This is a genomic window from Trinickia diaoshuihuensis (assembly GCF_003390925.1).
Lineage (GTDB): Bacteria > Pseudomonadota > Gammaproteobacteria > Burkholderiales > Burkholderiaceae > Trinickia > Trinickia diaoshuihuensis.
Map to the genome: position 1 here is coordinate 1 of NZ_QUBS01000026.1, position 57,671 is coordinate 57,671.

Genomic DNA, 57,671 nt, shown 5'->3' on the forward strand with positions numbered 1-57,671 from the left:
TTCGACAATCAGATTCTCAGCTGAAACCTCCACCGCCTTCAACTTCCCGCCTCAACTCCCCCGTACACCACATTCGACTTTAGCTCGTCGCTTCTGCGGAGAGCAAGCAACAGATCATCTCCATCCTGGCTGATTCCGAACTGCATGATCGGCTGGTAATGCACATGCTGCGAGGCGAATCTCGCTCCGTCGATCCGGTAGGGACGATTGAGAACCGACTCGCTGAATTCAGGATCGGACTGCTCGATTGGCCCGGACCGTGATTGCTTGACCAATGATTTACGGGGTCTTTTACTACCTTTCGAGTCCTCCCGCAAAGTGCGCAGGCACTTTGCTTCCTGGGCGGAATAATGAAAAAAGGCCAGCATAAGCTGACCTTTTTAAATATGGTGCCCAGGAGAGGACTCGGTCACACGAGCGCGACCCCGGCTGCGCTTGCAAGCGCAGCCTTTCGAGTCCTCCCGCAAAGTGCGCAGGCACTTTGCTTCCTGGGCGGAATAATGAAAAAAGGCCAGCATAAGCTGACCTTTTTAAATATGGTGCCCAGGAGAGGACTCGAACCTCCACGGTGTTGCCACCGCTAGGACCTGAACCTAGTGCGTCTACCAATTCCGCCACCTGGGCTTCGCTGCGAAAGCGAAGGCGCTATTGTAACCAGTTCGGCGCCGCTGTCAACGGTCCGCGACAACAAAAATCCAACGCCCGCCGCGCGCGACGCACGCTTGCACTCAACTGCCGATCACCAAAAACACCTGCGCGATCGGCGCCTTCGACCCACCCGGCACGACAGAGCGCAGCGGCTGCCCATACGTCACGCGCGCGTTGACGAAACGCGACCACTGAAAACGCACGCCCACGCCGACGCTCGACAACATGCCCGCCTGCACCTCACCCGTTTGATCGAGCTTGTTCCAAACATGCCCCGCATCGACGAATGCAAACGGCTGTAACGCGGGGCCGTCATCGCCGAAAAACGCAAAGGCGGGCGTGCGCAATTCCGTCTGCACGTTCCACCCGCGGTCGCCTTGCACGCTATACGGCTCGTACCCGCGCACCGTGTCGTCGCCGCCCAAGCCCATTTCCTCGCTCGGCAACAATGTATTCGGCGTCCACTGGAAGCGCCCGCGAGCCGAAATCATGAAACCCGCCCCAATCGACAAACTGCGCTCGGCCAGCAACTGCAAATACGTATAACGGGCCGTCGCGCCATGACGGGCGGTTTCGAATTCGCTATCGGCGTTGTCGCCGTCCAAATGCCCCGGGCTTGCGACGAGCGATACGTTCGCATGCGTCTGGCCGAGCGCGTCGCTCTTCGCCGCATCGTACGTTGCCAAGAACTGATGCACGTGCGTATTGGCATTGAAGACCTGAAAGCCGCCAAATTCCAAGTCGTTATTGGAGCGTTTGAAGTCGTAGCCGAATTGAAGCTCTTGCTGCCAACCGTCGACGAACGGCAAATACCGGTCATAACGGAAGCTGAACTGCGCCGAAATCCCCGATTGATTGAAACTGTCCCGCAGTCGCGGCGTACTGCGTGCGTACACGCCGAACAACTCGACCCGATCCAACCACGGCAGCGGTGCCGAGTAGCTGAACGAATGCGCTTCGAGCCGCGGACGGTTGGGCCGCCCCTCGATCGGCGGATTGCCTCCGAACAGATCATTGCTCGCGGTGTATTGGTACGAGATCTGTTGGTCGAGACCGAACAGGTTGCCGTAATCGATGCCGGCGAAGAACCTATCGCGTCCCAACTGCGCCACGCCGGCATCGTCGTACCCCGCGGTCACGCGAAGCGGCAAGCGATCCTGTGTTTGCAATATCACGTCGGTCGAATTCGGTGCTTGACCGGGCGCGTACACGACGTCCACACGTCGATACGGATTCGCATTCAGTAGCGCGAGCCCCTTCGCGACGTCCGCTTCGTGGATCGGCGCGCCGGCTCGCAGCGGCATCTCGCGCAGCAACTGGGCTTGCGAGAAGTAGCGGTTGCCGCGTGCGCTGACTTCGCCCAAGTGGAACTCGGTGACCGCGATGCGCACTACGCCGTCGCTGATATCCTGCTCGGGGACATAAACGTCAACGAGCGGCAGGCCCGCGCTCCTAAAACGCTCGATGACCGAGCGGCGTATTTCGGCGAGTCCGGCGAAAGTCAAAGGATGACCGATGTCGCCCGCGAAGCCGGCGAGGAACGCGTCGTCGAGTTCCGGGAGATTGACTTGGGCAATCTGCTTGCCGTCGGGGAGGTTCTGCGAACGCACGACCGTATGACCATCGTCTTTCACGAAGACGAGGCCATGCAACTGCGCAACGGCGACCTGTTGCGAATCGCTCTCCGGCGAAGGAGGCCGGGGCGGTGCGGTCGGCCGTTCCGGCGCCGGCGGGGGCGTAGGCGCGTAGTCCCGATACGATTGCGCCGCGGCAGTGGCGCTGACGAGGGCCAGCGCCGCCCCGGTCCACTTGAGTTTGCCGCCGAATGTGCGCTTCATGCGCGCGTTAGCTGCATCATTTTTATCGTCCCCGAATTTGTCGTCCCTGAATTTATCGTCCCCATACCGCGCCCGCGAATGGCTACGCGTGCTCGATGTCCTTGATTTTGCGAGCAGGCACGCCGCCGACCAACGTATAAGGCGGTACGCTTTTCGTAACCACGGCACCCGCGGCCACCACAGCGGCTTCGTGGATCGTGACGCCCGGCAAAATCGTTGCGCCCGCACCTATCCAGACTTTGTCCTCGATGCGAATCTCGTGATGATCGAGCCCGCGGCCGACATTCGGTTTGAAGACGATGTCGTGCGTCGCCGTCTCGAACGAGACGCGCGGACCGATTTGTACGTCCGCGCCGATCGAAATCTTGCTGTTGCGGCAAGCCAATCGAGTGTCGGCGTTCAAGTACGCACGGTCTCCGATCGAAATGCCGCGTATCGTCTCTTCGTTCAAACTCAGCTCGACGCTCAGCGGCCCGATGATCGTCACGTTCTCGCCGATCGCCATGCCCGCCCGGCGGTACAGGGCGGGGCGCATCCGGTTGAACGGGCCGTATGTCGGCATCGCATTGCCGAGGCTCATGAACAGGTGTCGTTTGAATGCCGTGAGTAGCTTCATCATCCCGCTTGCATTGCCTGCGCTTTGCGCTCCAACTCGCAAGCCTACCGCAGTGAAGGCGGTCGATCCCCTAACTGGCGCATTGAGCGGGATTTTTGTCGCAAATCCCGGCTTGGCGGACACGACGGACACTATTCGCCGCGTTGGTCTCACGGCCAGGCTCGAATCGCCCGGCTAGTGCGGTTTCCGCAGTCGAGCGACCGATATCGTCATTCGTCTAACTATTCCTACATTTAAAGGGTCGAAATACATTAAAAAAACGACACCGCCGTGGTCGGCTATGCGAAATGGGTTTTCGGAAATTCCTACAAAAAATATGTCGGGAACTAGGGAATTCCCTAGTGTGGTATCGGTAATTTGGCGTCGCCAAGAAGTAACAAAAAGATACGAAAATACACACCTCGGAAAGTTTGACCATATTGCGGTTTCTGCGTGCGTGCTGTCGGACAAATCCTACAGATTCTGCGTAAGCCCTACGCGATGTTCCGACTACGCTGATTTCGCCAAGATGCCCATTCGCCGATACTTTGCCTCGACAAGTTGCTGCCGCAATCGCCCGCCCCCGCGCGAGGCATCGAACAGGCAAACGTAGCGGGTCTTCCCACGAGACGATGCGCCAGGTTGCGGCTTGAAGATTTCGAATTTAGTTAGGAATCCTAACTGTTTGTCAGTTGTTCGCGGAAGGCGCCGGAGCGCGCTTTTGCAAAGCCGCTGGCCCCCATACACCCGTTTGGCGCGAGCGCGATCTCGACGCTGTAAAGAGACTCTGTAATATGAAACGACGTCAATTTCTCGGCTGCCTGACGGCGGCGGCAAGCAGCTACGTTCTGGTCGCCTGCGGCGGCGGCGGTTCAGGCGCCGGCAACGGATCGAACGCCTCGGGTGGTACCACGGCCGTTGCCAATGCCAGCACGGCAGGCACTTCCACGGCTTCGCCCAACGGTACGACCGTGCCTTCGGCCGCCTCGATCGTGGACAACGGCGCAAACGTTTGGACCTTATCGAACGGCCTCATCTACAAGAACGGCGTCAAGGATCCGAACTCGTATAACGTCATCATGCTGCTGTGGTACGGCGGCTCGGTCTACCAAGAGAACACGAGCAAGGCGTTCTATCAGTACACCGGTACGACCTGGGTTCAGTGTCTCGATCCGCGCTTGGGCGGCACCTCCGCCGACGGTACGGCGATTCCGCCCGCGTCTTACATCATCGACAAGCAGAGCAATCAATACACGCTCACGAACGGCTACATCTATAAGAACGGCGTGAAGGACCCGTACTCGTACAACGTGAGCATGCTGCTCTGGTACGGCGGCATGATTTATCAACAGGGCACGGGCGGTCAGTTCTACGTCAAGACGTGGATGAACACGTGGAAGCCTTGTCGCGATCCGCGCATCAACATGGCTGCGACGGCCGGGTCGTTCTACGGCATCAACGGTCACTACGACTACCCGTTCACGCCTACGCAAGTGGTGACGGCGCTGCAAGCGCTGGGCTGCACGACGTATCGCGTGGGGCTCGTCAACACGTCCACGCAGTTGAGCAGGGTGGTGGCGCTCGCCAAGGCGTTCCAAACCGCCGGCATGACGCTGTTCACACTGCTCGACTTCGGTCTGCGCGACTCGACGGGCACGCTCTTTACGAGCGAGTCGGCTGCCTACAGCAGCGCATACTCGGGCTCGGCGGCCATTGCCACGGCACTCGCCCCCTACGGCGTGACGATGTACGAATGCGGCAACGAACTCACGCGCGATCCGGCGATTATTCTCAACTCGGCGACGGCCGGTACGAGCAACGCAGACTTCAACAACGCGAATTGGCCGATCATGCGCGGCGCCATTCGCGGCATGATCGCGGGTATCAAGTCGGTCCAGCCCAATGCGAAGGTGGGCGTGAACTTCTGCGTGGCCGATATCGCCGCGTCTGACATGCTCTGGGACGGGATGCAGCCGGACGGCTCGGGCGGCTATCCCGCGGTACATTGGGACATCACGACGTGGCACAACTATCAACCGTACGGCGACATCTTCAATGTCGGCACGGACGGCGCCGGCCCGGGCTTCAACTTGCCGTCGTATTGCAAGGCGCGCTACGGCGTCCCGTTCATGATCACCGAATGGAATGCCAGCCCCGAACAGAACGAGACGTTCCGTTCAGGCTACGTTACGCAGCAATTGGGCGAGTTCTATGCGGCGCGCAAGACGCAAGGGGTCCAATCGGTGATGTACTACGAGTTGACGAGCGGCGATTACACCTACGGCATCGTCCTCGACGACCTCACGCCGATCCAGCCGACGTACGGTTCGTTCCAGTCGTTCGCAAAGAGCAACCCCGACAACTGATCGATAACGGCCGCCGTTCGGATCGGTGAACGACTAAGGCCCGGAGCCGTGGCGCGAGCGAATCGCGCCGCCGCTCCGGGCCTCTTTTTTTTTCGAGGCCTAGCGGCCGCTATTGGGCACGGGGCTGCCCATGCCGCGCGGCCCGCGTCGCGCAACGGGCATGCGCGGGGGCGCCGCGGGCCCGGGCCGTTGAGCGAAAGCGGGAAAAGTCACGCGCACGCGCGAGGCAAGCAGCAACGAAATAACGAGCGCGATCGGGAGCATGTTCGAGGGCGTCGTCAACCGATGCTCGGTGGCCGACATCGCCAGAAGGCAGACCGACGCGAGTTCGACGAACCGGTAAGCGACGAAATTCCGGCCGTTCTCGCGTGCCGCCGCCCATGCGCCGCGTTGGCACCAGCCGACGAGGCGCCAATAAAACGCGAGCATCAGCGCAAGGCCCACGACCCCCGTTTCGGCCAGTAGGTTCAGATACGAGTTGTGCGCGTGCGAATCGCTGTGCTCGGCGGTTACGCCGACCGCTCGTCCGAACGCGCCGAAATAATTGACGACGAGTCCGATCGTATCGTCGAACGACCCGAAGCCCATCCCGACGATCGGGCTTTGGCGGAAGTAGGCGAGGGCGCGCGGCCACAGCCACTCGTACCGAATATCGAGGTTGGCGACTTTTTCGTCGGGGTTCTCGATACTAAACTGGTAGCCCATGTAATCGGTCGAGCCATGCGTATGAAGGGCGGCGATCGTGAGCGATGCGACGATCAGCGCGCCGACCATCGTCGCGAGCATCCAGCGTTTGCGGCCGAATATCACATAGGGCAGCAGCACGATAATGCCGAACATGGACCCGCGGCTGTAGGTCGAAAACAGCATCAGGGCGTTCAGGCCCATCAGCGCGAGCAGCGAGCGGCTGCGCTTCATCGAATAGCAGGCAAGCCCCAAACACAGCAAGATCGCGAGGAAGCCCCCCGCCGCATTGCGTGCAATGAAGTAACTGCCGAACGTATCGGAAGGATGCCGGAAGATCGTCAAGATGCCGTTTTGCGCGACGTACCAAAGGTAGTAGGGCGCGTTGATGAGTATGGCGAACACGTAAAAGCGCCGGAGGATCTTGTTCAGGTCCCAGCGGTGCACGTAGACGCAACCGGCCAGAATCGGGATGTACGAGACGAAGAAGTTGCCGTCATGGCGGTAAAAGTCGAACTCGAGAAACGATTCGGGGTTGTAGTAGAGCGTTGAGAAAAGGGCGAACGCGCCGAAGATCACGAGGGGCGTGATGAAGGCGGGGTAGCGGCGCCCAAAGAACCGCCACCCGCACATCAGGATCGGGACGAACCCGATCGCGCTGACCGGAACGAAATTCGTGACGCTGAAAATCAGCGCGATCAGGGAAACGTAGGCCACTCGCGTTCGCCCTCGACTTACTTGGTGACGATTGCCGCCGTCAAGCCGGCATTGATCGCAGGCAACAGCAAGCTCAACACGCGGTTGAAGCGTACCAGCGGGCCGTTGTCGACGTAGACGACGTCCTTCGGCTGCAGGTCGAATTGATTGGCCAGCAGCATCGAAACGGGCGAGGCCGAATCGAGGTGGTACACGAGCGGCTTGCCGTTTTCCTCGCGGATGACATAAAGCTGCCGCGGGTTCGCCGTGCCTTGGTTGATAAAGCCGGCTTGACTCAGCGCATCGCTGAGCGTGAGCAGCCCATCGGTGGTCGGCGTCGCCGCGATCGGCTTATTCACTTCGCCCAGCACGTAGGCCTGGTTTTGATCGCGCGAGGTCACGCGCAACATATCGCCTGGCTGGAGCAAGATGTCCTGCGGGTTCTTGCCGTTGGCCGTCATCAACGAAAGATTGATCGGATAGGACGTGCCGTTGCGCGTGAGCATCAAGTGGGAGCGATCGGCGTTGGCCGTGAAGCCGCCCGCACGATTGATCGCCTCGGTCAACGTCATCGGAATGTCGTTGATCGCTTCGCCGCCGGGGGTGCGTACTTCGCCGTCCACGTACACTTGGGACGAACGGAATGACGCCACGCGTACCGTGACCTGCGGTTCACGGAACTCCTTGGCCAAATCGGCCCGTACCTCGCGCTGAATTTCGCCGATCGTCTTGCCCGCTGCATGGATCGGACGCGACAAATACGGGAAGCTCAGATTGCCTTGATCGTCGATCACGAAGCCTTGCGTCGGATCGGTCGGCTTGTTGTTCTGCACTTGCTGACCGAGCGCCGCCGCGAGCTCGGGGTGATCCCACACCGTGATTTGCAGCACGTCGCCGGGGCCGAGCTTATAGGGGCCCGGCTTGGCGAACAGATCGAGCTGGTTCGCAACTTGCATCTGGCTGCCGCCCGCGTTCAACTGTTTGATCAAGTTCAGATCGATCGGCACGATCGGAATCTGCTCGGCCTCTTTGACCGCGCCGTCGGGCGTCGTCGAAACGGGAAGGGACGCCGGTGTCTCCATATGCTGGCCCGGAACCGTCGAGCACGCGGCGAGCAGCGCCGAGAGCGCGGCGAGTAGCGCCGTGCAACCCTTGGCCGCGCGCGCGCGCGTCGTATGACCGGTCTGAGCAAGCTGTTGTACTGTCGTTTTCATTGTTTGGCACTCCATGCATCAATAAGCGTTCGTGTGGCGCAGGCCCTTGAAGATCGTCGCAAGGATGATCCGCATATCGAGCCGGAACGACCAGTTGCGCAGGTAGTAAAGATCGTGGGCGACGCGCTGCTCCATCTTCTCCACACGCTCCGTTTCACCCCGGAAGCCGTTCACCTGCGCCCAGCCCGTGATGCCCGGTTTGATGCGATAGCGATGGATGTAGCCCTGAACGATCGGCTGGTAGAGGTTGTCGTGCTCAATCGCGTGCGGACGGGGCCCGACCACCGACATCTCGCCGCGCAGCACGTTGATGAACTGCGGAAGCTCATCTAGGCTGGTGCGGCGAAGGAATGCGCCCACGCGGGTCACGCGCGGATCGCCTCGCTTGGCTTGTTCGACCACGCCGGCCTTCTGTGCATGCACGCGCATCGAACGGAATTTGTAGATCGTGAAGACGCGGCCGTCCACGCCTTTGCGGCGTTGCTTGAAGAAGACGGGACCGGGCGAACTCAGCTTCACGGCGATCGCGATGGCGATCATCACGGGCGCCAGCGCGATCAGCGCCGCGGCGGCGAACAGCCGATCGAACAGGTCCTTCTTGATGAGCGCGCTCGGGGGAACCGGAGAGGCGATCAAATTGATCGTCGGCAATCCCAGCAGATTGGTGACGCTGCCTTCGAACAGCGAGAGCGTGCGCACATCGGGCATGAAGCGGATATTGACGAGGTCGTTCTTAAATTCGTTGACGAGCTTCAGAATGGCGGCTTCCTCGGCCAGCGGCAATGCGAGCCATACTTCGTCGAGGTCGTTTTCTCGTACGAATGAAGCGAACGCTTCGTGATCCTCGAACACGGGAATTTCCGGATGCGCGAGCGGCGCCGCGCCGGGCTTCGTGTTGTAGATCGCGGTGGCGCGAAAGCCCGTGGTGGGCGCGATCTCGATCTTACGAATGATGTCGTCGCAATGGCTGCCGCAACCGGCAATGGCAACCTGGTGCAAGTTCATGCCGGCCGTGCGCATGCGGGCGAGGACGGCATGCATCGACAGCCGGCCGCCGATCATGCCGATGCCCGAGAGCAGCGTCCAATACCCGAACCATAGGCGCGATACGAGGTTCACCATATGGAGCGAGAACATGAGCGCCATGTCGCCTACTTGAACGAGCGCCCAGGCGAGCGCGACTTGACGGATCAGTGCGCGTTTCGAACGGCCGCGCCACGATTCGTATACGCCGAACGTCGGGAATACGAGCAGCGACAAAGTGGCGGAAAAGGCGACGAAGGCCCAGTACAGGCGTCCGTCGGCAACGTCTTCGAATCGCAACTGCGATGCGATCAGGGCGCCCAGCACGATCATGCCGACGTCGAATACCCGCGCCCATAGGTCTTGCAGTCCACGCATTTGTTTACTCCCAACCTGTGATCGTCCGCGCTCGCCGTGCGGCGAGCGCGCCGTCGCGACGCGAGCGCTCGCCCATCGCCCCAGCGGTTGACGATGGGGCGTTTGGCAAGCGATGCCGCGTCCGCCAGTGATCCATACGCCGATCCCTCCGGCGAATATGCCGAGCTACTGACTCAGCGCGTGCTTGCGATAGACGGTGGGCGAGACGCCGTAGCGTTTGCGGAAGAGCCGCCCCAAACGGTCGCCGTTGCCCATGCCGCAGCGTCTGGCGATTTTGTCGACAGGCAGCTTGGTGCCTACGAGCATCGCGCAGATCGCCTCGAAGCGAAGCTGCATCAAATACTCGAGCGGCGTTACGCCGAACTCGCTCTTGAAACGCCGCAGATAATTGCGCACGCTCATGGCCGCGACGGCCGCGGCATCGGATACCGAAATATCGCTGCCGAAGTTCTCGCGCATCCACCGCGTGGATTCGTGAATTTTGTCGACGGTGGTGTTCAAGCTCGGCGTCTCGCTGCGCGTCTTGACGACCTCGCCGACGGACGGCGGCAGGCTGCTGGCGATCCGAAGCGACATATCTTCGCCGTGATCGGACGCAATCTGCGTCAGCGCCATTTGCGCGGCTTTTTGATTCAAGGCCCACGCCGGCATCGAGCCGGAACCGATCCAGAAGACGGGCACGCTTGGACGCGCGTGCGCGCCGATATCCACTCCGAAGGAGGATGCATGGCGCACGGCGGCCGCATGCGCGGGCGAACCGGAGCCCGATAGCCAGCGCGCGAGCTGCACGTCGAAGCCCGATGTCACACGGACGTCGTTGCTCGCGACGTATAACGCATGAAAATCGCCGACCGAATACGCGTCGAGCCGCTGCGTCATCACGGCGATCGACGACGAACTGGTGACGGGCCCCCCAAGCTTGGACAGCAGCGACACTCGGTATGGCGGCTGACCGCTCGAAAAGCGCATCAGTGCGTTGGCCAATTGAAAGACCTCGCTGATCACGCCCGTCGTAAACAGACAGTGACCGTCGAAGATGAGGATCCCGATATGGCGCGCGTCTGCGAGCGAGGTCATTTCTCGCCGCATGACGTGCGGTGAAGTAAGTACAGTGGCGCGATCCACGAAGCTTTCCTCCGCATGGTGAACACACATAGGGTGTTGCGGTGCATCATCGGTAATCATCATGATGCCACGTCGATTTTTGTAGAAAAAGCTGGCCGAAATCGACGTGTATTTGGCGCCAGTGGTCGCCTCTCGAAAATATATGCGCGGTAGTATTTTTTATATTTTTGTTAAAAATTTTTACAAACTCGGATTTTTTTCGTGCAACCCCTCGAACGGGGCAAGCATAAGCCTGAAGGCCTTGTCAGGACGGGCTCGGTAAAAAGTAACCCTAATTAATCGGAAAGATTGTCGATTCGCATAATTGCATCGATCTGCCATTTACCGATCTTAAGCGTTCGGGCATTCGTAATGTTTCTCCACACTCGACTAAATCGGTCAACACATCGGGCTTTTGCGACCATCGGGATTGCGCATCGGTATGACTGGCTATGCTTCACAGCAACATGAACCCAAGCGGTGGGTCGGGCCATCTTTGCGCGCCGTCGCCGCACTTCATGCTCATGGACCCACTAGGAGAACAAGCTGATGAGTACTCCTGTTGAAACGAGGGAGAGGCCCCGTGTGAACGGTGCGGCGACGCAGTTGCGCGCACCGCACACGCTGGCCGCGCAGCAGGCGCTGCGAACGCGCGCTGTCGTGCTCGCGGGCGGCTCGGGCACACGGCTATGGCCGCTCTCGCGCAAACACTTCCCGAAGCAGCTCGTCGACGTGCTAGGGGCGGGATCGTTGCTGCAGATGACGGTCCGGCGGCTGCAGCGGCTCGCGGATGTCGAACTCGCGATCGACGAGTCGCCGATCATCGTGTGCGGCGCCGAACACCGCGCCGTTAGCGCGCAGCAGTTGGAACAGCTCGGCATTCGTGCTCGCTTCATCATCGAGCCGAGCGGACGCAATACGGCGCCGGCGCTTTCGCTCGCGGCGCTTCACGCGCTCGAGGACGGCGGCGACGCCGTGCTCGCCGTCATGCCGGCCGATCACATGATCGCGGACGTCGCCGCATTCCAGCGCGCCGTCGCCGTGGCGTCGCGCCATGCGGAGCGCGGCGCGATCGTGACGCTCGGTATCCGGCCCACGCGCGCGGAAACCGGCTACGGCTATATCGAACCGGGCGACGAGGTGGAAGACGGCACGGCGCGTAAGATCGCGCGCTTCGTCGAAAAACCTCCGATCGAAGTGGCGCGTTCTTACTTGGCCTCCGGCAAGTATTTCTGGAACAGCGGCATTTTCGTAGTGCGTGCAAGCGTCTGGCTCTCGACTTTGCAGCAGATGCAACCCGACACTTACGCGGCGTGCTCGGCCGCTTACGAGGCGGGGCAAGACAGCGCGGGGGGCTTTAAGCCGCACGAGCAATTGTTCGCGGACGTGCCGTCCGATTCCATCGACTATGCCGTGATGGAAAACTTGGCGCGCGGCGGAGACGTCGAGGGTGTCGTCGTGCCGCTGGACGCCGAGTGGTCCGATTTGGGCTCCTGGGACTCCGTGTGGGACGCGCTGGGCAAGGACGAAAACGGCAACGTGGCCTCGGGCCGCGTACTGATGGAAGACGCGAACTCGTGCTACGTGCGCGCCGAGAGCCGGCTCGTGACGTGCGTGGGCGTGTCGGATCTCGTGGTCGTCGAAACGGCCGATGCGGTGCTCGTCGTCGATCGTTCGCGCGTGCAAGACGTGAAGCGCATCGTTGGACGCATCGCGGATCAGCAAGGCCCCGAAGTCGATGCGCACCGCAAGGTGCAGCGTCCGTGGGGATGCTACGACTCGATCGACAAGGGCGAGCGCTTCCAGGTGAAGCACATCGTCGTCGAAGCCGGCGCGCAGCTCTCGCTGCAACTGCACCACCATCGCGCCGAGCACTGGATCGTCGTACGCGGAACCGCGCTCGTTACACGCGGCGAAGAGCAGTTCCTGCTCGGCGAAAACCAATCGACCTATATCCCGCTCGGCGTCAAGCACCGGCTCGAAAACCCGGGGAAGGTACCCCTTGAACTCATCGAGGTTCAATCGGGCGCCTATCTCGGAGAGGACGACATCGTCCGTTTCGAGGACGTCTACGGACGCGCGAACTGAACGGCGCGGCCGCGAGCGTCATCGGCGCGAGCGGCCGCGGCGCGTTTGCCGGAGGAGCATACGTGGCAACCGTTTCTGAACTCGATCCATGAACGTTTACGACGCTGCGTTGGAGCATGTCCGAAATTCGATCGCGACGGCGGAGGTGCTGGGTCTGAAGTCCTGCGCCATTCTCGTCTCCGATCTGAAGCTCGTGCTCGAGATGCTGGAGGATGCCGTACGCAACCAGCAGGGCGGCACGCAACATAAAGCGCAATAGAGGCGGACGCGATCCTGACGACGCTTTCATTTTCAAGGACGACGCCAGTGAATGATTTGGCTTTGAATTCTCTTTACGTGCAAACAAGCGGCGAACGCAGCCAAATGTCGGCACGCGATATGTTGAGGCTCTTGCGCGACCACATTTTGGAGGTGCTGGGCGTCACGCTATTCGTGACCGCGTTGGCGCTTGCCTACGTGTTTCTCGCGACGCCCGTGTACGAGGCCGATGTGCTCGTGCGCGTGGATCAAACCGAACCGAACGCGCTCGGGCTTTCGTCGTTGAACGGACAGCAGGGCCAGCAATATACGCCGCCGCCGCCGTCGCCCTCGGCGGAGATGGCCGTCATGCAAAGCCGCTCGGTGCTCGAGCCCATCATCCAGAAATATCGGTTCGACGTCACGATCACCCCGAAGACGTTGCCGTTGCTCGGCCCCCTTGCGAACCGGTTCGCAACGCCCGGACAGCCGTCGGGCGCCTGGTTCGGCATGCGCTCCTATGCGTGGGGCGGCGAGCAAATCCATATCGGTCAACTCGACGTGCCGCATTCGCTCGAAGAGCGCGATTTGACCTTGACCGCGCTCGACGGCGGCCGCTACGAGCTTAGCGGTCCCGGCGGCACGATTTTGACGGGCAAGGTCGGCGAACTCGCGCGTTCGAGCAATGGCGTCTCGATGCTCGTGACGCAGCTCGTGGCGCGGCCCGGTACGCAGTTCGGCGTCAAGCACTGGGCGATGCTCGATGCGATCAAACGCTTCAGCAAGGATCTGAAGGTTAGCGACAAGGTGAAAGACACGGGCCTCGTGCAAATCGCCTATACGGATTCGAATCCCGGCATGGCCGCGGAGATCGCGAACGCGATTTCGCAGCAATATATGACGACGGCCGTGGCCACGCGCCAACGCAACGATACCGCAACGCTCGCCTTCATCACCAAAGAGCTGCCGCGTCTGCACGCCGAGCTGGAGCAAGCCGAACAAGCGCAGGCGTCGTATCAAACGACGGCTCAATCGATGCAGCCGACCACGGAAGCGCAAGCGTATCTGCAAGGCGGCATCGACTTCGACCGCCGCATCGCGGATCTGCAGATCCAACGCACGCAGTTGCTCGACAAATACACGCCCGACAGCCGCTGGGTGCGCAATATCGATCAGCAGTTGAGTCAATTGCAAGCGCAAAAGGAGCAGTTCAATGCGCGCTTCAGCGCGATGCCGGCGTCCGAGCGTAAGAACGCCGACCTGGCGCGTAACGCGAAGGTGGCCGAAGCGGTCTATCTCGGCATGACGCAAAAGGCGGAGGAGCTCTCGGTGCGCCGCGCCAGCACGACCGGCGGTGCCCACATCGTGGACGAAGCGGAAGTGCCGTTCAAGCCCGTGAAGCCCGAGCCGCTGTTGATTTTGCCGGGCGGCGCCGTGCTCGGTCTGTTGCTCGGCACGATGTCGGTGTTCGTGCGCCGCCATGTGATGACGGGCGTGACCGATCCGCTTTTCGTCGAGGCGCGCCTTGGCGTGCCGCTGATGGGGGAAGTGTTTTACAGCCAGCAGCAAATCCGCCTCGACCAAGAGATCGGCGCGCTGCAACGGCGCTCGTTGGCCTCGCGCAGCACGGCCGGGACCCCTGCGCGGCTCCCGCACCAAGTGCCGGTCGACGCGCGTACGGCGGCCCCGGGCGCCGGCGTATCGAAAGTGCTGGCGGACCGCTATCCCGACGATCCCACGATCGAAGCGTTGCGCAGCGTGCGTACGGCGCTCTCGCTCGATCTCGCTCATGCGCCCAACAACATCGTCATGATGGCCGGGCCGACGCCTTCGGCGGGCAAGAGCTTCGTGGCCGCGAATATGGCCGTGCTGCATGCGGAGGTGGGCTCACGTGTACTGCTGATCGATGCGGATATGCGCAACGGCCACCTTGCCTACTTCTTCGGCCAGCCGAATCGCGGCGGGCTCTCGGAGGTGCTCAAGGGCGCGATGCAGCCGCATGAGGCGCTGCGCCGCACGAGCGTGGAAGGATTGACGCTGATGTCGTGCGGCAGCCGCATCACGAACCCCGCGGCGCTGCTCATGCGTCAAAACTTCCGCGCGATGCTGCAGCAGTTCTCGCGCGAGTACGACCTCGTCATCGTCGATACGCCGCCGTTCCTCGTCGTGACCGACGCCGCGATCATCGCGGGCGATGCGGGCGCAACCGTGCTCGTGCTGCGCTCGGGCATGCAGAGCGAGGAGGAAATCGCCGAGACGGTCAGGAAACTCGAGCGCTCGGAGGCGCGCGTAACGGGCGCCGTGTTCAACGCGATTCCGCCTACCCGCAGTCACCGGTATTACGGCTATTACGGGTCGGGCGACGATACGGAACCGGTGTTCGACGCGCAAGCTTGAGTGGCGCCGGCCGCGTGCGCGCGGCCGCGCCGGACAAATCATTTAGGAGCACTATGCATCTCGTGGTCAACGGCAAGTTCACCGCGCAACGTCTGACGGGCGTTCAGCGCGTGGCTTACGAGCTGATGCGCGCGGTCCGATCCAATCAAACGGCCGCCGACGAGATCGAGGTGGCCGTCCCCCGCAACGCGATCGCATCGGCCTCGCCGATCGAGCGCCTGCGTCCCGTGCCGTGGCTCAAGGGCGATCTGTGGGAGCAAATCGCGTTGCCTTTGGCCACGCGCGGCGAGTTGCTGCTGAGCTTGTGCAACAGCGGGCCGGTTTTCAAACGGCGCCACGTGGTGATGGTCCACGACATGGCCGTCTACGATACGCCTCACACGTTCTCGTGGACGTTCCGTACCTGGTATCGCGTCAAGTTTTCCTTGCTCGTCCGCCATGCCCCGATTCTGTTGACGGTGTCCGATTTCTCGAAGTCGCGCATTTGCGCGCTGCTCGGCGTGGAAGAGTCGCGAGTACGCGTCGTGCGTCCGGGCGCGGATCATTTCGAGCGGATCGTTCCGGAGCCGGCGATCGTCGAACGCTTGGGTCTGTCTGGCGTGAAGTACTGTGTGATCGTAGGCAGCCTCGATCCGCGCAAGAATCTCGCGCGCGTGCTGGCCGCGCTCGGCCGGCTCGGTCACTTGCGCGACGTGAAATTCGTCATCGTGGGCGGCGCCAACACGCGCGTTTTCGCGCAGGCGGGCGCGCCGCATCTTGCCGCGGCGGCCGGCGGCGAGACCGCGCAGATCGTACGAGCCGGATACGTTTCGGACGCCGAACTCAAGGCGCTTTACGAGCATGCCGCCTGCCTAGCCTTTCCGTCGCTATACGAGGGCTTCGGGTTGCCGCCGCTCGAGGCGATGTATTGCGGCTGCCCGGCGATCGTCTCCCGGCACCCGGCCTTGGCCGAAGCGTGCGGTGATGCAGCGATGTATTGCGATGCCGAATCGGTCGAGGATATCGCGCAAAAGATGGAACGCATGTTGACGGACGATGCGCTGCGCACGCGCTATAAGCAAGCCGGCTTGCTGCATACGCATGCTCACGGGTGGGATCGCGCGGCGCGCGAATTGACCAAGATTCTGAGAGGGGAGACATATGAAACAGGGCCTGCGATCGCCGTTCGATCGGCCGCGTAGCGCACTGCTGAGCAATGAGCGACGTGCATGACTGAGCAGTTCGAATTTTCCCGCCGCCGCAGAGCCTTGCTCGCGGCGATGGCGGCCGGCGGCGCGGTAACGAGCGCCGGCCCCTCGCTGGCGCGCGTCGCGCGCGCGTCGATGGCATCGGGCAATGGCGAGCGCCGGATGTCACAGTTGATCGGCGCTAACGGCTGGCCGATGACGCCCGCCGACGTTGCGATGTGGAAAGCGATGGGAATCGGCTGGGGCCGCGATTCCGTCGGGCCGGGGCAACGCAACGCCCCGGACGATCCTGTCGAGGTCGATAAAACCGGCGCTGCATTCGACCATGACCTGCCACCCGTGATTCTGCAAAACAAGCGTAACGGCATCGGCTCGCTTTTGTTGCTTGGCTATACGCCGAAATGGAACGCGAGCGTTCCGGGAGATACGCGCTCGGCGCCGAAGGACGAAAGCGTATGGACGCGTTACGTCGAAACGGTGGTGCGCACGTACAGCGCGCCCCCCTATAACGTGCGCTATTTCCAAATCTGGAACGAGGCGGCCGGGCGGTTATCGGGCGGCGCCGCGCAGGCGACGTTCTGGCATGGCCGGAATTTCAGTGCGCGGGCCGAACAATCGAAGCCCTACGACCGCGCGATGCAAGATTACGTCGAGCGCGTCCACGTGCCGGCGGCCCGCATCATCCGTCAGTACGGCGGTTATGTCGTGTACGGCGGCTGGCCCGATCAGGGCGGTCTCGATACCTACATGCAATGGCTCGAGTATCGCAGCCCGGCGGTGAGCGCGCGCATGCTCGACTGGGTCGACTATCTCGACACGCATTACCTCGGCGTCGAAGCGTTGACCCCGCTGTACGAGCGCTATGTCGCGAACGGGCCGGCGCGCGGCATCTGGCAGACGGAAATCGGCGATCGCTACATGAGCGATCCCCATTACCTGCCGATATATTTCTTCAGATTCGCGGTATGGGCGTTGGGCCACAATTGGAACGACCCCAACAAGTATGTCTCGATGGTCTACCACTGGGACGGGTTCGAGCCTTATCGCTTGACGCACAGGGGCAACCCGCGCACCTACAACGTATCGGGCAAATCCCTCGTGGTGCTGAACAAAGTGGCGGGTGCCGCGCTTGACACCTTCGACGGTCGTCTTATCTTCGGGCAAGGCGCATCGGGGCTCGCACTGCGCTCGGGCAGCGACATCGTCATCCAAGTGCGCGCCAACGCGGGGCCGGCAACGGTCAGCGTCCGCGGACTGTCCGGCATGCAAGCGGACCGCCTCGACGTGACGATGGTGGATGCCTTGACAGGCGAGATGGCCGATCCGAGCGCCATCTCGGCGAGGCTGGATGGTACAGCCCTGTCGATCGATTTTCGGATCCCGCCAGCCGGGAATGGAGGAGACGGCGCGACGTCCGCGCAACTAGCGTATCTCGTGGTTTCGCCGCGCTCGGCCACGTGATAAGAAGGAGCGGCATTTAACTATAATTACAGGAGATCCGACGTGAATGAAGTTGAAGCAACCCGGCGCTTGCCTGCCGGAGGGGGCAGGGCGGCAGCGCGCATCGAACCGAGCGGCGCGCAGCCGTGCGAAGCCGGTGTCGGCGCCGCGCACTCGGCGCAGCAAGCGTCGGCTAGGCCCGTGCTCTATCGCGCCGTGAAGGCGCTTGCACGCACGGCTAAACGGTTTTTGCCCGACTACGCGGTCGTACAAATCCAGCATCGGCGGCAGATGGGACGATGGGCCAACCTGCACGCGCCTGAGCAATACAGTGCGATGATCCTACGCCGGTGCCTGGATCCGGATCTGCGGTGGGTGGAACTGACCGATAAACTCGCGGTGCGCGAATACGTGCGGAAAAAGATCGGCGATGCGCATTTGATTCCGCTGATCGCCGTGCCCGAAACGTTCACACGCGAGGTCTTCGATGCGCTGCCGACCTCGTTCGTGATGAAAGCGAATCACGGGTGCGCATTCGTCGAGGTCGTGCGCGACAAGTCGACGACTTCGTTCGAGGCGTTGAACCGGCTCGCGCAGCAATGGCTGTCGACCGACTATTACCGCATCTTGCGCGAACGCCACTATCGCTTCATCAAACCCCGGCTTTATTTCGAACAACTGCTCGTCGACGGCGCGGGCAAGATCCCGGCCGACCTAAAGGTGCACGTATTCGGCGGCAGGCCCGAGGGACCACGAATTCACACGATGATCATCGCGGACCGGTTCGGCGACGCGCGCGGCGACATATACGACGAACATTGGCGTCGGCTGGACGTGCGCTTCGGACGCTACCTGCCGGGCGACGCGCCCGTGCCGCGGCCGGCCAACTGGAGCGAAATCGAACGGATCGCCACCCGCTTGGCCGAGGATTTCGCGTACGTGCGCGTGGACCTCTATTCGACCGGCGATCAGGTGTATTTCGGCGAGCTGACGTTTACGCCCGGAGCGGGACGGATGCGCTTCGTACCGGAGAGTCACGAATACTTCTGGGGACGTATGTTGAAGGAGTCGATCGACGGCTTCGAGCGCATGAGGCGTGCCGGCCGCCGGTAAGGATTTGCGCCTTGAGAATGCGGGGCCATCTGCTAGTATCCGAAGCAAAAGCATGCGCATGCGGTATGGGACGTGCTAGCGAAGGAGACCTGCGATGGGTACCGAATCAGGGTGTACCGGCGAGTTGGTCGAGATTTTGCTCGTTGAAGACAGCCCCACCGATGTCATGATGACGCGCGAGGCGTTCGAGTATCACAACGTACTCAATCCGCTGCACGTGGTCGAAGACGGCGTCGAAGCGCTCGCTTACCTGCGTCGTGAAGGGGCCTATGCGGGTAGCCGGTTGCCGGGGCTCATCATTCTCGATCTCAACTTGCCTCGCAAGAACGGTCGCGAAGTGCTGACCGAAATCAAACGCGATTCGTCGCTTAGGTGCATACCAGTGGTCATTTTGACCACATCCACCGCCGAGGAAGACGTGCGAAGCACGTACGACGGCTACGCGAATTGCTACGTAACCAAGCCCGTCGATTTTCAAAAATTCGGGCAGGTGGTGTGCGCGATCCGCCAATTCTGGTGCGGCGTCGTGACGCTGCCGCCGCAAGCGCGATAGACGCCTCTCGCACCGCCTAATCGGTCAAGACCTCGGGGTTTTTAGCCCGCTTCGGGCCATTCCCATTTGTGTCGCATATTCTGCAATGCAACACAATGGGCCGGTGAGGCAAGGGCGCAGCGGCGCAACGATCGGTGCCGCCCAGGACCGAATAATTTTTCAGCGAACGATTGAACGATTGCCAAAAGGAGTTGCGTGCCGATGAAGTCCGTCACGATCGCGATCTGCAACTATAACTACGAGCAGTTCCTTGCCGACGCCATCGATTCCGCCTTGGCGCAGGACTATCCCGCGACGCGGGTGCTCGTCGTCGACGATGGTTCGAGCGACGGCTCGCGCGAGGTCATCGCGCGTTACGGCTCGCGCATCCGCACCGTGCTGAAAGAGAACGGCGGCCAGGTCTCGGCGTACAACCGCGCTTTGGAGGAGGTCGACACCGAGTACGTGATTCTGCTCGATGCCGATGACTTGTTGTATCCAACGGCGGTGACCGAGGTCATGCGCCGCTTCGACGGCGGCGATTACGCGAAGGTGCAGTTCAGGCTCGACGTCATTTCGCGTGACGGCACGGCCACCGGCGTGACGGTGCCGCATTCCGACGCGCCGGCCGACTGCGGAACGCTGCTGCGCCAAGGGTGGCTCTATCCGTCGCCGCCCGCCTCGGGCAACGCATATAAAACCGCCGCGCTACAGCGGTTCTTCCCGATTCCCGAAACGTCCGAGGGCCGTTACGGCGCCGATTTTTTTGCGATTTACGGTGTGGCCCTCGTCGGTCAAGTCGCCTCCATTTCTCAGTCGTTAGGCGCGTATCGGGTCCACAAATCCGCGCCCCAGGATGTTTCGTTCGCGAATTCGGAGAAGAACACCAAGGCCCCGAGAGCCTATTTGGCGCGCTGGGGTGCCTTGCGCTATGTCGTGCGCCAACGCCTCGGCGTCGACTTGCCGGAGGCCTTTCATGACTTTTCGCATGAGAAAGCCATTTTTTGCAGCGAGGTGTATGGCGCACCGTTGATCGAACGTTGGCGCTGGTTTGCTTTCGAATCGCGCGACTACTTGCACTCGATCGTCGCCAATCCTTTTTGGGGCGTGGCGAAAAAGCTCGCCACCATCGGCCTATCGTGCCTATGCCTCTTTCCGTACGCGCCGCTCTCCGACTACGTGGTGCGCTTCATTTCCAATCCGCTAGCACGCCGCGGTAGCGCCGCCCACTGAGTTGCGTGGGCCGGCGGGTCCGGCGTGACGTGTCGCGTCCCAATGGCGGCGCCTATGAAATATTGCTATGGACAAGAAAGAGAACACCCGCGTACTCGTTTTCGTGTACGTCGGCTACATCATGAGGTACTTGTACCTCCTGGTGGTCATCCCGTTCTATGGGCGTGTGCTCGGCGTGACCGAGTACGGCCGCGTGCTCGCGGCCATGTCGTTGATGAACGTCATTTGGATGCTCGTAAGCTTCGGCTTCACGTTTGTCGGCATGCGCGACGCGTCGCGTGCGCATGAGAAGCACGAACACAACCAGATCTTTTCGCTGCATACGAGTGCCCGGATATCGATGGGCACACTCGGCATTCTGATCGGCCTCGTCGCGACGTTCTGCTCGCCCGTGCTGTCGGAGCGGCCGGTGATCGGCATCTTCGCGACGTTGCTCGGCGTGATCAACGGATGCAACGTGAGCTGGCTGTTTCAAGGCCGGCAGCACTTTCGCACGCCGATCATGCTCGAAGTCGTGGGCTTCGTCTTGAGCCTCGTGCTTGTGCTGCTGCTCGTTCACGGGCCGTCCGATTCGACGATGGTGCTCGCGAGCTTGCTGGTGGCCGGGGTCAGCACGACGGCGATCGCCTACCAACTGACCGTGAAGGATCTCGGTTGGCCGCGGCTGCGGCTGCGCGGCATCGCTGCGCTGATGCGCGATTCGACGATGCTGTTTCTCTACTCGACGGGTTCGGTCGTACTCACCTCCGCGTCGACCTACCTGCTCACGCTGCTCTCCACGCCGACGCAAGTGGGTTATTACGGCGCGGCGGAGCGGTTTGCCACGATCGGCCTGAGTCTCATGGGGCCCGCCTCGCAGGTGTTCATCCCGACGATATCGAGGCAGATCGCGCAAAACGACCACCACGGCGCACGCGTGACGACGAGGCGCGGCGCCACGTTGTTGCTCGGATACGGGTTCCTCGCATTGGGCGGTGCGCTCGTGCTTTCCCCTTATGTATTGCCGCTGATCCTAGGCGCCGCATTCAAGCCGAGCGCCCATGTACTGCAATGCTTCGCATGGATGTTTCCGTTTTCGGCGTTCAACCAGTTCGTCGGCTTCTATGTCTTGTTGCCGCGTAAGAAGGATCGGCTCATGGCCGTCGCGGGACTCATGTCGGCGGCGGCCAATCTGACGTCCGCGCTCTTGCTCGCGCCGCATTTCGGGGCGGTCGGGATGGCGCTCGCGCGCGTAATCGGCGAAGGGACGCTGTCGCTGACGTTGCTCGTCTTCGCGTGGCGGACCGGCTTGCTCGGCGCCATCTTTGGGCGGGCCGCGTCCGGCGAGGAGTCGAAGCGTCAGCCGTCATCGGACGGCGGGCGCGACGATCGCGTTCGCGGCATCAGCCAACTCGTCGAGCAAAACGATTCGACGTAGCGTATCGGCGCCGGCGCCGGCTTCGCGAGCACGGCCCGCGGTCATGTTCACGGCGCCGCCGCCACGCGCTCGAGCGCCGCGGCCAGTCTAGGTCCGATCTGTGCCAATGCATGCGGTCGCATCATGGCCTCGTGCACGCATTCTATGTCATGCGTTTCGATGCGGCCATCGACATAAGGCTGCCAAGCATCGGGTGTCCGCGAGCCGAGCTCGACCGAGCCGGCCTGCCGCGCGCGGAAGAACAGTACGTCGCCCCGGTACTTGCGCGGCGTGAACCGCGAGGCAAGGGCGGGCGCCGCCTTCAATTCGTCGAAGATGGCGTCGATTACCCCGTCTCCCAACGCTGACAATGCGCCGGCGGAGGCATCCACCAGATGTTGCTTGACCGTGCGCAACGTCAGCGATTGATCCGTCAACTGCGGCGCGGAATCTGAAAGCGCGCGAATCAGCAGCCGCATGACGTCCTCATCGGTCGGTTTGCTAACTTGCGCATCGCCGGCAAGCGGGTAGCCGTCGAGCATGACGAGTTGCTCGACACGCTCGCCGCTGTCTTGCATCTGTGTCGCGATGGCGTGCGCGATATGGCAGCCGAGGGACCAGCCGAGCAGATGGTATGGGCCTTCCGGCTGAACGGCGCGAATCTGCGCGAGGTAGTCGGAAGCGATCGCTTCGATCGTGGTCGCGGACGAGCGATTGCCGCGCAGGCCGCGCGCCTGCAACGCGTACAGCGGCCGCCCCGGGAGATAGCGCAAGAGCCCCGCGTACGGCCAACTGAAGCCTCCGGCAGGGTGAATGCAGAACATCGGTGCGCCGCTGCCGTGCTTGCGCAGCGCAAGCATGACCGAAAGCGCGTCGGAATCGGCGCTGCCCTCGATTCGTTCGGACAACTGAGCGATCGTGGGCGATTCGAACAAAGTCCGAATCGACAGCTCGCGACCGAGCCTCGCGCGCACTTCGGCGATCATGCGCGCGGCCAACAGCGAATGGCCGCCGAGCATGAAGAAGTTATCGTGCCTGCCTACGCGCGCAACGCCGACCAGTGCGCTCCAGATTTCGGCAAGGGCCGATTCTGTTTTGCCGCGCGGCGCTTCGTAGCGCTGAAGATCGAAGCCGGTGTCGTCCGGTTCGGGCAACGCCCGGCGGTCAAGCTTGCCGTTGCTCGTGAGCGGCAGGGCCGGTAGCACGGTGAAGGCGGCGGGCACCATATAGTCAGGCAAGCGTGCTTGAAGATGGGTGCGTAAAGACCGGGCGAGCGCATTGGCATCGGCCGCCTCCTCGCATGGCACGACATAGGCGATGAGACGCGTTTCGCTCCTCGCGTCCGGCGCGCCCAGGACGGCCGCATTCCGAAGGGCGGGATGGGTTCGAAGCTGCGCCTCGATCTCGCCGAGTTCGATGCGAAAGCCCCGTACCTTGACTTGCTGATCGTCGCGGCCCAAGAAGACGATCCGGCCGTCTGGCAGGTATCGAGCGAGATCGCCGGTGCGATACATGCGCGCATCAGCAGCGCCGGCTGCGATCGCGAAGGGGTCTGGAAGGAAACGTTCGGCGTCGAGATCGGGTCGATTCAGGTACCCGCGCGCGACACTCGCGCCGCCGATGTGGATTTCGCCGACGGAGCCCGTGGGGACCAGTTGGCCATGTGCATCGAGCAAATAGATGCGCGTGTTGTCGATCGGACGGCCGATCGTGTGAACGGATTCGTCGGGATCGATGAGGCCGGAGGTGGCGACCACCGTGGTTTCGGTCGGCCCATAGTTATTGACGAGTTGCACCGGCTCGGGCAAAGACGCGTGAAGGCCGCTGAAGCGATCGCCGCCGATGAGCAAATGCCGCAAACGCGCGGGCAAGCCCGAGTCGAGCGCGAGCTGCGCCAAGGGCGTGACGAGAAACGCGGTATCGATAGGCTGCGACCGCCACCAGCGCAGCATGGCCGCGGTATCGCCGGCAACGTCCGCGGGCGGCAGCAGCAACGTCGCGCCGCTGGCCAGCGCGGGCCAAATTTCCCAAGCGGCCGCGTCGAAGGCGAGGCCGGCCGTGCAAGTCGTGCGACTGCCGCCGTGCAGCCCGAATCGATCGGTATGCCAAGCGATCAGGTTCCCCAATTGCCGATGCTCGACCATCACGCCCTTGGGCATACCGGTGGATCCCGACGTATAGATGACGTAAGCGAGATGCTGCGCATCGAGACCGATGGAGTCGCGTCGAAGGTTCTCGACGGACGCATCGTTCCACTGCGCGTTCGGCCCGTCGAGATCGATTATCGGCACGCTGCCGGGCAGGCTCGGCCCCATTGCATCGCGGGCCGCGCGATCGACGAGGAGAGCGAGCGGCTCGGAATCGGCAAGCACGTGAGCCGCGCGCGCGGTGGCGTGAGCAGGATCGATCGGCACATACGCGCCGCCCGCTTTCAGTACGGCGATTAGCGCGACGATGAGTTCGATGCCGCGCGAAACGCAAACGGCGACGCGAGCATCGGGCCGCACCCCGCGCGCGCGAAGGTCGTGTGCGAGCCGATTGGCGCGCGCGTTCAGCTCGGCGTAGGCGATACGCTGCTCGCCCATTTCGATCGCGATCGCCTCCGGTGTGCGCGCCGCTTGATGCTCGATGAGTTCGTGAACGCAGACGTGGGCGGGATAGTCTCGCGCGGTGGCGTTCCACCTCGCGCTCAATTGTTCGTACTCCTCGCCATCGACGAGCGGTACTTGCGCGAGCGACTGGCTCGCACCGTCGGCGATGGCGCGCAGGATCGTCGTCAAATACCGCGCGTGCCGCGTCATCGTCCGTTCGTCGAACAGCGCGACGGCATAGCGCAGCGCGCCGCTGACCGTACCGCCGTCGTCCGCCAGATCGAGTTCGAGGTCGAACTTCACCTGATCGAACGAGCCGGGGACCGGCTCGATGCGCAGGTTCGGCGATTGAAGCGGACCGATGTCGATTTCCTGCCACGCAATCATGACTTGGAAGATCGGCGTATGGTCGAGCCGTCGCCACGGCTGCACGATTTCGACGACCTGTTCGAACGGCAGGTTCTGGTGCTCCTGCGCGCCGAGCACGGCCCCGCGTATCCGTGCGAGCAGCTCCGCGACGCCGGGTTCACCGGCGAGATCGACGCGAAGCGCCAGCGAATTGACGAATAGACCGATCAACGGCTCGAGTTCGGCTCGCGGACGGTTCGCGGTCGGCGTGCCGATCACTACCTCCGATTGCCCCGACAGCCGCGAGAGCACGACGGACCATGCGGCCATCATCAGCATGAAGAGCGTTACTCCGTGCTGCCTGCAAACCCGGCGCAGCGCTTGCGTCAGAGCGGCATCGAGCGTAACGGCAACGTGCGCCGCCTCGAAGCGCTGACGTGGCGGGCGCGGTCGATCGGTCGGTAAAGTTAGCAAAACCGGTGCGCCGTCGAGTGTTCGGCGCCAATAGTCGGCTTCGCCGGCTAGGCGCTCGGCGGTGAGCCAGCGGCGCTGCCACGCGACATAGTCGGGATATTGAATCTCGAGCTCGGGTAGCGGATCGGCCTGGCCGTTTTGCAGCGCCTGGTAGTGCGCGAGGATCTCGCCGATGATGACGCGAATCGACCAGCCGTCCGAGACGATGTGATGCTGCACGAGCATGAAGACGTACTCGCCCTCGGCAAGGCGCACCAGCCGTGCGCGGATGAGCGGCCCGGCGCGCAAGTCGAAGGGCGCGCGTGCTTCCGCTTCGCATAGCCGGCGCAAGGCTGTCAACGCATCGGCGGACGCGCCTAATTCGTCGACTCGCCAAGGCATGCCTTGCTCGGCCGGCAGCAGGCGCGCGGCCGGTTGACCCTGCGAAACGGGGAAGACGGTCCGCAATGCCTCATGTCGGCGCCATACGCGATCGAGTGCCCGGCGCCAATGGTCGACGTCGAGCGCACCGCGCAGCCGCAGTACGACGGGCACATGGTAGGTCGTGCTCTCGCTGTCGCCTTCGAGCGCGGCGAGGAACCACAGTCGCTGCTGGGCAAACGACAGGCCGATCGTTTCCTCGCGTGGCGCGCGCCTAATCGGCGGCATCATGGGCGCGCTCGTCCGCGCCGCCGCGATCGCGGCGGCCTCGGCGAACGCACATAGCGTAGGATGGGAAAACAAGGTCGAGAGCGGAAGCTCGATAGCGAGCAGCGCGGGCAAGCGGCTCAGCAGGCGTACCGCCAACAGCGAGTGGCCGCCGAGGGCGAAGAAGTTGTCGTGCCGGCCGATCCGATCGACGTGAAGCAACTCGGCCCATAGCGCGGCTAATGTCGTTTCGAGCTCGCCTTGCGGTGCGTCGTAATCCTGGCGGGCGAACGCGTCGTCGGACGGAGCGGGCAACGCGCGGCGATCGAGCTTGCCGTTCGAGGTGACCGGCAGCGCGTCGAGCTGAACGAAGGCGGAGGGCACCATGAACTCGGGAAGTTTCGTCAGCAGATGGATGCGCAGTTCGTGAGAAAGCTGCGGCCGAGGTGCGGCCGCTTGGCCCTCGCGCAGCGTCACATAGGCGACGAGGCGCGGCTCGCCGTTGCCGTCTTCTCCGGCAAGGACGACCGCTTCGCGCACCGACTCGTGCTGGGCGAGCTGCGCTTCGATTTCCCCGAGTTCGATACGCAGGCCGCGGATCTTGACCTGATGATCGTTACGGCCGAGAAAGACGATGTTGCCGTCGGGGAGATAGCGGGCGAGATCGCCGGTGCGATACATCCGAGCGTGGGGCTTGCCGGCGGCCGATGCGAACGGGTCGGCTAGGAAGCGCTCGGCCGTGAGTTCGGGCCGATTCAAATAGCCGCGCGCGACGCCCACACCACCGATATAGAGTTCGCCGACCGCGCCGACGGGAACCGGTTCACCGCGCTCGTCGAGCAGATAGATCCGGGTGTTGTCGATGGGTTTGCCGATCGGCACGATATCGGCATCGAACGAAGCGGGGCAACTCCAGGCGGTGACGTCGATGGCCGCTTCGGTGGGGCCGTATAGGTTATGCAGATCGGCGCCGGGCAACAGGTTCCGGCATCGGCGCACGGTGGCGGCGGGCAACGCCTCGCCGCTGCAGACGATACGCCGCAGGGAGGTGCACTGGGCGGCGCCGGGCGCTTCGAGGAAGCTGCCGAGCATGGAGGGGACGAAGTGCGCGGTGGTGACGCGCTGCTCGGCGATGAGTGAAGCGAGGCGGTCCGCGTCTCGATGAATGCCGGGCGGGGCGATGCACAGCGTTGCGCCGTTCGCGAGCGTCCAAAAGAATTCCCAGACGGAGACGTCGAAGCTGAACGGCGTCTTTTGCAACACGACGTCGTCGGCTTGGAGGCGATAGGCGCGCTGCATCCAGACGAGACGATTGACGAGTGCGCGATGCTCGTTTTGCACGCCCTTGGGCATCCCGGTCGAACCGGATGTATAGATGACGTAAGCGAGATGATCGGGCCTGAGTCCCAGACGTTCGACGTCCGGATTCGAGTCCGCCTTGCCTTGCGGGGCTGCCTCGAGCTTGTCGATGCGAATGACGGGTAGCCGCGGATCGAGACGCGCATGCAAGGTCTCGTGACCGACCTGATCCACCAGCAGCGCAACCGGCCGGGCATCGCCGAGAATATGCGCGAGGCGATCGGCCGGGTAGCTCGGATCGAGCGGGACATAGGCACCGCCCGCTTTAAGGATACCTAACAGTGCGACGACCATGGCCATGCCGCGATCGGCGCAAACGCCCGCCAGGAACTCGGGTCGAACGCCGAGCGCGATCAGATGGTGGGCGAGGCGATTGGCGCGAGCGTTGAGTTCGGCGTAGGTCAACTGCTCGTTGCCGAATACGATGGCTGTCGCATCGGGCGTGCGTTCGACTTGAAGCTCGAACAATTGGTGCAAGCAAAGATGCGAGGGAAACGCCGTATCGGTCTCATTCCATCGACCGAGCGTTAGCTCGCGCTCTTCGTCGCCGATCAAGCCGATTTCATCGAGCGGCATCGACACATCGCCGCATACTTGGTCGAAGAAGCCGAGTAGGCGGTCGGCGTGCCTCGTCACCGTATCGGTATCGAACAGCGCGCTGTTGAATCGAAGCTCGAGATCGATCGATGCCGACCGCCCGAATTGCGTAAACAAGAAAGAAAGGCCGCTTTCTGGGCCCGAGATCCAACGGATGGGGGCGGCGCTTCCGTCGATCTCCACACCGTGCCGCAAGAATAGCGTGTTGACGCTGACATCCGTCTGGCGCGGATCGAGCCGGCAGGCGCGTACCAGTTCGCCGTATGGGTAGGCCCCGTGCCGCAGGGCGCCTTTGAATGCCTCGCAAACGCAGGTCAATGCCGTTGCCGCCGTACGCTGGGCGCCGATCTCGTCGAACTCCACATGCAGCGGCAGCACTTGTGCGAATTGCCCAGGAATATCGAGCGCTTCCCTCGCCCGATTAAGGAACGAGATGCCGACGGTTACGTCGTGTCGTTGGCAGATCCGCGCGAGGTAGAGCGTCGTCATCGCGGTCAAGCATTCCGCCGGTGAGAGCGAGAGCATTTTGGCCGAGCCGGCCAGCTTGTCCCGCAGCGCCTGGGGTATCGAGCGACGAACCGAGGCCACGAGCGCGGGCACGTTCGTGTTGAAAGGGCGATCGGCCAATTGCGTGACCAGCGGCGGGCTATCGATCTCGCCGCACCGGTCGCGCCAGTATTGCGCGTCCGCCGCGTAGGCCGGGGAGGCGAGATAGCGGTGCTCGGATGCGATGGTGTCGAGGAAGAAGCGATCGGTTTCGAACCGATGCGAGGGGTCGTCCTCGAGCACCGCGTAGTTCTTCGCGATTCGTTCGAACAGACGAATCGCCGACCATCCATCGTTCTGCACGTGATGCGTGCGCAATGCGACGAGTGCGCCGTCGGCCGCTTCGAAAGTGGCGACGGCACAAGTCGTATCGGGGATCGTCGCGCATAAACGATAGTGCCAGTCTTGCACGACCTGCCATGCCTCGTCGTCCGCAATGGGGCGCCGCAGTTGAATTCGCTCGTGCAGCGTGACGGGGGCGAAAGTTTCGCGTTGCAGTCCCAACGCGTTCCATTCGAGCCGGAAGGACTGATTTTGCGTGACCAGCGCGAGAGCGGCCTGCGCAAGCCGATCGCGATCGATCGTCGCGGGGCAGCGCATGACGGCGACCGAAGAAAACGCCGTGCCCCGCGGGGCGGCTTGCTCGCGCAACCATAGCGATTGCTGTGAAGCCGATAGCGGATACCATGCGCCCGCGGCCGACGCGGGCCTATCGACGAGACGCCCGACGGCGTCGCCGTGCGGGCCGCGTCGAGCAGCGGACAGGCTTGCCTCCCAGAGCGAATCGAGCGAGCTTTGCGGATGCGTCGAGCCGTGCGCGAGCAGTTCCACATAGAGCGCGGCGATCGCCTCGACACTGGACTCGTCGAATAGGTCCGCGCTATAGATGACGTTGCCGATCAAAGCATCGCCGTGCGTTTCGAAGATGACAGCGAGGTCGGCGCCGCGTGCCACCTCTTCGCGCGCGATCGGCTCGACTGAAAGACCGGCGAACGAAGTACGGGTTTCGGCCATGCCGTGCTGAAGCTGGCAGAACACCTGGAAAATCGGATCGTATGACGACGAGCGAGGCGGATGGACGGCCGCGACGATATCGGCGAACGGCAGCGCGGCGATATCGAGCGCGGATAGCAGCGTATCGGCGGCGGCCTCCCAATGCTCGGCCAGTGCCGCATTCGATCGGACGCGATGTCGAAGGGCGATCGTATTGACGAAGAGGCCGACCATCGATTCCGTGCCGGCCGCATCGCGCCCCTCGGCGACGGTCCCGATCGTGATTTCTCGGCTATGCGCGAGGCGGGCGCAGAGCAGAGCCAGCATCGTCTCGAGCACGATGAAAGGGGTGATGCGATGCGCCGCCGAGGCGCGCCTGATATCGTCGATGAGTCCCGCGGGAAATCTCAACGCAACCCGGCCCGCGTTGCTCGACATGACAGTGGGGCGTGGCCGGTCGGCCGGAAGATCCACGCGGGCAGGGGCGCCGGCGAGCGTCTCTTGCCAGCGGTGCTGTAGGGCGGCGACACGCTGCGCGTCGAGTGCTTGCCGCTGCCAGGCGGCGTAGTCGCGATACTGCAACTCGGGCGGCGCGAGGTTGGGCGCGCGGCGTTCGGCCAGTGCTTCGTAGGCCGATGCGAAGTCGCGCCAGATGAGCGTCCATGATGCCGCATCGACGGCGATGTGATGGACCGCAATGAGGAGGATCGCCCGTGAAGAGCCGTCGGCGAACAGCGTGGCGCGAAAGATCGGTCCGGTAAAGCAGTCGGGCGTCTCGGCCGCCGCGCGTTGTGCCAAGCGCAGTCCCTCGGCATCCGTATCGGTCACTCGCCGGATTTCGAGCTTGAATTGGCCGGGCGCGCCGATGACCGGGCGAACGATGCCCGTGGCGGCGTCGGTCTCGTAATGCGTGCGCAGAATTTCGTGGCGGTCCACCACGGCTCGCAACGATCGATCGATCCACTCGTGATCGGCTACGCCTGATAGCAGGAGCAGGTTCGACGAATTGAGCATCCCGCGCCGCGACGAGGACGCTTCGATCGCGAGCGCGCGGGCTTCCGCGAAGGACAACGGCAACTCGCCGCTCCGATCGACGCGGACGATGCGGTCGAGCGGATCGGCGACGTCGATCGCGGCAATGGCAGCGGTCAGTTGAGCGATCGTCGGGGCCTCGAACACGGTCCGCAGCGCGACGGTCTTGCCCATCATCGCATTGAGCCTGGCAATCATGCGCATGGCGACGATCGAATGCCCGCCCAACTCGAAGAAGTCGTCGTGCCGGCCGATCCGATCGACGTGAAGCAACTCGGCCCATAGTGCGGCTAATGTTTGCTCGATTTCTCCGCGTGGTGCCTCATAGTCTCGGCGAGCGAACGCTTCGTCGGTCGGAGCGGGCAGCGCGCGGCGATCGAGCTTGCCGTTGGCCGTCACCGGTAATGAGGCGAGCCGGACGAAGGCGACCGGCACCATATACTCCGGCAACTTGGATTGAAGATAGGTGCGGAGTTGATGGGTCAGATTCTCCGGTGCCGCGCTCTCTTGTGTCTCATTCGCCGTGATGTAGGCGACGAGGCGCGGCTCGCCGTTGCCGTCTTCTCCGGCAAGGACGACCGCTTCGCGCACCGACTCGTGCTGGGCGAGCTGCGCTTCGATTTCCCCGAGTTCGATACGCAGGCCGCGGATCTTGACCTGATGATCGTTACGGCCGAGAAAGACGATGTTGCCGTCGGGGAGATAGCGGGCGAGATCGCCGGTGCGATACATCCGAGCGTAGGGCTTGCCGGCGGCCGATGCGAACGGGTCGGCTAGGAAGCGCTCGGCCGTGAGTTCGGGCCGATTCAAATAGCCGCGCGCAACGCCCACACCACCGATATAGAGTTCGCCGACCGCGCCGACGGGAACCGGTTCACCGCGCTCGTCGAGCAGATAGATCCGCATGTTGTCGATGGGTTTTCCGATCGGCACGATGTCGGCGTCGAGCGAAGCGGGGCAACTCCAGGCGGCGACGTCGATAGCCGCTTCGGTGGGGCCGTATAGGTTATGCAGATCGGCGCCGGGCAACAGGTTCCGGCATCGGCGCACGGTGGCGGCGGGCAACGCCTCGCCGCTGCAGACGATACGGCGCAGCGACGTGCACTGGGCGGCGCCGGGCGCTTCGAGGAAGCTGCCGAGCATGGAGGGAACGAAGTGCGCGGTGGTGACGCGCTGCTCGGCGATGAGTGAAGCGAGGCGGTCCGCATCTCGATGAATACCGGGCGGGGCGATGCACAGCGTTGCGCCGTTCGCGAGCGTCCAAAAGAATTCCCAGACGGAGACGTCGAAGCTGAACGGCGTCTTTTGCAGCACGACGTCGTCGGCTTGGAGGCGATAGGCGCGTTGCACGACGTCGTCGGCTTGGAGGCGATAGGCGCGTTGCATCCAGACGAGACGATTGACGAGTGCGCGATGCTCGTTTTGCACGCCCTTGGGCATCCCGGTCGAACCGGATGTGTAGATGACGTAAGCCAGGTGCCGTGAGGTCAAGCCTAGGTTTTCGGCAAGGGGATTGCCGACCGGCGCCTCGTGCTCCCCGGTTTCGAACTCGTCGAGGTCGATCATCGGCGGCGACTTGGGCAGCGCCTCCGTCGTTGCGCGAGAAGCGCCATCGACGAGCACCAGCATCGGGTCTGCGTCGCTCAGAATATATGCGAGCCGTGCGCTCGGATAGCTCGGGTCCAGTGGGACATAGGCGCCGCCCGCCTTGAGGGTAGCCAGCAAAGCGACCACCATGGCGATGCCGCGCTCGGCGCACACGGCCACGAGCGAGTCCGGACGCACGCCATGTTCGATCAAGCGATGGGCGAGTCGATTGGCGCGCGCGTTCAGTTGCGCATAGGTCAAACGCCGATCGCCGAATACGACGGCGGTCGCGTGAGGCGTCTCGTCGGCTTGCCGCTCGAACAGGTGATGCATGCACTGCATCGACGGGAATGGGCGATCGGTCGCGTTCCATTCGTCGACGAGGCGATACCGTTCGCTTGCCGGTAACGTGAGGAGCCGATCGACGGGATCGCCGGATGCCTCCTCGAGCGCGGCGCCAATTCGCTCGAGCGCATGTTCCAGGTAGCCGCACAGTTGCGTCGGCGAAGCGGGATCGACCGCCTGTGCGCTGAGGCTCAGCGTATGTCCGTCGTCGTCGATCGACATCGCAAGGGGGTAGTTCGTTCGCTCATATCCGCCGAACCATTGAACGCCCGGTATCGAGCCGGCGACGCGATGCGGCACGGATGAATTGTGCCGATAGTTCAGGATCGCGTTGAACAACGGCGTGCTCGCCCCGGCGGGGCTGCACCGTTGCGCCAGCGCGAGCGAGGCATGCTCGTGCGCCAGCAACTGCGTCAGCCGTTGTTGCGCGGTGCGCGCGGCGTGCTCGACGCTATCCGCGCCGATATCGATGCGCAGCGGGAGGGTGTTGATGTACAAGCCCATCGCGCGCTCGACGTTCGAGCCGGCGGCCATGCGCCCGAACAACACCGTGCCGAACACGACCTTCTTTTCGCCGCTGACGCAGGCCAGTACGGCGGCCCAGCCGAGATGGCAGAGCGCGGCTACGCTGACACCGAGGCGGCGCGCTTGCTTGCGAAGCCGTTCGCAGAGTTCGGCGGGTAATGTACGCCTAGCCTCGATCGTTTGTGTGCCGTCGTAGCGCACGCTCGAGAGCCCGTAGGGCAACGTCGGCGCATCGATATCCGCCAGCATCTGCCGGAAGAATGCTTCGTGAGCGTGCGGCGGCATGCCCAAGCGGGCCTGCGCAACGAGGCCGCGGTAGGGAATGGGTTCGGGCAATTGCGCTTCACGGCCGCCGAGCACGCCTTGCACTTCGGCGTGCATCAATTCGAGCGTGCTGTGATCGCCCACCATGTGATGCAGCAAGACGAGCGCTTGCCAACCGCCCAGAGCCCCGCCATCCGGTGCGAGGACGAAGCGCAGCAACGGTGCGCAAGTCAGGTCCATTCGATAGCGGTTCGCATTGAAGCGTTGCCGCAATTGTTCGCTGACGGGCCCTTCGTTCGAGTCGAAGGACAGCGTCTCGACGGGCAATGGCGCTTTGCGATAGACGATCTGAACGGCTTGCGAGAGTCCATCCCAAGCGAACGCGGTGCGGAGTACGTCATGCCGATCGACCACACGTTGCATCGCCGCGAGATACCGGTCGAGCGTAGCGCGGTCGGCGAAGTGCATCTGTGCGCTGAGCAGATACGGATCCGCGGCTTCACTCATCAGATGGTGAAAGAGGATACCGTCTTGCAGCGGCGCGAGTGCGTAGATGTCCTGAATGTTGTCGATGCCGCCCGGCACGCGCGCGACGATTCGGTCGATTTCCGGCTGCGACAAATCGGCGAGCGGCAACGCGTCGGGCGCGATGACCGACGTGCCAGGCACGATCCGGTTAGGCGGCACGACGATGCCCGGCTCGTGGGTGCGTTCGTCTTGTAGCGACGCGGCCAGCTCGGCCGGCGTGGGATGCTGGAACAATGCGCGGCTGGCGATGGCCCAGCCTTGCCGGCGCAGCCGTTCGATTGCCTGGATGGCCAGCAGCGAGTGACCGCCGAGCGTGAAGAAGTTGTCATGGCGGCCGATACGATCGACGTTGAGCAAGTCGCTCCAAATCGCCGCGATCAAGCGTTCGGTTTCAGTTTCCGGCGTGTCGTCGCCGTGGTGCACGAACGCATGCTCGGATGGGGCGGGCAGGGCGTTTCGATCGAGTTTTCCGTTGGGCGTCAACGGTAATGCCTCGAGCGGCACGAACGCCGCGGGCAGCATGTACTCGGGCAGCCGTGTTTGGAGGTGCGCGCGAAGTACGCCGGCGAGCCCGGACACGTGAGTGCCGGTCGGCCGCGCAACGACGTAAGCGACCAAACGTGTCTCACCGCGCGCGTCACGGACCGCGGCCACGGCTGCCTCGCGGACGCTCGCGTGGCTGAGCAATTGCGTTTCGATTTCGCCGGGTTCGATCCGAAAGCCGCGGATTTTCAGTTGTTGATCGTTACGGCCGAGGAAGACGATGCGGCCGTCGGGCAGATAGCGGCCTAGGTCGCCCGTGCGGTACATGCGGGCATGGGGCTTGCCCGCGGCGCGCGCGAACGGGTCGGGAAGGAAGCGTTGGGCGTCGTCTTCGGGCCTGTTCAGATAGCCGCGTGCGACGCCGGCTCCGCCAATGTAGATCTCTCCGGTTGCCCCCGGCGGCACCGGCTCGCCGTGCGCATCGAGCAGATAGATGCGCGCGTTATCGATCGGCCGGCCGATCGTATGAACGGTTTCTTCCGCAAGGATGGGGCCGTATGTCGCCACGACGGTCGCTTCGGTGGGACCGTAGTTGTTGATCAACTGCACGGACGCGGGCAGCGGCGCGGGGAGGGCCGTGAATCGATCGCCGCCGATGAGCAGGCGCCGCAGCCCGGCGGGTAAGCCCGCTTGGATCGCAAGCAAGGCGAGCGGCGTGACGAGAAAAGCGCAATCGATACGTTGGCTACGCCACCACTCGAGCATGGCGGTCGTATCGCCGGCGATATCGGCCGGCGGTAGCAGCAGTGTCGCGCCGCAACTCAGGGCAGGCCATATTTCCCAGGCGGTGGCGTCGAACGCGATCCCCGCGGTGCTCGTCGTTCTGCTGCCCGGTTGCAGCTCGAAGCGGCGCACGTGCCAGGCGATGAGGTTGTCCAGTTGCCGATGCTCGACCATGACGCCCTTGGGTGTGCCGGTCGAACCTGAGGTGTAGATCACGTACGCGAGGTGATTCGAGGTCAGCCCGATCGGCTTGGGCGACGGATTGGCCATCGAAGCCCGGCCCCACGCCGGCTCGGTTGCATCGAGTTCGATGATGGGGGCGCTGGTTCCAAGCAGCTCGGACACCGTCCGCCGGTGGGCTCGATCGACGAGCGTGGCCAGCGGTGCGGCGTCGTTCAGGATATGGGCGATCCGCGCCGCGGGATAGCCGGGGTCGATCGGCACATAGGCACCGCCCGCTTTGAGGACGGCCAGCAATCCGATGATGAGATCGACGCCGCGAGATGCGCATAACGCGACGCGGGTATCGGGACGCACCCCAAGTTCGATCAGATAGTGAGCGAGGCGATTGGCGCGCGCATTCAGTTCCGCATACGTCACGCGTTGATCGCCGCATTCCACCGCGGTGGCATCCGGCGTACGTTCGACTTGCCGCTCGAACTGCTCGTGCACGCACAGATGAGCGGGATACTCGGCGTCGGTCGCATTGAACTCCTCGAGTAAGCGCTTGCGCTCGACCGTATCGAGCAGCGTCATGCGCCCGATGGGCCGGCATGGATCAGCCAGCGCTTCCTCGATAAACCGCACTATTCGCCGGGCGTGGGCGGATACAGTCGGCTCATCGTGCAAGCGCGCATTGCCGTCGACGTGCAGTTCGAACGATGCCGTTCCGGGCTGCCCGATCACCGTAACCGCGAAGTCGTTCACCATGCCGTTCGACAGCGAATGCAGCGTGGCTTCGCCGCCGCCGAAACGGAACGAATTGTCGAAAGCGATGATATTGATGCGCGGGCCGAAGATCGGCGCGCGCGATGCGCCGGTCATCTGCCGGATGTCCTTGATCCGATACTGCTGGTGCTTCAAATGTTTGAAGATATCGGCGGCGACTCGCTCCGATAGCTCGACGAGATTGTCCTCGGCACGCATCGGGATGTGCAGCGGCAGCACGTTCGCGAAAGAGCCGGGGGTATCGCGCGTCTCCTTGGAGCGAGCGGCGACGGGGAAATCGAAGACGCTCGCGCGTCCGCCCGTATAGCGGAACAGATAGGCGGCGATGATCGCCGTGAGTACCTGCGGCCATTTGCCGATCCGCTCCTCGGCGCGCAGCAGTTCCTCGGCCAGCGGACCGGGGATGTGAATCGAGCTGCGCACGAACGCTCCGGTCGAATCGGGCGGTCCGCCGTTAATCGTCGCCGGCTCGGGCAGCGTTGCCGCGTATTCGCGCCAATAGGCTTGATCGGACGCGTAGCGTGGCGACGTGCGATATCGATCGTCGCTATCCAAGACGGTTTCGACGGGCGCGAAACCGCAGAGCGGAACCGGGCGCACCTCGATCAGCGCGTTGTAAACCGCTTCGACGCGCCGGGTCGCGAGCGTCACGCTCATTCCGTCCATGACGATGTGGTGATAGCGCTGATACCAGACGTAGTGCCGTTCACCGAGCTTGAAGAGCCGATGCACCATCAGCGGACCGGCGACGAGATCGAACACGTTCGCCGCCAAGGCCTGCATCGCCGATAGGGCCGCCGCGAACGGATCGGCCGCGGCGGACAGATCGATATGTTCGAACGGAAGTTCGGGCGGCACGCCGCGCCACTGTGCCGGCGCGGATTCACGATCGATAAAACGAAAATGGAGAATCTCGGCTTCCGCTACAAAATATCGTAGTGAGCGTTCGAATACGGCTGGATCGATCTGTCCATGAATGACCGTATATCCGCCGCTGTCATAAAAAGGATTATTCGGGTCTATTTTTTGCGAAAACCACATTTCCAATTGCGACGCGGTGAGATCAAGCAACCGGACAGTCTTGGATTCGCTCACGGCGATAGGCCTCGACGAGAATGATGATTCCCCGCATTCGCTGTCCGGGGGGGCCGCGCAGGCAACGGCTGTCCCGCAGACGCCCATGAGGGGCCTGTTCGTTACGATAGGGTTACGGCGAAATTCAACGAATGTGTCGATACGAACGTTCCGCGCGGGGGAAGCGATCGACGCGATACGGGTACTAAACTAGCAAACGTTTTACTGTTTAGCAAAGGCTGTTTTGGGTGCCGGATGGCGAGCGGAACGAAGAATTCCGTTTTACGAAATCACTGATGAAAAGCGATTTATATGAAAATGAACGTTTGGAATGCCGCGCGGGTATTGACGAAAGGGTCTTAAAACCGCGGAGTTTCGCGTTCCTATCGAATCCAAGCAAAAAGGCCCACCGCATCGCGGCGCGCCTTTTACATTCGCGAGAGGAACGCGAAAGCACGAGTTGAACGCTCCCGGGGAAGCGCAAACGCGGGTTCGCGCTTTCTCTATGCGTTGCGCATGTTAGCCGCGAGTGTTTCAGGCGGCTTTCAGCTTGAACACCTCGACCGCCCTGCGCAACGATTCGGCCTGTTCGGCCATTGACTGTGCCGCGGCAGAGGCTTGTTCGACGAGCGCGGCGTTTTGCTGCGTGACTTCGTCCATTTGCGTCACCGCGATATTGATCTGTTCGATGCCGGTGGTTTGCTCGTTGCAGGCGGACGAGATATCCGACACGATCGCCGTCACCTTCTCCACCGATTCGACGATGTCGCCGATGACGCCGCCCGCGCCGCGCACGATCTGTGCCCCCGTGTCCACGCTGCCGGTCGATTCGTCGATCAGCGTCTTGATCTCGCGCGCCGCGTTGGCGCTGCGTTGCGCGAGCGTGCGGACCTCGCCGGCGACGACCGCGAAGCCTCGGCCTTGCTCGCCGGCGCGAGCCGCCTCGACGGCCGCATTGAGTGCGAGGATATTGGTTTGAAACGCGATTCCTTCGATCACGCCGATGATCTCCCCCATCTTCGAGGAGCTTGCGGAAATGTCGGCCATCGTATCGACGATCCGCCCCATCGCGTCGCCGCCTTGATGCGCGATCAGCGACGCTTTCTCGGCGAGCGAAGTGGCATCGTTGGCGTTGGCGGAGGTGCGCCGCACCGTTCCCGTGAGCTCTTCCATGCTAGTGGCCGTCTCTTGCAGGGACGCCGCCTGTTCTTCTGTGCGCTGGGATAGGTTCAGGTTGCCCGCGGCGATCTGCGAGCTTGCCGCGGCTACGCCCTCGGCATTGCGCCGCACGCTGCTGACGACGCTCGAGAGGTTCGCTTGCATTTCGTGCAGCGCGGCGAGCAATTCGCCGATCTCATCGGAGCCTTCGGCGTGGATCGGCGAGGAGAGGTCGCCGGTGGCGACGGTGCGGGCTACCCCGACCGCGCGATTGAGCGGATGAGTGATCGTGCGGCTGAACTTGATCGCGCCGGCGAGGCCGACGGCCAGCGCCACGAGCATCAACGCGGTGCTGATCATCGATGCGCGGTGCGCATGGATCGCCGCTTGCGCCGATGCGTCGGCGCTCATTGCCGCGATTTCGTGCGCGGCTTGCGCAAGCAAGGTCGATGGCTGCCGATCGACGCCAGCCACCTCGTGGTCGCCGGCCGTCGGGTCGAATTGAGCGGCCTTGAAGGCGTCGAGCCCTTTGCGATAGCCCTGGCCCATCGTTTCATGGGCGCTCAAAAATTGCTGAACGAGGTCGCGTGCGCTGCCTTGAGGAAGTTTGGCGAGCAAGTCCTTGCATTGTTCATCGACCGTGCGCTCGTCGTTTTGGAACGCTTCCCAGCCGTGCGAGAGCTTTTCTGGATCCTTCCCGCGCAGCAAGATGTCCTTCCATTCCTGCACTTGCATCTTGAAGTTGAAGAGCGCGCTGGAGATTTCACGCTCGTTGGCAACCTGGCCCTGTATGACCGATTGGTACTCGTTGATCGATTGATTAAGCGCGTAGAGGCCGTAGGCGGCGCTTGCGAACATCATCAGCAAAAATGCGGCGAAGGCGAGGGGTAACTTCAGAGAGAGCTTCATGGTGCACTTCTTCAAGATTAATGGCTGCGCCGGCCGGCCGGGGGACGAAAAGGCGTGGCGGTCGGATCGATCCGTCCCTTGTCGTGTCGGCGCCGAGCGAAAGCTGGCGTTGCCTATCTGTTGACGGCGGTGCGGGCCGTTACTTTAGGGCTCGTTATGGTTTTTCTTATTTTTGGCAATTGGTTCGTTCTACTAATGATACGTGGCGCGCCCATACAGGGTCGGAATAACGGCTGTGATAGTAAGACTAAAGATGCAAAACCAGGCCATGGCGTAGAGGTAAATCCAAAGCATCGCGTCGCTGCGCCCGAGCGCGTTGATCATCGTGTTGCAGCGACTCACGAGTTCCGGCACGCCTATGACGGAAGCGGTCGACGAGGCCATGACGATCACGACGAAGTAGTTCGCCAGATGAGAGACGAACAGGCGCGCGCCGCGTGTCGAACCCGCGCGCCATTCGCCCAGCGGATGCAGTAAATTGTCCGACGTAAATCCGGCCACTGCGAGCGCTAGCGCAAGGGCTGCCTTAAGCCACGCAGGGATTGGTAGGATGAGATGAACGAACGGTAAGGGGACACCGTTCGGCAACATGAATATTAAGTAGTACTGAAAGACAAACGTCGGAACATTGCGCGACACGCCGGTGAGCCATTGACCGCCCCAGGCGCAAACGCGGCACGACGATAGGCGCAGCAACGCGAGTGCGAACCCAAGCGCGAGTCCGCTGACCAAGGCCACACAGGAAATGACGATGTTCCAGGCGAAACCGCCCGCCAGGTACGGCGTCCACGCGGCGAGCGCTCCAACGTTGGACTCAACCGGCGACATGCCGCCCCCTCGTAGCGATCGAACGCAGCAGACTCAGTACGAGCCAAACGAGGCCGGCAAAAACGATCATCAGCGTATTCATCATCGTCGCCACGTTGCCGTGTTCCGCGATGATCGAGGTCGAAACCGACAACAATTCCGGTACGGCCACGGCGCTTGCCATCATGGTTGCCTTGGTGACGTTGACGAGGAACGCCGTAACCGATGGAAGCGAGCGCCGCAGCAGCCGGCCGAGCGTGGCCGGCCCGATGCGCAATCCCGGTTCGTGCGCGCGCTCATGGCGCGCGGCGTCTTCGAGCGTCCTCATGATCCCGGCGCCCGTATAGGCGCTGAGGGAGGCGACGACGATCCAAAACGCGCTCGGATGAAGGTGCCAGCGCGCGGCCAAGAGCGAGCCGACGCCGAAGGTCAGGACATAGATCTGTAGCAACGGCGGTGTGGTACGCGCGAGCAGCGCGAGCGTACGCAACACGGCGCCTGCCATCGGAATGGGCGCGGCGGCGAGCAGGGTCCAGACGAGGGCGCAAGCGAGGGCGCCGGCGACGCACGAAATGGTCAACCCCAACGTCAACGCGAGCGCATGCAGGAATTGCCGCCGCTCGTAATCGTCGTAGACGTACGTTAGATCGATACCCGTGCGTTCCGCAAAGGCCAAACCCCATCGGCGCAACCCGGTGACGTCGGTCGACGTGACGAACGCCGGGTTGCGGCAGGCGACCGGCCATCGTCCGTCCGCCGCGCGTGTGCAGACATAACGGCCCGCCTCGTCGCGCGCGGTCCATAACCGATGCATGTCGGCTAAAAACGGCGACGGCGGGAGCTTCCACTTGCGTTCCAATTCGAGTAAGAACCCTTGGCGGTGCCAATCGGCCACGGTATCGCCGATGAACCGATCCAGCGCCGTTCCTCGTTCTCTTCGCGCGATGGCGATGGCCCACGGGGTGGATAGCTGAGGCGGTAGCGCGAGGCGGTAGTCCCGCCACGCGGGCAAATGTAAATCGCCCTCGATCGCGGTGTTGTCGAACAGCCATCCGGCGCAACGGCCGTCGCGCACCGCCAGCTTCGCATCGCGCCCGTTCGCGTAGACCTCGAGATCGAGCAAATAGCGCTTGGCGATCTCGTGATTGAAATAGCTGCCTTGCGTGGCGCAAATCGTGGCTCCGCGAACGTCGGCCCACGTCTTGATCGTCGAGTCCGCTCGCGTCATCAGCGCCGCGCCGGAGGCATAGTAGTCGGGTTCGATCAAGGTCGCGATGTTGCGCCGTTCGGCCGTGTCGCCCAGCGTGGCGATCGTCACGTCGGCGCGGCCCTCGTCGAGCACTTGAAGCCGGTTGGTCGCGCTTACCGAGATCGTGCTCAGGCTTACGTCTAGGCGGCGCGCGAGGTCGGCCGCCAGATCGACCTCGAACCCTTGGTGGCCGGTGTCGCCTCCGAGCATGCCGAAAGGCGGATAGTCTGTTTTTACCCCGACGACTAGAACGCCGCTCGCGCGGATTTCGCCGAGGCGATCCGATCCGTGCGCCCATGCCGCCGTACCGGGAAGCACGCATGCGGCGACGATCGGCGCGGCGATTCGTGCTCGGGCGCGCGGCGTCATACCGGCACCGCGAGCACGCGGATGCCATAGCCGAGCGCGGGCGGCAATAGGCGCGCGGCCAGCCGATCAAGGCCCGACAACGCGCGCGATTGCGCGACCCACCATTCCGGCAATAGGCTTTCGGCCTCGCACGCTTGGACCGCGAAACCCGCGGCGGCGAGTTCTCCGGATAACCGTTTCGGAGAGTACAAGTGGTAAAAGAAGGTGAGCGGCTGCCCGCCGACATGGCGCGTGAAATAGATGTTGCCGTGCTCGCTGAGCGGCGGTAACGCAACCTGCATGCGTCGCGCGAGCGACCATTTCAGCAATTCCCGCGGCCGGCGGCGCAGGACCGAAGGCACAGAGACGATTAGGCGGCCGTTCGCGCCGATCAAACCTCGCATCCGCTTGAGCGCCGCGATACGCGTGGCGCGATCGCCCAAATGCGAGAGCACGCCGAAGAGCATGAGGATCATGTCATAGCGCGGCGAGCGACCGAGGCGCGACCAGTTGCCGTGGACGAGCCGCACGCGCGGGCCGAACGGCGTACGACTCAGTTGATCCTCGAATTGGGCCAACGAAGCGGCGGAGATGTCGTAGGCGGTGATATCCGCGTGGCAGCGCTCGAGTAGCGCGAGCGCATATCGCCCGTTGCCGCAGCCGAAGTCCAAGATTCGCTCGGCATCGGCTGCGCCGTTTCGCAGCAAATAATCGAGCGTCGAAGGATTGGGCCGAGGATAGCGGGCGCTATATCCGTCGTTCCGGACATAGCGATCGTAGGTGTCCGCCATTGCGTCGGCGATCAGGTTGGGCTTCACGTCGTCGGTCCCCCGTTGAACGATTGCATTGGCCTGCGCGTTTAATGCCCGATGGCCCTGCGTAGCTCGGCGGCGATGCGGGCCGCGCCTCGCGCCTCGGGAGCCAGATGGGCCGCGAGCTTGCGAGCCAGCGAGAGCGCCGCTTTGGACGGGGCCGTCCCCCGGCGTTGGCGCCGCTTGATCCACCAAAGCGCGGCGTGGGCGAGCGTCATCTGCAACAGCGTGCGCACGCGTTCCATCTCGTAGACGACATTCAAGGCGCTCATCGCGACCCATAGCGCAAGTAATGGCGTCAAATAGCTGTCGACCACGCTGGCGGCGGCCATCGGCAGATGTGCATAGATCCAAGGCGTGCCGTCTCGATAGAACTCGTCCACGAGGCGATCCGGTTGCGACGCATCGCCCGTATAGCGCGGGAACGCGCCGGCGTCGTTGACATAGGTGCGACGGCGATGGACGTCGCGCATGGCTTCGAGAACCGCGTAGGCGGTGGCGGGCGCGATGTCGCGCCGGGCGACGACGGAAATTTTCGCCGCAAGCAGCCTCGTGTCGGTCGGCGGGATGTTGCGCGAGAGGTCGTAAATGCCGGCGGGCAACGTCACTTCGTCGAGGTAGGGTAACTTGGCGGCCAACGCGCGCTGCTGCGTGACCTCGATCATGACGAGGTCGGGATTTTTGGCCAGGTCCGCCACGAGATCGCTGTCGGCCGCTAGGATGAAGATCCCCGCGTCGAACGCGCCCTGCTTCAAGCGGGTCGCGGCGCTTTGCAGCGGAACGAACGCGATGCGCGTGTTGGCTTCGGCGATCGCGCTCGACGAAAATACGCGCAGCATCGTTTCGCTCGTTACGCTGCTGCGCGGCGGCAGCACGAGCGAGAGCCCTCGTAGATCGGAGAACGACCGGATAGGATGGGCCGCAGCGGTGCGACGATTCTCGAAAATGAAGATGGGTTGAAGTTGAACGTCGCCGAGCGACATGAGTTTTGCGTTGTCCGCGCCGCCGTGGTTCTCGGCGGCGAAACCGAGGTCTAGATGCGCCCGATCGTCGGCGACGCGCGCCTCGATCTCACTCGTGTTTTGAAACGGAACGATCTCGACGCGATAGCCCTTGCGCTCGATAAGCGCCTTATACGCTTGCGCCGTTTCATAAAAACTGCCGCCGATGGGGCCCGCGGCAATGCGAATCCGCGGCGATGGCTGCGCATGGATAGCCGCATAGAGAAGCACGCCGAGTGCGCCTATGGCGAGCGATACCCGCGTGTGTTTCGGTTTGATCCAATTGAGTCGCCTATCCATGATTCGAACGAGCGCGCTTTCGCGGCGATGGCTCGTTGATCTCCCAGTGGTCGGGTTGCGCGGGCGGCGATGCGGCCGTGCCGTTGACGGATCGGCCGCTCGCCTGGGGTGGAATGGATTTTCCGAGCCAAGACGGCGCTTGACCATGATGCGGAGGTCGTGGGACTGCCTGCCCGGGAGCTCTGGCTACCCGCTATCGACCAGTCCAATGTTCCAAAATCGGAATTAAGGTAACAATGTAAGCATTTTGAAATTATTGACCCGGAAAGAAATTCCTATACAGATGGGTCTGGTTTGAATCCAATGAGGCGAGTGAATGGGAGGCTATCGATTTCCTCGGGTCGCTCAATTAGAATTCAATCCTCATGAATTTCCCGCGGTCTGCGTATAAATAAGGAGTGCCGACATGAAGTTCGGCCCGCTTTTCGACGCGCTGTTTTATGGCAATGCGCAAAACAATCGGTTAATCAAGCTCGATACGCCATTGGGCGAGGACTGGCTCGTCCCGCTTCAGGCGAAGGGCACGTCTAGGCTTGGACGCAATTACGAGTTCGTCGTCGATGCCGCCTCGGCCCGGGGTGACCGCATCGACTTGAAGACGCTCATCGGCCAGGCGGTGACGCTTTGGCTGCAGCAAACGGACGGGACCTATCTGCCGCACCACGGTTATGTGCAGACGTTCAGCCGCTTGGGAAGCGACGGTGCGCTCACTTACTACCAATTGAGTTTCTCGTCGTGGATGTGCTTTTTGCCGCTGCGCCGGGACATGCGCGATTGGCAAGAGCAGCCGGGCGAGCAGATCGTCGCCGACGTGTTCGATCAGCACCCGCAGGCGCAGGGCGCCTATCGCTTCGATTTGCGTCAAGCGATGCCGCGCTACTCGAATCGCGTGCAGTGGGAAGACGATTGGAACTTCGTTCATCGCAGCTTGGAGGAAGCGGGGGTATTCGGCCGTTTCGAGCAGGCGCAGGACGGGACGTCGCATACGCTCGTGCTGATGGACGATCTGTATTTCGTGCCCGAACTCGCACAAAAGACCGTGCGCTTCGTGCGTACCGGCTTGCGTGAGGAAGTGGATGGCTTCACGCAATGGAAGGAACGCCAGCAGATTCAAAGCGCGAAACTGACGACGCGCACGTTCGACTACAAGCGGCCCGATTTGCCCAAGCAAGTGGACGGCGCCGTCAGCACGCGTGACGAGGTACCCGCGCAAGGCGAGGTGTACGACTACACGGGGGCCTATACGTGGGGCGTTCGCGACCATGGCGAACATCAATCGACGGTGCGCGTCGAGTCGTGGGAATCGCAGATGAAGCGTTTTCAAGGAATCGGCAGTTGCCGCTCCTTGATGCCGGGATATTGGTTCACGCTCACGGGACATCCCGTGCACGACAAGGAATCCGAGCAAGACCGGCAATTCGCGATTCTGGCCACGACGTGGACGATCCGGAACAACCTGCCGGGGATGGACGATATCGCCGATTTTCCGGAGAGCTTGCGCGCGGACGTCGAGCAAGCGGCCGGTAGCGAAGCGGGCGGCGTGACGGTTCGCCATCCCGACGGCAGCGAAGGATTCTTTCAAGTCGAGATCGAAGCGCAGCGGCGCCGTACGCCGTTTCGCAGCCCGCTCGAGCATCGCAAGCCCGTTATGCAATTGCAAAACGCGATCGTGGCCGGGCCTGATAGCGAGGAGATCTACACCGATTCGCTCAATCGCGTGAAGGTGTGGTTCCCCTGGAATCGGCGCAACGAAGGCGACGAGCGCGCGTCCGTGTGGGTGCGTGCGGCTTTTCCCGATGCGGGTTCGAAGCGCGGCGGACATTTTCCGCTGCGCAAGGGCGACGAGGTGCTCGTCGGCTTCATGGGCGGCGATTGCGATCGGCCGGTCATCTTGGGCCGGATGCATGGCGGCTCCACGCCGCCGGTTTGGCATACGAACGGGTTGTTATCGGGGATCCGATCGAAAGAGTACGGCGGCCGCGGATTCAACCAACTCGTGATGGACGACTCGACGGGGCAAAACCGCGTTCATTTGTATTCGACGAGCGCGGACTCGCATCTGCATCTCGGCTACCTCGTCGATCACACGGGCAATACGCGCGGGGCGTACTTGGGTAGCGGCTTCGATTTGAAGTCGAATGCCTATGGCGCGATCCGTGCCGAGCAGGGGCTGTACGTATCGAGCCATCCGGCGTCCGCTAAGCAGCCGATGGACGTGCGGCCGGCCAGCGCGCAGCTCGTCAATGCCGAAAGCGTGGTCGAAGCGCTTTCCGATGCGAGTGCGAAGCATCAAGCGGAAACCTTGAAAGAGGGCTATGACGCGCTCAAGGCGTTTACCGATGCGACGCAAAAGAGCGTGGCGGGGGCGGCATCCGATAACGGCAGGACGGCCGGTGGCGGCACGGGCAACGCGAACGGGTTCGCGGACCCGATCATGCTGATGGCGAGTCCGGCCGGTATCGCGCTTTCGACGCAGCAATCGACCACGGTCTCGGCCGATCGGCATGTCAACGTCGTGAGCGGCGGCAGCACGCATATTGCCAGCGGTAAGTCGCTGATCGCTTCGATCGGGGAGAAGCTCAGCTTGTTCGTGCAAAACGCGGGGATGAAGTTGTTTGCGGCCAAGGGGAAGATCGAGATCCAGGCACAGTCGGATGCAATCGAACTGACGGCGCAGAAAGGTGTCAAGCTGATCTCCGCGACCGATGCGATCACAGCCGCGGCCAAGAAGGAGATTTTGCTGACGAGCGGCGGCGCTTACATCCGTATCGCTGACGGCAATATCCAAATCCATGCACCGGGGAAGGTCGATGTGAAGGGGGCCGCGCACAATTTCTCTGGGCCAACTCGCCTTGATCCGGCCTTTCCATCATGGGTTGCTGCGGACGGCAAGCCAAAGCGCTCGACATCGTTTTCCGGTTAAGCGGTTGATAAAGGCCACGGTATTCTGCGGACACGCAGTGCACTGACCAGAACAATCAGGAACATATAGCATGGCAGCCGACAATGGCGATACGTTGAGCCCAGTTTCGCAATGGGCCTATCCTTTTCCGCAGACAGGTACCACTGGGACAGTGGACCCGGACGCTTATTTGGCCGCGTTCCAGGCGAGCGATGGCCCTTTCCCCTTGGGCTTGAACGGTCTATGGCATGGCGGGATTCACCTCGATCAGGCTGGCGCGTCGCCTTCCGAAGGCGATAGCGCGATGGACCGTAGCGGCGGCGTTCGCTGCATCGCTGATGGTGTGGTCGTGGCGTATCGGCTCGATAGCGACTACCAGCATTTGACGTATCCAGACAATTCGAAGGCGCTGTATTCGCGAAGCTTCACTTTGGTCAAGCACAAGTTGACCTTGCCCGCAGCGCCGGCCAATACATCGAATCCGCCCAATACGCCTAGCAACGCGCCGCACCCGCCGACGACGGCGCCTGCCAACAACGAGCCGAACAAACTAAGTCAAGACCCGGCGGATTCGCTGGTCTTCTTCAGCCTGTATATGCATTTGGCGCCCTGCAAGGTGTACAAGCATTCGGAACAGGACAAGAACAAGAAGGCATGGCCCAGCTACTACAATGCCGAGGCGATCTATACGGTCAACGATAGCCGCGCGACCGATAAGCAGGACCATGTCGTGACCGGAGAGGCCGTCAAAGGCTCGCATGTACACCGCGATAGCCATAACCGCGCTGGTGAGAGCGTCGGCATTCTGCGGTCGGGCAGCAAAATCAAGGTTCAACGTTCGGCACATGCGCCGAAGAACTGGGGGCGCATCCAGAGCATCCTCTCGGGGGAGATCGTTCCGCTTGAGCCCGGGAAATCTGTGCCGCCGGATGCTGCGAATGGTTGGGTGTATCTTCCCTGGCTGGACGGCGAGATCAATCCGGCAGCGCTCGACAGCATTTACGTACTCCCCAAGCCTGTTCGCATCAGTGCGGGCGAGGTGATCGGCTATCTGGGTGAGTATCAAAATGCCGAACACGCATCAACGTTGCCGCCCAGTCCGCAACGAGCCTTGCTGCATGTCGAGGTGTTTGCGGGTGATGACTTGCAGGCTTTCCTCGCACGCAGCCGAGCGCGTGCCGAGCAACTGACGCAAGAGCCGAAGACGCAATTGGTGCTGTCGAAAGGTGCCCATCTATACAGCTATAAAACCGACGGCGATTTGACGCTTCCCGCGAATACGGCCGTGACTGTTGCCAACGACGCGCCGCACACGGGCATGTGGACCAAAGTACAGGTCAAAGCGGCAGGGTCGACCAACGCGACGCATTACTGGATCTTGCGTAGCGATTTGAAGAGCCCTAACGCGCGGCGCGCGTGGAATTCCTTTCCTTTGTCTTTGTCGGGCGCGCCGACCGGAACGAATGACTACACTCGTATCGTCAACGTCTCCGGCTTGACAGGGCACGCAGACGACCAGAAACATACTTGGTACGAAGTCGATGCGGGCGATGCCGGTATGAACACGGTCACGGGCTTCGTCTGTGCATCCGGCCAACCAAATGTGTCGCTTCAGAACAAGTGGGCGTGGGCCGGTTTTGAGCTGTTGTCGTCGAGTCTGACGACGGCTGAACAATACAAGCGGCATCTCTACCTGAAAGGCGGAAGTGCAACGGACAACGAAAAGGCCGCTTTTGAAGCCAGTTTCAACGCCGCAAAGAGCGACACGTTGATTGCCAAGCTGGATGAAATTGTGACGCCAAAAGACCAGCGGCAAGGCCGGGTTAGCGGACACGAGCTGCTCGCGGCGTTGAGACAGAAATGGTGTGCAAACCGCATCGACCATCTCGTGGTGAAATACGAGAGCGAGTGGGGCGGGCAGATGAGCAAGTGGGATGCCCTCGATCCCTTCATGCATGATGGTCTACCGTACTGGAAGGCAGAGAAAGAGCGCATCAAGCTCTTGCAAATGTGGGATCCGTGTGTAGGTGCATTGCAGCCGGTGTCGACGCCGAGCGTCTATCACTTTCATCCGGTCGGGATCGTGGGGAATTTCCATTGCGATGGTTTCCAGTTTACGGTGGCCATGTTGCAGCATATCTTCCCAAGTGCAAGTAGTGTTACGTTGCAAGCCGTCGTAGCAGAATTGAATGCAAATATCCATTTGTTCAAACTCGACGAGCCGCTCAGGCGCGAGCACTTCCTTGCCCAGATCCGGCGAGAGGCTGGGGCATCGCTCGCCGTCCACGATGGCGAAAGTCTCAATTACCCGCCGGATCGATTGAGAGCGAAATTCTCATATTTCCGAGAGCACGCCGACGAATCCGAGCTCTATGGCCGTACATCCCAGCATCCCGCCGATGAGCAGGCAATCGCCAACCGCGCGTATGCGAATAGAAATGGTAATGGAGATATCAAAAGCGGAGATGGATGGAAATACCGGGGGAGAGGGTTGATTCAGATTACCGGACGAACCCAATATCAACGCTTTACCGAATGGCATCAGCGGAATTCCAGCGGTTGGCCCAGTGAGGCAAACCTTGATTTTCTCGTCGACTATGAGTTAGTCGGTGAGGTCAAGTACGCGGTAAGATCGGCCGCCGCTTATTGGATCAACAACAGAATGTACGAAACAGCGGATCATGGCGCCACTGAAGGCGATGTTGATAATATTACCCGGGCGATCAATCCCGGGCTGTTTAGTCATAAACCTGGTCATCCCATCAGTCAAGAAAATATGAATGATATCGTTGACCGAAGAAATAATTTTGCTTCAATTCATAATTGGGGAGGTCTTAAGTGATGCGTATAACAGGGATTTTTCTGCTTGCTTTTTTGTCGCTCATCAAATATGACCCGGTAGATGCGCAGACCCTATCGCCGCAGGGGGAGCAGACGCTTTGCGATGATTCCGAGGAGATCTATTTCAGTTGTCCTTTGGACAACGGAAAGATCGTTTCCGTATGCGCGCGGAAGAACAATACTCCCAACCAGGGTTATGTGCAGTACCGCTATGGTACGAAGGACGATGCTTTTGCATTTCCCGATAAAAATGTTCCGCCGGCCAAGACGGTCAAGATCACGGATGTCTCCGAAGGCAGCATTCGTGGGCTGCATTTGAAGTTCTCAAAGGGGCCTTACACGTACGTCGTGTCGTCGGTTTCGCCAGGTGAAGTCTACGTTTCAAAAAATGGGAAGATCATATTTGACAAGCAGTGTAACGCTTCAATATATAAAAATTTTTCGAATAAGATTTTCGATGGGGTCAATGAGGCTCCCGTATCGAAGATTGATATCCACTGATGTTCGCAAACGCATTCATGGGAACCGTTCCTTTTCGTCTCGAACAGGCCAACGACCAGACGACGTTCCGGGCGGTGCCGGCTGTAACGAAGGCGTTTTGGGATGGCTACGATGTCGTACTTAACGGGAAGCGTGTGACGTTTCCCTACAAAGGCTACGTCAATCCGTGCGCGGTTGGCGGAGCTCGGTCTGTGATCTGGCTAATCGCTTTGAGCCTTATCGGGATGTCGGTTGCGTCGGGCCGATATCATCGCCTCGTGAATGAGCCCCAGAAATGCTGCCCCGGTGGGTGTGCGGTGTATAAATCTTTGTGGCTCATGCTAGGGTTCTGCCTGTTCGCGTATGAAACGGCTCATGCGACCGAACCCGCTGCGTCGGCTTGCGCGAACGGCGAATGTGTCGTTTTTGTGAACGACAAACCTCCTGCGGCGGAGGCTCTATGTGACGGTGTGGCTGTAACGATCAGATGGACCGTTGGTGGGAATGTCTTTTTGACAACATGCGAGGATGCTGGAACGGTAGAGCAAAATACGAATTTTCTTTCGGATGCCGCTGGTAACCACGCAATCAAGCTTGTTTACGGTCGCCCAGTATTGAAGCAATTTGTGCGGCAGCACCCAGGAGGGCCAGTGCCGGACAAATTTGCACCACGCCCGTATTGCACGCCGCCGTTGTTGCAGAAGGTTGCGACTAGTGCGTTTATATTGTTGGATAAGCGACCGGCAAGTACCGAAAATGGTTATTGCTTCGAACCAACTTATGTGCATTACGATAAAGGGCAGGTCACTATCGACACCGCGAAAGCACGAATCGCCGTGTCGAATAAAGATTATTATGGTGAGCCACCAACGGCGCAGCAACAGTCCAATCTCGCGGCGTTGATTCATCAATATGGACCGAAATCGGCCGGCGACTCAACGCCGACGAATATTGATGCAGAGTCGACATGGACGGTGACGGTTGACCGATCATGGCTTTACGAAAGACCGTCGGTGGGAAGTAATCGGCACGGGTATCTGATCCATGGCGATCATGTTGCCGTGATCGAGCAAGAGAATCCAGACTGGGTAAAAATTCGCTATGTGCATGACGGACATGCGCCGATCGAAGCTTGGCTCAAGCGACAGGACATTACCCGCTAGCAGGCTCCCGTTAAACCACTAAGCTCTACTGGTACGGCCCGGCGGACCGATATCATCGTCCGGAGCAAACCTCGAGAATGCCGTTTTGAAAAACGCGACTTTAGAGATACTGAGGGGAAGTGTCTGTTCGATTCGACCGGGTCCGTCCGGCTCGCATGTTGTTCGCGCTCTCGCGGTGTTCACGATGACCGTTCTGCTAGCGAACTTAGCTGCGGCCGCGCAGCAGCCCACGCTCTGGTTTCACTTGCCGGGTGGGGCCGCGATTGCCTACAGCAATGCAACAAACGCCCAAGATCCATTGCCCCAGCGCACTTGGAATAGGGCTGTTTTCTATCTTCCGAACGGCGCGACGTTTAGCCTGCTACCAAGAGCGGGCGAATCAAACGAGGGCGGCGGCACACAAATGGAGCCGCCGAGCGACGACAATATTTCGCCGTCGGGTCAGTACGTCGTCGTCGCGCGAGACGAACAGGGGGCCGTATCGACGGGCCCGGGGCAACCCGAGTCCGTACTGGGCAGGGAGTACTGCTCCATGATCGAGATACGCACCGGATGCATAACCGCTGATCAGACTGGCGAGATATGTCGAGCAGGCTGGCGGGCGGGGCAGCCCGCGCAGTGGGGAACGGACGATCAGACCGACTTGATGCTGAAGAGCGACCGACCATCGGCAAGCCGGCAACTGGGGTTCATAAACGCAGGACAGCCTCCGAAGCTAACAATCCGCGACGATTCCGGCGCTGATAATCTCCTGCGCTGCGATCCGCCGTCGCCGGGCAACCGTGAAATCTATCGGAAGATTGCTACTGCTTTGGACGCGGCCGGCGTGCACTATGACGCCCGGCTGATCTCCAATTCGCTGTCAAAAACTACTAGCAACCCCGGAGGCATGCCAGTGCCGGCACCGGTCGAAAGCGAACATAGAACCGCGAACGTATCAGTGCAAAAAGCGACGCTTTATACCGCGCCGGATGATGCGAGCGCGAGTCGAGCGTATCTTGTCCGGAACGATGTGATTACAGTCTTGAAACAGTTTCCGGTAGGCTGGGCCTATGCGGACTACGTGAATGCTTCCGGCAAACATCTACTTCGATGGATCAAGGCCGACGAAATAGCGATCAAGCCGTGATCTTGACAGTACTGCTGCTGGGCGGCCTGCTTGTCAGCGTCTGAGGTATCAACGATCAGTCACGAGCTTTTTATAGATTTGCCAAACAGGATTGCGTTCGACGAGTTTGTTGCTCGGCGACGTTTGAGTTGATGATAATGTGACGCTGGAACCCAATCGTGACCCTCCCTTTCCGATGCATATCGATTCTGCTGCTGACCATGTCCGCCGCGCACGCAGCGGGGCTTTGCAAGGCGGAGGAGACGACAGTCTTCAGTTGCGAATTGAAGCAAAACCACAAGACGGTCTCGCTGTGCGCTTCGAAGAGCTTCACAGAGCAAGGCGGCTTCTTGCAGTACCGGTTCGGCCAGCCCAATAAGATTGAGTTGACGTATCCGCAAGAACTGAAAGGCTCCTTGGCGCGGTTCGGGTACGACGAGTATTCGCGCCCGGATCTGAGTACGTTCGTCGTCGGCTTCAACAACGGTGGCTATCGGTACGAGTTAATGGAAACCACCGAAGGTGGCTCCGACGACGGCACGACAACTCGCAAGCTCATCGTGACGTCGAAAGCGAAGAAGAGCGTCGAGCTCACGTGTCTCGACAATGAACGTACAGTGTCCGATATCACGACGCTCGGCGGCGTGCTCAAGTGCGATAAGGGGCACGAGATTATGGACGGGTCGTGTAATTGAACCTAGGGCGGCACCACAGAACACGATGGCAGGATTTGATGAGAGAAACGGAATGAAAAAATGGGCGACGGTCGCCGTCACTTTGCTTGCTAGCACCGCCACCTTCGCCGCCGAATGCGGTGCCGCAAACGCGGGTGTGGGCCTCGACAGCGCACAGGCGAGCCTGCGGTGCATCGAACGAGTCGAGGGTGTTAACGATAAGAAGCTGAACTCCTCGTATCGACTGCTGCTGAGCACTCTGAAGGACGACCCCGACCAAGGGGCTTTCGCACGGAGTCACCTGGTGGCCGCGCAGCGCGCTTGGATTGCGTTCCGCGATTCGGAGTGCGAATTGAAAGGCGACTTGGCGGGCGGGGCGCCGCAATGGCGCGCGGTGAACCAAGCGCAATGCGTGTCTGACCTTACGGCCGACCGAGCCAATGAACTGGCGCGGTACGGCGATGCCGCCAAAGATAACTAAGCACGCCGTTGAAACTGATTTTCACCCAAACGTCGGCAGGCTAGAGCGCTATCCATGAAACTGCCCATCTTCCTGTTTTGCCTCGTCGCGGGCTGTGACGCCGCGTTCCCTACCCACGCTCAGGAGCATGCCTCGACCTCGCTCGCTTTCGATTGTCCAGAAGAGGTGAGCCAGACGCCGAAGGGTCGCGCCTACGAAGCGACGCTACTATCGCGGACCCATGGAATGGCATCGCGTCTGTCGGAACACCTGCTTCAATTGCACGTGGCCGGAAAGACCTTGTCGTTTCGTGACATACCGGGTGATCTCATCAATAACGTCGCCTATTCATTCTGCACGAGTCATGACGGCTACACGTTGATTCAATGGATCGATGGTGTCTCGTTTTCGGGCCAACTCATCGATGAGCGTACCGGAAAAATCTTGCCCGGCGGTCAGCTTGTATTGTTCTCCCCTGACCGCCGCGGATATTTCGCCGCACATCGTGAAGACGGTTCGCAGGGCGACTATTGGGCCATCTATTGGGCCGACGGTCGCCTCGCCTGGCAGCACATCGATTATTTCCAAATCGACGCACATGAACCGGATAACTACATACGTTTAGTGAACCCGGCATGGACTTCCCACGGCGAGCTCACGGCGAAAACGTACGAGGGCCATGGGGCACCGATCGCTAAGCTGATCAGGATCGACGGCAAGTGGTCATGGCGGCTCCTGCAACCGCCCCATGCCTCGCACTGATTGGTGCCGAACTAGCGCACGGCTCGGTGTCGGGAAGCGCTCATAACGCCCCTACATCTCTTCCTTCCAGCCGCGCGCCGCCCCCATCCTTACCGCACCGCCAGCGAAACGAAATTCCTCGTGTCGTCTCGCTGAATCAAAAGCGCCACTTCCTTCCCCCCGCGTGCGATCGCTTTGTCCAGCGCCTCGGGCGTCGTCACAGGCTCGCTGTTGACCGACAAGACGATATCGCCCGCCTGAATTCCCGCATTCGCCGCGGCCCCCGTTACGGCATCGACGGCGACACCCGAAGGCAACTCTGCCGCTCGCCGCTCGCTCTCGCTCAATCCATGTACGCTCAACCCCAAGCGCGCGAGCGCCCCGGCTTCGGACGCCCCGGAAGATTGCGCGGTGTCGGCTCGCGCGGCGCTGACCGTGGTGTTGAGCGTCATCGGCTTCTTGTTGCGCACGATCGTCAGCGCCACCTTTGTGCCCGGCTGCAACGCCGCGACATAGTCCGTGAGATCCTCTTGGCGCTGAATCGCTTTGCCGTTGATATGCGTGACGATATCGCCCGGTTTTAGACCACCGGCAGCGGCGCCGTGCACGCCCGGCGACACGTCGGTGACGAGCGCACCCATCTCATGCGGCAAGCCGAAGGCGGCGGCGAGTCCGGGGTCGACGTCCTGCACGCGTACCCCCAAGCTGCCGCTCGCGAGTTTGCCTTGTCCTTGCAATTGGGCCCGCAATCTCACGGCGGCCTCGATCGGAATCGCAAGCGTCAAGTTTCGATAGCGACCGTTGTCCGAATAGACTTGGACGGTGATGCCGATCACGGTGCCGTTGCGATCGAGCACGGGCCCGCCCGAGTTGTCCGGTTCGGGCGCGATGTCGGTCTCGATGAAGGAAAACATGCTGCCGTCCGCCATCGTATGCGGCGTGACGCTGACGAGCCCGGACGCTGCCGCGTTTTGCGGACCGTCGGGCGCGCCGATCGCGAGCACGCGTTCGCCCACGCGCGCGCGAGACGAATCTCCCAGCCTCACGACGGGCAGCTTCATTGCGTGCTCGATCTGCAATAGCGCAACGTCGGTTTGTGGATCGACAGCGAGTACGTCCGCTTTAAACTGCCGCTTGTCTGTCAGCGTCACGGTCACTTGCTCGGCCCGGTTCACGATATGGGCCGTCGTGACGATTACGCCGTCCGCGCTGACGATGAAACCCGAGCCGGTGCCCCATAAGATACGCGGGGCGTTCGCCAGGCCCGATTGCGCGGACGGCTGTCCCTGCGACGGCCCGCTTGCCGTTCGAACGAGCGCGAACAGCGGATCGTCCGGATCGAGACTGTCGAGCGCGGGAGCCGCGGTTTGCTGGTCCGATGGGGTGCTCGAGTCCGCCGGCGTCACGGTACTGATATTGACGACGGCCGGACCGTAGCGATCGACCATGGCCGCAAAGTCGATCTGCGCGGGAGGAGGCGCAGCCGAGGGGAGCGGGCGGGCGGCCTTCGCCGTGGCTGTTCCCGGATGAGCGGCGATCGCCGCCGCTTGAACGAATGCCGCGCCGCTCAGCAAAACAATCGTTGCTGTGGCGCGACGCACGGTTCGGGCCCTGGCCCTCGGAGTCTGGCTACGCACGGCTTACCCCCTTCAATGGTTGTCATTGCGGGGCCGCGCGGAATGTTCTTGTTGAGTGCTCTTGTGCTACGTCGGTCACCCGTGCATCGATTGTCACGCGCGCGGGACGGTTCGGCTGTGACCGAGCGCACCATACGCATGACAACCTAGACATGGGGCCGCCTTCGCTCGATCGAATTAGAAGGTTTGACTGCCGTCAATTGGCGCGAACTTATGAAAGCGTTCGCTCGATCACGCGATGGCAATTGGAGTAGCATCGTATGAACGATTCAATGCGTTGCCGTGGGGGCACCGATCGATGAGCGAATCGCCCGAATCCGTGAATCATGCGCCGAGCGCCGCGGTGCCGATCCCGATCGGAGAGCCGCTTGCGTGGCTTGTTCGATTGTTTAAGCGCGAGTTCGCTTTAACCGGTATGCGCACGGTGATCGGTAGGCGAGGTTAGAGGTTCACGCTCGGCCGTTGGATGTTACCGCCGTAAATCGTTACCGACGGATCCCAATAAAAGTATCCCTGGATATTCAACGCGGCGCCGCGCGCGCCCTTGGCGAGGTAAAACCAGACTTGATAGCGCTCCATACCCGAGCCTGTCACATGACAATCGACACGGTAGCTGAGCGTACGCGAGCCGTCGCCGTCATGGGGATCGACCGTGCCGTCGGCTTGTAAGCGCGGGAGGGCGCGCCAAGCGCGCGCGAGCCTCGGCTCCGCGGCGGCCGTGGTCGGCAATCCCGCGAATCGCTGAAGTTTATAGATGACGGCGTGCTCCGCGCCGTTCCCCGGAAACGAAACCGTACGCCAGCGCATGATGTCCCCCGCGAAGGCGGTCAGTGCCAGATCGGCGGTGGCTTGCGTCGCCAGATCTGGCACGTTCCGCGTTGCCGCAATCAAACAAGCATCGTCATGGTCGACCGCGGTCGGCGCATTCGGATTGCGGCTGACATTGCGATATTTTTCGTTCAAAGCTTGTATATCGAACACGATCGCGACATCGATTATTGTATTCATTGTGCGGTCTCCGTCGCGCCTTCCCCGTAGCAAGGCCGCACGTCCGACGCCTGGGCGAACCGACGCGCACACCGGCCGCTTCGGTCATCGAACGTGCTGCCTCCTGAAACACACGATATGGCAACGCGGAAACAAACGCGATTACAGTCGATTACACCGTGGCGCGGGCGCGTCACAGGAACAACAGCGCGCGGTTCAGCTCGGTTTCCTCGCGCGGCCGAGCGAGCCAGCCCTGCTTGACCGGGACCTCGTAGAGTCGCCGCGCCCCGAAACGCGGCCAGAAGTGGCACAAGCCCGGCACGATCGTTTGCACGACGTCCAAGCCGATGTCGGGGCGCGTTTTGTTCACGACGAGCGCGTCCATACTCAGCGCGGCAAAGCGGGCAACGCAAAGTTCGACATCCTCGCGCAGGTCGATGCCGCCCAGCGCCGGCCACGTCGTTGCATCGGTCCAAGCGGCGTCGGCGGCGGGGTAGAGGAAGCGATCGGACGATAGCTTGTCGCGGTCCCACGGCGGCGGGGCCTTGGCATCGACGTCGAGCAACTGATTGACTTCCGTCAGCGCCCGTTGCAGCGCGATGGAAGGATCGAGGTGGCAACCGAAACCGATCGAAAACCGTTCGTTTCCGGCGTCGCAAGCCAGGGCCGCGAACGTCGGGATACGGAGATCGTGCGTGATGTCGATCGCCCAGAGCCGCCATCCCATCGACTCGTATTCCCGGCACAGCGCGTCGAAATAGGGATCATGGAAACTCGCGATGTCGACGCCGGGCCTCTCCAATTGGTTGTACCACCAGATC

Annotated in this window: 34 protein-coding genes and 1 tRNA gene (1 of these 35 running past the window's edge); 18 read left to right on the forward strand and 17 right to left on the reverse strand. The window is 61.9% G+C overall.

The annotated features are described in order from the left end of the window. Nucleotides 1-38: 38 nt before the first annotated feature. From DXT59_RS07225 to DXT59_RS31430, 4 genes are all read right to left on the reverse strand, one after another. Complete coding sequence (locus DXT59_RS07225) at nt 39-368, reverse strand: hypothetical protein (RefSeq protein ID WP_116136242.1); 330 nt, start codon at nt 366-368, stop codon at nt 39-41. Between the two features lie 169 nt (nt 369-537). Further along, nucleotides 538-624: transfer RNA gene (locus tag DXT59_RS07230), tRNA-Leu, on the reverse strand. A 104-nt stretch (nt 625-728) separates the two neighbouring features. After that, nucleotides 729-2,486 carry a ShlB/FhaC/HecB family hemolysin secretion/activation protein gene (locus DXT59_RS07235; protein ID WP_116136243.1) on the reverse strand — a complete coding sequence of 586 codons (1,758 nt, stop codon included), beginning with the start codon at nt 2,484-2,486 and terminating at the stop codon, nt 729-731. An 82-nt stretch (nt 2,487-2,568) separates the two neighbouring features. After that, nucleotides 2,569-3,105, reverse strand: a complete 537-nt coding sequence (locus DXT59_RS31430) for an acyltransferase (protein ID WP_116136244.1) — start codon at nt 3,103-3,105, stop codon at nt 2,569-2,571. Between the two features lie 770 nt (nt 3,106-3,875). Between DXT59_RS31430 and DXT59_RS07245 the strand changes: the two genes are divergently transcribed. Next, the gene (locus tag DXT59_RS07245; RefSeq protein WP_116136382.1) at nt 3,876-5,447 is read left to right on the forward strand and encodes a hypothetical protein; all 1,572 of its coding nucleotides are present in this window, start codon (nt 3,876-3,878) and stop codon (nt 5,445-5,447) included. Nucleotides 5,448-5,546: 99 nt separating this feature from the next. On the opposite strand, the gene DXT59_RS07250 is transcribed toward DXT59_RS07245, so the two are convergent. The 4 genes from DXT59_RS07250 to DXT59_RS07265 all read right to left on the reverse strand — a co-directional run bounded on the left by DXT59_RS07250 (nt 5,547) and on the right by DXT59_RS07265 (nt 10,519). Beyond that, entirely contained in the window at nt 5,547-6,848 is a 1,302-nt protein-coding gene (locus DXT59_RS07250) for an O-antigen ligase family protein (RefSeq protein ID WP_116136245.1), read from the reverse strand. Between the two features lie 17 nt (nt 6,849-6,865). Next, nucleotides 6,866-8,041 carry a polysaccharide biosynthesis/export family protein gene (locus DXT59_RS07255; RefSeq protein ID WP_205417386.1) on the reverse strand — a complete coding sequence of 392 codons (1,176 nt, stop codon included), beginning with the start codon at nt 8,039-8,041 and terminating at the stop codon, nt 6,866-6,868. 18 nt (nt 8,042-8,059) lie between these two features. Next, nucleotides 8,060-9,442, reverse strand: a complete 1,383-nt coding sequence (locus DXT59_RS07260; RefSeq protein ID WP_116136246.1) for an undecaprenyl-phosphate glucose phosphotransferase — start codon at nt 9,440-9,442, stop codon at nt 8,060-8,062. Between the two features lie 165 nt (nt 9,443-9,607). Continuing rightward, nucleotides 9,608-10,519, reverse strand: a complete 912-nt coding sequence (locus DXT59_RS07265; protein ID WP_162877988.1) for a helix-turn-helix domain-containing protein — start codon at nt 10,517-10,519, stop codon at nt 9,608-9,610. Nucleotides 10,520-11,095: 576 nt separating this feature from the next. On the opposite strand from DXT59_RS07265, the gene DXT59_RS07270 reads away from it, so the two are divergent. From DXT59_RS07270 to DXT59_RS07305, 9 genes are all read left to right on the forward strand, one after another. Then, nucleotides 11,096-12,634: a mannose-1-phosphate guanylyltransferase/mannose-6-phosphate isomerase gene (locus DXT59_RS07270; RefSeq protein WP_116136248.1), complete on the forward strand. Its 1,539-nt coding sequence runs from the start codon at nt 11,096-11,098 to the stop codon at nt 12,632-12,634. Between the two features lie 88 nt (nt 12,635-12,722). Beyond that, on the forward strand, nt 12,723-12,893 hold the full coding sequence (locus tag DXT59_RS30490) for a hypothetical protein (protein ID WP_162877989.1): 171 nt from the start codon (nt 12,723-12,725) through the stop codon (nt 12,891-12,893). Nucleotides 12,894-12,940: 47 nt separating this feature from the next. After that, nucleotides 12,941-15,268, forward strand: coding sequence for a polysaccharide biosynthesis tyrosine autokinase (locus tag DXT59_RS07275; protein WP_116136249.1), 2,328 nt, complete (start codon nt 12,941-12,943; stop codon nt 15,266-15,268). A gap of 53 nt (nt 15,269-15,321) precedes the next feature. Beyond that, nucleotides 15,322-16,449, forward strand: a complete 1,128-nt coding sequence (locus DXT59_RS07280; RefSeq protein WP_116136250.1) for a glycosyltransferase family 4 protein — start codon at nt 15,322-15,324, stop codon at nt 16,447-16,449. A gap of 27 nt (nt 16,450-16,476) precedes the next feature. After that, nucleotides 16,477-17,916: a hypothetical protein gene (locus DXT59_RS07285; protein WP_162877990.1), complete on the forward strand. Its 1,440-nt coding sequence runs from the start codon at nt 16,477-16,479 to the stop codon at nt 17,914-17,916. A gap of 42 nt (nt 17,917-17,958) precedes the next feature. After that, nucleotides 17,959-19,008 (forward strand): ATP-grasp fold amidoligase family protein, encoded by a 1,050-nt coding sequence (locus DXT59_RS07290; protein ID WP_240324432.1) that lies wholly within the window; start codon nt 17,959-17,961, stop codon nt 19,006-19,008. 94 nt (nt 19,009-19,102) lie between these two features. Continuing rightward, a complete protein-coding gene (locus DXT59_RS07295) occupies nt 19,103-19,561 on the forward strand; it encodes a response regulator (RefSeq protein ID WP_116136252.1) in 459 nt (152 codons plus the stop codon). A 201-nt stretch (nt 19,562-19,762) separates the two neighbouring features. Continuing rightward, nucleotides 19,763-20,773 (forward strand): glycosyltransferase family 2 protein, encoded by a 1,011-nt coding sequence (locus tag DXT59_RS07300; RefSeq protein WP_116136253.1) that lies wholly within the window; start codon nt 19,763-19,765, stop codon nt 20,771-20,773. Nucleotides 20,774-20,840: 67 nt separating this feature from the next. Then, the gene (locus DXT59_RS07305; RefSeq protein WP_116136254.1) at nt 20,841-22,190 is read left to right on the forward strand and encodes a lipopolysaccharide biosynthesis protein; all 1,350 of its coding nucleotides are present in this window, start codon (nt 20,841-20,843) and stop codon (nt 22,188-22,190) included. A 47-nt stretch (nt 22,191-22,237) separates the two neighbouring features. Here DXT59_RS07305 and DXT59_RS07310 read toward each other — a convergent pair whose 3' ends face one another. The 6 genes from DXT59_RS07310 to DXT59_RS07335 all read right to left on the reverse strand — a co-directional run bounded on the left by DXT59_RS07310 (nt 22,238) and on the right by DXT59_RS07335 (nt 43,857). Further along, nucleotides 22,238-37,381, reverse strand: a complete 15,144-nt coding sequence (locus tag DXT59_RS07310; protein ID WP_116136255.1) for a non-ribosomal peptide synthetase — start codon at nt 37,379-37,381, stop codon at nt 22,238-22,240. Between the two features lie 426 nt (nt 37,382-37,807). Next, nucleotides 37,808-39,340, reverse strand: coding sequence for a methyl-accepting chemotaxis protein (locus DXT59_RS07315; RefSeq protein ID WP_116136256.1), 1,533 nt, complete (start codon nt 39,338-39,340; stop codon nt 37,808-37,810). 192 nt (nt 39,341-39,532) lie between these two features. Then, on the reverse strand, nt 39,533-40,168 hold the full coding sequence (locus DXT59_RS07320) for a polar amino acid ABC transporter permease (protein ID WP_116136257.1): 636 nt from the start codon (nt 40,166-40,168) through the stop codon (nt 39,533-39,535). After that, nucleotides 40,155-41,765, reverse strand: coding sequence for a transporter substrate-binding domain-containing protein (locus tag DXT59_RS07325; protein ID WP_116136258.1), 1,611 nt, complete (start codon nt 41,763-41,765; stop codon nt 40,155-40,157). Before DXT59_RS07325 ends, DXT59_RS07320 begins: the two co-directional genes overlap by 14 nt. Continuing rightward, nucleotides 41,762-42,562: a class I SAM-dependent methyltransferase gene (locus DXT59_RS07330; RefSeq protein ID WP_162877992.1), complete on the reverse strand. Its 801-nt coding sequence runs from the start codon at nt 42,560-42,562 to the stop codon at nt 41,762-41,764. Before DXT59_RS07330 ends, DXT59_RS07325 begins: the two co-directional genes overlap by 4 nt. 41 nt (nt 42,563-42,603) lie before the next feature. Next, entirely contained in the window at nt 42,604-43,857 is a 1,254-nt protein-coding gene (locus DXT59_RS07335) for a TAXI family TRAP transporter solute-binding subunit (protein WP_162877993.1), read from the reverse strand. Nucleotides 43,858-44,263: 406 nt separating this feature from the next. On the opposite strand from DXT59_RS07335, the gene DXT59_RS07340 reads away from it, so the two are divergent. The 8 genes from DXT59_RS07340 (at nt 44,264) to DXT59_RS07375 (ending at nt 54,247) form a co-directional block, all read left to right on the forward strand. Then, nucleotides 44,264-46,780: a type VI secretion system Vgr family protein gene (locus DXT59_RS07340; RefSeq protein WP_116136261.1), complete on the forward strand. Its 2,517-nt coding sequence runs from the start codon at nt 44,264-44,266 to the stop codon at nt 46,778-46,780. A gap of 70 nt (nt 46,781-46,850) precedes the next feature. Beyond that, entirely contained in the window at nt 46,851-49,601 is a 2,751-nt protein-coding gene (locus DXT59_RS07345) for a glycoside hydrolase family 19 protein (RefSeq protein WP_162877994.1), read from the forward strand. After that, nucleotides 49,598-50,101, forward strand: a complete 504-nt coding sequence (locus tag DXT59_RS07350; protein ID WP_162877985.1) for a hypothetical protein — start codon at nt 49,598-49,600, stop codon at nt 50,099-50,101. Before DXT59_RS07345 ends, DXT59_RS07350 begins: the two co-directional genes overlap by 4 nt. A 17-nt stretch (nt 50,102-50,118) precedes the next feature. Then, nucleotides 50,119-51,243 carry an SH3 domain-containing protein gene (locus DXT59_RS30495; protein ID WP_162877995.1) on the forward strand — a complete coding sequence of 375 codons (1,125 nt, stop codon included), beginning with the start codon at nt 50,119-50,121 and terminating at the stop codon, nt 51,241-51,243. A 184-nt stretch (nt 51,244-51,427) separates the two neighbouring features. After that, the gene (locus DXT59_RS07360) at nt 51,428-52,372 is read left to right on the forward strand and encodes a hypothetical protein (protein WP_116136265.1); all 945 of its coding nucleotides are present in this window, start codon (nt 51,428-51,430) and stop codon (nt 52,370-52,372) included. Nucleotides 52,373-52,530: 158 nt separating this feature from the next. Continuing rightward, on the forward strand, nt 52,531-53,046 hold the full coding sequence (locus DXT59_RS07365; protein ID WP_240324433.1) for a hypothetical protein: 516 nt from the start codon (nt 52,531-52,533) through the stop codon (nt 53,044-53,046). A 25-nt stretch (nt 53,047-53,071) separates the two neighbouring features. Beyond that, nucleotides 53,072-53,506: a lysozyme inhibitor LprI family protein gene (locus tag DXT59_RS07370; protein ID WP_205417387.1), complete on the forward strand. Its 435-nt coding sequence runs from the start codon at nt 53,072-53,074 to the stop codon at nt 53,504-53,506. A 54-nt stretch (nt 53,507-53,560) separates the two neighbouring features. After that, a complete protein-coding gene (locus DXT59_RS07375) occupies nt 53,561-54,247 on the forward strand; it encodes a hypothetical protein (RefSeq protein ID WP_162877996.1) in 687 nt (228 codons plus the stop codon). 89 nt (nt 54,248-54,336) lie between these two features. On the opposite strand, the gene DXT59_RS07380 is transcribed toward DXT59_RS07375, so the two are convergent. The 3 genes from DXT59_RS07380 to DXT59_RS07390 form a co-directional block, all read right to left on the reverse strand. Beyond that, nucleotides 54,337-55,827, reverse strand: coding sequence for a trypsin-like peptidase domain-containing protein (locus DXT59_RS07380; RefSeq protein WP_240324434.1), 1,491 nt, complete (start codon nt 55,825-55,827; stop codon nt 54,337-54,339). A 477-nt stretch (nt 55,828-56,304) separates the two neighbouring features. Next, nucleotides 56,305-56,871, reverse strand: a complete 567-nt coding sequence (locus tag DXT59_RS07385) for an AidA/PixA family protein (RefSeq protein WP_116136270.1) — start codon at nt 56,869-56,871, stop codon at nt 56,305-56,307. Nucleotides 56,872-57,043: 172 nt separating this feature from the next. Then, nucleotides 57,044-57,671: the 3' portion of a TOMM precursor leader peptide-binding protein gene (locus tag DXT59_RS07390; protein ID WP_116136271.1), read on the reverse strand. 1,610 nt of this gene lie beyond the right edge of the window; the window shows 628 of its 2,238 coding nt (coding positions 1,611-2,238); its start codon lies beyond the right edge, outside the window — the gene reads right to left on this strand; the stop codon is at nt 57,044-57,046.

Excerpts from the sequence above, each read along its gene's own strand:
- DXT59_RS07225 (WP_116136242.1), bottom strand. The coding sequence starts at position 368 with ATGCTGGCCTTTTTTCATTATTCCGCCCAGGAAGCAAAGTGCCTGCGC.
- DXT59_RS07235 (WP_116136243.1), bottom strand. The coding sequence starts at position 2,486 with ATGAAGCGCACATTCGGCGGCAAACTCAAGTGGACCGGGGCGGCGCTG.
- DXT59_RS31430 (WP_116136244.1), bottom strand. The coding sequence starts at position 3,105 with ATGATGAAGCTACTCACGGCATTCAAACGACACCTGTTCATGAGCCTC.
- DXT59_RS07245 (WP_116136382.1), top strand. The coding sequence starts at position 3,876 with ATGAAACGACGTCAATTTCTCGGCTGCCTGACGGCGGCGGCAAGCAGC.
- DXT59_RS07255 (WP_205417386.1), bottom strand. The coding sequence starts at position 8,041 with ATGAAAACGACAGTACAACAGCTTGCTCAGACCGGTCATACGACGCGC.
- DXT59_RS07260 (WP_116136246.1), bottom strand. The coding sequence starts at position 9,442 with ATGCGTGGACTGCAAGACCTATGGGCGCGGGTATTCGACGTCGGCATG.
- DXT59_RS07265 (WP_162877988.1), bottom strand. The coding sequence starts at position 10,519 with ATGACCTCGCTCGCAGACGCGCGCCATATCGGGATCCTCATCTTCGAC.
- DXT59_RS07270 (WP_116136248.1), top strand. The coding sequence starts at position 11,096 with ATGAGTACTCCTGTTGAAACGAGGGAGAGGCCCCGTGTGAACGGTGCG.
- DXT59_RS30490 (WP_162877989.1), top strand. The coding sequence starts at position 12,723 with ATGAACGTTTACGACGCTGCGTTGGAGCATGTCCGAAATTCGATCGCG.
- DXT59_RS07280 (WP_116136250.1), top strand. The coding sequence starts at position 15,322 with ATGCATCTCGTGGTCAACGGCAAGTTCACCGCGCAACGTCTGACGGGC.
- DXT59_RS07285 (WP_162877990.1), top strand. The coding sequence starts at position 16,477 with ATGACTGAGCAGTTCGAATTTTCCCGCCGCCGCAGAGCCTTGCTCGCG.
- DXT59_RS07295 (WP_116136252.1), top strand. The coding sequence starts at position 19,103 with ATGGGTACCGAATCAGGGTGTACCGGCGAGTTGGTCGAGATTTTGCTC.
- DXT59_RS07300 (WP_116136253.1), top strand. The coding sequence starts at position 19,763 with ATGAAGTCCGTCACGATCGCGATCTGCAACTATAACTACGAGCAGTTC.
- DXT59_RS07305 (WP_116136254.1), top strand. The coding sequence starts at position 20,841 with ATGGACAAGAAAGAGAACACCCGCGTACTCGTTTTCGTGTACGTCGGC.
- DXT59_RS07310 (WP_116136255.1), bottom strand. The coding sequence starts at position 37,381 with ATGGGCGTCTGCGGGACAGCCGTTGCCTGCGCGGCCCCCCCGGACAGC.
- DXT59_RS07315 (WP_116136256.1), bottom strand. The coding sequence starts at position 39,340 with ATGAAGCTCTCTCTGAAGTTACCCCTCGCCTTCGCCGCATTTTTGCTG.
- DXT59_RS07320 (WP_116136257.1), bottom strand. The coding sequence starts at position 40,168 with ATGTCGCCGGTTGAGTCCAACGTTGGAGCGCTCGCCGCGTGGACGCCG.
- DXT59_RS07325 (WP_116136258.1), bottom strand. The coding sequence starts at position 41,765 with ATGACGCCGCGCGCCCGAGCACGAATCGCCGCGCCGATCGTCGCCGCA.
- DXT59_RS07335 (WP_162877993.1), bottom strand. The coding sequence starts at position 43,857 with ATGGATAGGCGACTCAATTGGATCAAACCGAAACACACGCGGGTATCG.
- DXT59_RS07340 (WP_116136261.1), top strand. The coding sequence starts at position 44,264 with ATGAAGTTCGGCCCGCTTTTCGACGCGCTGTTTTATGGCAATGCGCAA.
- DXT59_RS07345 (WP_162877994.1), top strand. The coding sequence starts at position 46,851 with ATGGCAGCCGACAATGGCGATACGTTGAGCCCAGTTTCGCAATGGGCC.
- DXT59_RS30495 (WP_162877995.1), top strand. The coding sequence starts at position 50,119 with ATGGGAACCGTTCCTTTTCGTCTCGAACAGGCCAACGACCAGACGACG.
- DXT59_RS07360 (WP_116136265.1), top strand. The coding sequence starts at position 51,428 with ATGACCGTTCTGCTAGCGAACTTAGCTGCGGCCGCGCAGCAGCCCACG.
- DXT59_RS07370 (WP_205417387.1), top strand. The coding sequence starts at position 53,072 with ATGGCAGGATTTGATGAGAGAAACGGAATGAAAAAATGGGCGACGGTC.
- DXT59_RS07375 (WP_162877996.1), top strand. The coding sequence starts at position 53,561 with ATGAAACTGCCCATCTTCCTGTTTTGCCTCGTCGCGGGCTGTGACGCC.
- DXT59_RS07385 (WP_116136270.1), bottom strand. The coding sequence starts at position 56,871 with ATGAATACAATAATCGATGTCGCGATCGTGTTCGATATACAAGCTTTG.